Here is a 56,501-nt window from a genome sequence, read left to right on the forward strand (position 1 = left end):
CGGCGGAACCTTCGCCGAACTCCTTCAACTTTCCCAGGACCGCTGACCACTTGCGCCACGCCCGGCGTCCCGCCACCACGCGGCGGCGGGATGCCTGCATCGCCGAGGAGGAGCCTGTGCCCCGTTCCCCGCCGACCAGTGCACTGGCCCGGCGCCCGCCCGCGTATCCGAACGCGAGGTACACGGCGCCAGGCAGACGAACCCCCTACCCGCGGCGGTTCGGCACTGGGCGGAGCGGCACATCGGACCAGTCACGGCAGTCCGCGACGCCTCGCACGACTGGTACCGCTCCCGCGTGTGGGAGCTGGCGGGCGAATGCGGAGCCCGCTGGTACGTGAAGGTCTCGCCCTCGACGAAACTCTTCACCCGCGAGACCCGCGCCTACCGCCACGTCGTCCCCGCGCTCGGCCACGGCCGCGCGCCGCACCTCGTCGACAGCCGTGCGGAGGACCTGGCTGTGCTGCTCACCGCGGTGCCCGGCGTCCCGGCCAGAAGGTCGTCGGTCGGCTCCGCGTCCCGCAGGGTGAGGGTGAAGGCGGTGCCGGCCGCGGTGGTGAAGCGCACGACATCGTCGCCGGGGTGGGCGTCATCGACGGCGAGGATGTGCGGGCTGCACAGGAGTGCGTCAGCGATGCGGGCGGCGTCGTGGTCGGCGTCGAGCAGCGGGCTCTTGTCGCGGTCGATGGCTGTGCCGAAGCACGATAGTTGTCACCAGGTTCGCTGATGAGCTGCGGTTTCGCGTGGGCGAGGCACGGTAGTTGTCACAGATCGGCGCGCTATGTGTCACCGCCGGCCTCATCGGCAAAGCCGTTGTTCGCCTGCTGCCGTATGGGAGGAAGGTACGGCGGGAGACGCGGTGGCTGGGGGCGACCTTCAGACGCGCGGCCGCCGTGTGTGTTCCAAAGCGTCGCGGGCGGCGAGATAGCCAGCGATTTGGAACGCCAGCTCGTGGGAGCCCATCCTCTCGGCATGGGCCTGCCGCAGCACCACCTTGGTGGCGACCACGACACCGTGCTCGGGCAGGCTCAACTGCTCCTTGATCCCCGCAGCGACTGCGGCGAAAAAGCGCGGCAGATCCCCGGCGGGTTCATACTCCACCGTCAACCCCTCGGCTACTTCGAAGGCGAAGCCCTCGACCGTGGGCTCGAAATCCACCACGATCTCCGCGAACTGCGGTGCGCAGTTCTGCCTTTGATGCAGCACGCGTATGCCACGGATCGGATACGTCGGAAACCGTGGCGGGCCTGACGTCATGCCGCAACGCTACCCCTACTCTGCTTCCCCGCCTCGTCGAACAGGCCATCACCGACAACGGCCTTGGTGTGACACCGGACAGACTGCGAATGCTCCCGTGTACCTCGGCGACCTGCTCTGATCTTGACGTTTCGCCGGTTCGGCGGTGTTTGGTGCCGACTTTGTGGTGGGCGGGGCGGGTTGCCTCGCCGGTAGCGAGGACTCTGCCCACTCATGGCGGGTGGCTGGGCGGCGGCTCTTCGAATCCGGCGGTCGGCCTGGCCCGGGGCGGGGCGGTTTTGGTGCACCTGCTGGGGATCCGGTCTTCGCGTGGAGGTTTCTGAACCCTCTGCGGACGCGGGCGGGTGTCAGTTTGTTCGGCTGGGTCGGTTTCTCCCAGGGCCGCCGCAGGTCGGTGGCCAGTGGGCGGGTGAGCCGGAGCTGTACGTAGGCGGCGAGCACCAGCCAGGTCCACCGGTCGACTGCTTCCGAGCTGCGAAGCCGGGGTTTCGTCCATCCGAGCGTCTGCTTGAATAGGCGGAACGTGTGCTCCACGTCGAAGCGACGCAGGAACGACTGCCAGCAGCGATCGGCATCCGCCGAGGTGGCGCCGGTGCCCACTGCGTTGCGAACGTGCCTGTCACGGGTTGATCGGTTCGCGCATGGGGGTAGTGAGCGTGCATGAATGAAATCCTGGTGGAAGAGAACTTCGCGCGTATAGACGGCCGCGACATGAACGTCATCCTCGACCTCCTCGATGGGCTGAACCTTGAAGCCGAGCCCACTGCGCCACGCAGCAGCGGCAGGGGCCGCCACTGGGAGCTGACCATGTACTGGCAGCCGGCGGGGCCGATCCCGGAGAGTACCGAGGCGGGATTGCCCGACACGGTCGCCAAGATCAGGGACCACTTCGTCGCCGCCGGGAAGCAGCCGCCATCGAGGGTCGCCGTCTACCGTCGGGATGGGTTGGTGCTCTGGAGCTTCCAACTGGACGCCGGGTAGGTGATCGGCCACGGGGCGGAGCGTTCCGGCGCGTCGGATATGAAGCCGCGCGCCCGAGGTCGGCCCCACTGTGGCGAGGAGAAGCACTGCGGGGTGCTATGACTCTGATGTCCATTCACCTTGTGCCCTGTCGCCCGCCGTTCTCCAATGATCTGGTCCGTCACGTGAGGATCGGACCAGATCGGTTGAGACCATGACCAGGCCGAGTAAGACAAAACACTCACGCTCAGTCAGCGTGACAACGCCCGGGTGCCCTGTGCCACCTGATCTTGACCGATTGTCATTGAGAGTTTGACGATCAGTTCCCGTTCCCGAGCCACGGGTGCCTCACCTTCCACCGGAACACGCAGTTCCCTTGGAGCAATGACCTATCGTTCATCGCGGGCGACGCGCCGTGCAGCATGTACGCCCCGCGATACGCGGAGCTTCTTGGTGAGGCGCTTACGCCGCAAGCGGCCGCTGCACTGGCGGTCACTCGCCTCCCCCTGGATTGCGGGCCGGCCGTCGACGGGCCGTGGCCCCCGCCGGGCAGCCGCACCGGCTGAGTCGCCTTCCGGCTGCCCCGGACAGGAACGACGTTCACCGCTAAAAAGATCAAGCTAGCGGACCTGATCGGTGGGTGCCAGACCGGACTCCCAGGCCCAGGCGGCGATGCCGACCCGGTTACGGACGGCCAACTTGCGCTGAAGGCTGGCCACATGGGACTTGACGGTGGCGAGCGAGATGAACAGCTCCTCGCCGATGTCGGTGTTGGACAGGCCCCCGGCCACCAGCGCCGCGACCTCCTCCTCGCGCGGCGTCAGCGGCTCGGCGGGCGGTCTCCCCTCCTGGAGGACCGGTGGGACGAGCCGGTGCAGCATGCGCGCGGTGATCTGGGGGCTGATGAGGGCGTCGCCGGACATCGCCGCACGCACCGCTTCGACGAGCAGCGTCGGTCCGGAGCGTTTCAGCAGGAAGCCCGAGGCTCCGGCGCGGAGGGCGGCGTGTACGTACGCGTCGAGATCGAAGGTGGTGACCACGACGACCCGGAGGGGCGGATTCGCGCCGGGTCCGGCGAGCCTCCGAGTCAGTTCCAGGCCGTCGAGGCCCGGCATCCGGATGTCCGCGAGGATCACGTCGGGACGGAGCCGCAGGGCGGCGTCCAGCGCGGTGACACCGTCCGCCGCCTCGCCGATCACGGTCATGTCGGGTTGGGCGTCCAGGACGAGGCGGAAACCGGCGCGGATGGTCTCCTGATCGTCCGCCAGCAGAATCCGGATGGTGCCGGGGCCGCTCATGCGACGGTCTCCTCGGGTGCGGTGTGCCGGGCGGGGGCCGTACGCTCGTGCCGGCCGGTGGTCGGTGCCGCGCTGTCGGGCAGTGGGAGCGTGGCCGTGACCTGCCAGCCCGCGGTCCCGTGCGGCCCCGCGGTCAGCGCGCCGCCGAGAGCCTCGACACGGTCGGTGAGGCCCGCCAGTCCGAGGCCGCCCCGCGAGCGCTCCGGAAGCGGGGAGGTCCGTTCGGCGGCCTGGTCCCCGGCCTCAGCCGTGTCGGTGACAGTGAGATGAAGGGCCGTACCGCCGCTGTACGGCACCCGCCGGGCGGCGATGCGGACGGCGACGGCGGCGGGAGCGTGGCGGCGTACATTGGTGAGGGATTCCATCACGATGCGGTAGCCGGTCGCGCTGACCTGTGAGGGTAACCCTTCCAGCGCACCGGCGGGCACATCGAGCCGGGCCGGAACGGTTCCGGTGCGGGTGAACCGGGCTGCCAGGGCGGGAAGTTCGCACAGGTCGCGCCGACGGTCGCGGGTGCGGGCGGCGTGCTCCGCGCGGGGCGGCCGTCCGGACGGCTGGGCGGAGGCGTCGCCCGAACCGGCGGCATCCCCCTCACCGTCCCGGTCCTCCTGCGCGTTGAGCGTCCAGACCGTGCGGTCCATCGCGGCCAGCGCGTGCATACCCGCCTCCTCTATCTGCGGCAGCAACCCCACGGCCCGCTGGGGGTCCTCGTGCGCCAGGAGCCGAGCCGCCTGGACGAGGACCACCACACCCATGACGTCGTGTGACGCGAAGTCGTGCAGATCACGGGCCACTTCGAGACGCTGCTCACGACGCTGGTCCGCGAGCGCCCGGCGCCTCCTGGAGTCCTGGCCTCGCAGATACCCACCCAGCGCCACGGCACCCGCCGCCAGCAGGGACCAGAACAGGCACAGCACGCCGGTCTCTGCCGGTGGCGCGGGCGGCATCAGATGCAGGCCGATCCGCAGTGGCAGGGCCGCGACCGCCGCGCCGTGCACCATCGCGCATGCGATCGCCCCGGCCCGCCCGTTCATCCGGCGCACCATGGGCACCAGAAGAGCGAGCAGCGCGCACGTCTCCACGACCCACCACCAGCCCGTGGCATTGACGACCGGCCCCTGGTAGCCGGCCGTCAACACCAAGGAGGCAGCGGCGGCGAGCCCCGGCCACCGCCGGGCCGCAGGAGGCAGCGGCAGGCGGGCCACCGTCGCCAGTGCCGCACCGGCCGTCAGCAGACCCACGGCGACGATCGCGACACCCGCGGCGGGCGCGGTCGCCCACGCGGCGGTAGCCAGGCTCAGGAACAGAAGCCCGCCGAGGACGCGCAGGACGGGCAGATGTCGATCGCTCATGAGCATCGACCCTATGAGACACGGCGGTTCGCCCGGATGGCGGCCGGGGACCGGGCTCAGTCCCGCTCGGTCCACCACGGCCGGGTTCCGGACAGGCTTCGCAGCGCGTTGGTCGCGCAGTGCACCTCCCCGCCGACGGTGCCGAGGTGGTGCGAGTATTCCCAGTCCTCCACCCAGAAGATCCGGGTGCCCGTGCCGCTCAGGGCCTTCTCGGCCGCCCGCTCGAAGACGTCCCGGCCACTGGCCTCCGGGGCGTGCTGGCGTGGCGCCAGGTAGGCCCCGGTGCCGGTGCTCACACCGTTGGCAGCGCCGGGCAGGTAGTTGGCGACCACGTCCCGGCGCGGATACCCGGCGGGAACGTCGAGCCGGTTGAAGAGAGCGGGAACACGGACGATATGGCGCTCGGTCAGCCCCGCTTGCTCGCGAAGGGTGCGCAGAGCGGAGTCGATTCCTTTTCGGGCGATCTCCGTGCCCCGGGTGAGTGAGGGTTTGCGCAACGCCCCGGCGGCCGTGAGGCCGGGATCCTCGGTGTCCGCCGGTGCGATCCCGCGGACGAGTGACTCTCCGCCCCGACCCTGCTCCACGAGATCTCCCAGCAGCTTCCGTCCCAGGTCGGGGTCGGCGACGACGGCCACCCAGCCCCGGTCGTTCCTGGCCGGGACGAAGGACAGGAACTCGTCGATGTGACCGACCCCCAGCCAGCTGGTGTCCACCGCTATCGGCCGCTGGTAGCCCTGCGCGGCGAGCATCCGGGTGAAGGAGGCGTCCGGGGATTCCTTGCCTCCCGTCCCGCCGTAGATGACCCGGCCCACCGGGTAACGGTGGCCTCGCCAGGTGTACGGCGGGAGGGTGCCGAAGTTCCCGGTGGAGCTGAACGAACCGTAGTACTGGCTGTCGTCGCTGCCGACGCGCCGGGGATCGTACTGCTGAATCACTCCCGTGCCGGGGCCGCGGAGCAGCGGGAACACGCTCCGCGAGGCGTCCCTGAGCGGGAAGGCGGGTGTGGCTGTGCCGGGCATCACGTCCGCGGACCGCACGATGACGGTGACGCGGTGTTCCCGGCCGCCCGGCGCGGGGATGGATGCGTAGGCGGTCTTGAACAGGTCCTGCATCCAGACATCGCCGCCCGTGGGGTAGTTGTACAGCGGGGCGGGCAGCCCGGCCCGGTCGAGACCGCGTCGCAGATCGCGGCGGAACGCAGCTTCCCCCGGTTGCACGGGCCGGGGCTGCACGGCGGGGTCGTAGTGCTTGCCGCGCTCCACCTCGGCCGGCTCGGTGCTGTGATCGGCCGTCATCATGTGCTGTATCGGCATCAGGTCGTGCTGGAACACCAGCGGCGCGACCCGTAGTCGTACCCGGTCCTCGGTCACGGCGCCGCCGCGGCCCACCCTGAGAACGATGTCGGTGAAGCCCGCCCACTTCTGGGGGTCGCGTACGAAGTCCGTGGCCTCCACGCCCAGCCGGATGCCGTGCCGCAGTTCGTCGGTGGTCAGCCGATCGTCGGGCCTCAGCACAACCATACGGCCATGGCGCTCGGCGAAGATCCGGACGTGCTCCCGGGAGGCCGGGTCGGCGGCGACGGTGGCGGTGGTGCCGGCCGTGGTGCGCGGGGCGGCGGTGATGTGTACCGGCGCGAGGTCGGCGAGGTCGGCAGGGCCGTTGACCACGGCGTCCGCGGCGTCGTTGCAGTCCGCCAGGCGCCTGTCGGGCAACCGCACGCCTCCGGGGCCCGCGGCGGGGCAACGCCGCTGGTTGTCGTCCACGTTGGGCAGCATCAGCGCACCGCGGTCGCGGGTCCAGGTGTCCTTGCCGGCGTCGTCGTCCGGAGTGATCAGACCGTCCCGGTTCGTATCCGCTCGGATCACCGGTCCGGGAGGCGCGGCGTGCGCTGGTTGTGCCGGGAACGTCCCGGTCATGACCGTGAGGAGAGCTGTTCCCAGTGCGCCCGCGCTCACGGGCACCAGGCGGCAGCGCCGGTGGCGCGGGCGCCCGACGGTGCGGGAGCCGGAGGCGGTGGCCGAGGGAGCCAACGGTGTTTCGTCGTCCATGGCCCCACCCTCGGCCACGGACCGTGGACGGGGCATCCACCCGATGGCTGGTTCCCGTGCGGAAGACGGCAGCCGCCTCATCCTTTCGGCGGATCGGCCGACCGGGATGCGCGGGTCTGGCCCACACGATCGGGAGGGTTCGGGCCGTGACGGTGAGGCCCGCGCGTTCGAGTGCTTCGTAGCCGCGGTGGGTTCCGGTCAGCTGAACAAGCTGGGCGTGCCATTCCTTCTCACACGAACAGGGCACGTCCCACTACGCCGAGTTCCTCTCCCGGAACCGCGCCCAGACCGACACCGCGCTCGACGCGGCTGTCGAGGCCCTGTTGGACCTTCCCTCCCCCCGCCCGCCCGCGAAGGCCCGTGACGAGAACGGACCCGTCTACGTCGAGGGATCACCGTACGGGGCATGGGGAAGCGACTGCCTCGCACGCCCCTGCTTGGACGCCGGCCACGAAGTGGTAATGCCCCGAAGATTCAGTGCCACTGACCCGATCACGGGAGCATGGGAAGACCTCACCGCGGTGTGCAGAGCCTCGCGGCTCCTCGCCGATGTCTCCGGCCCGGAGACCCCACCCGGAACCGCCCTGCTGATCGGCGCCGCCCTCGCGTCCGGCGTACGGATCGCGGCCTTCCACCCCCGCCCCACCTACACCCACGCCCCCGGCCGCGAACCGAACCGGCGCAATCTCGTGATCCAGTACGCCGCCCACGCGCACCTCGCCGACACGGAAGCGGTACGGGCATGGCTGACGTCGTGAACCTCGACGAGCTGGCCACCACCCATCACACACTCGTCCTCGAAGGCCCCGACGGGGTGGGCAAGAGCACCCTCGCGGAGCGCTTGCCGGCGCAGTACGGCTTCCGGGTCGTACACTCCCCCCGAACGCCGGACCACCTCGACCTGGCCACCCGATACCGCGACATCCTCGCCGGCGCCGGCCCTATCCTCTTCGACCGCTGCTTCGTCAGCGAGCTCGTCTACGGACCGCTCCATCGCGGCAGGTCGCGCATCACTTGGAGCGAGGCACTCGACCTGGCCGAGAGCGTGATCGGCCGGGCGGGCCTGTTCGTTCACCTCACCGCGCCTGCGCCCGTCATCCGCGGGCGGCTCCTCGGCCGTGACGGGGAAGGCCACCGGGTTGGACGAGATCACCGCACTCGTCGCCGGCTACCAGCGGATCTTCTCCGCGCTCGCGGAGTACAGCCAGGTACTCACTCTCGATACGACAACGCTCGCCCCACTTAAGCATCGGAAAGAGGGTGAATGGCGCGACATCTCGGCGCCCGCTTCTCTTGAGCAGTTCATCGATCGACTTCCGATCAGCAATGCAAACGGTGGATTGCCTTATCCGGATCTCCTGCGCAAGTCGTGGGACCGCGCCATCAGGCGGCTCGGCCTCCCCGAATACAATCCGCACGACTTGCGGCACAAGTGGACCACCGTGGCCCTGACGAATGGCGTGTCCATTCACGAGGTGTCTCGCTGGCTCGGACATCGTTCGATCAAGGTCACGGTGGACCGGTACGGCCACCTCACGCAGGACGGCCAGGAGCGCTGCCGTCAGGTCGTCGAGACGGCCGTGGCGCCGTACGTGCTCACAGCAGGCCGAACGACTTCAGAACCCGGTGCTGGCTCGGTGCTGGCTTAGCCGGCCAGTACAGGTAGCAGACCCCGCCCGTACCGCTCCTGACCTTGCCGTTCGCGTCGTAGCGCTTGGTGCGGAGCCAGATGTTCTCCCACTCCCGGCGCTTGTAGACCCGGCGCACGGCGTCGTCGTTCGGCGAGGCCGGATCGTTCGCGATCACGTCACCGTCCGCGGTGAATCCGATCACGGTCATCAGATGGCCGGAGGTCCCGTACCCCGCGCCGGTGAGTTCCTCCTTGAGGAAGGACTGCGACGTTATGGCCGGGATGCCCGCCCGGATCAGCGTCTCCAGGTCCCTCAGCGAGCCGAGCCGGGTCACGGCCGCGCTCATGCCGTGGTACGTCGCGGCGTACGCGGCGTTGAACGGCCAGTTGCCGCAGCCCTCGTACTGGTAGTCGTACGTGAACCGGGCGGCGTGACAGACCTGCGGGTCGGCCAGCCCCGGCTCCACCCAGGCGAGGTCCTCGGCGGAGGGCCGCCGTCCCCAGTACTCGATGATCATCTGCGAGGAGGTGGGGCTGCACCAGGCCTCGCCGCCGTTGTCGTACTCCGGGTACTGCCCCGCGTGGATGCTCTGCGAGTAGCGCGGCACCAGGAGTTCCCGAGCGAGGCCGGGGGTGCAGGCGGGCACGGTGAAGCGGTCCGGGATGTCGGACGCCATCGCGCCGAGCCGCCACACGGTGGGCGTGAGACGGGTGCCCGGCGTGCGGTGGAGGGTGAGCCGCAGCCGGTAGGCGTCCAGCCGCAGTCCGCCGGTCGCGTCGTCCACCGAGAAGGTGTCGGTCCAGACGGAGCTCCTGCCGTCGGTCTGGTCGTCCACGGACGTGCGGTGGATGTCACCGTCACCCGCCGCCCAGCGGCCCATGACGTACCACGGTGTCCAGGTGGCGTCCGAGTAGCAACCCTGGAGTTCGATCTGGATCCAGGTGCCCTCCGGAGTGTCGGCGTTCCACGAGGCGATCACCTCGGTCGCCGGGACGGCGGACCGGTGGACGGGCGAGGTCCAGGTCGCGTACTCCCAGGTGGAGGTCCTGCCGGTGTGCGGATCCGGGTAGTCGGTGCGCCCCTCGGCATGGCCGATCACCAGGCCGGGGCGGCGGCCCGCGACGGCCCGCGTCCCGGCGCCGGAACCGCTGCGCCAGTCCCGGTACGTGTGCCAGGCGTGGTTGGCCACGGAGGAGGCGCCCGCCGAGGGGGTGCGGGGCGGGGCGGCGGAGGGGACGGCGGCGTTCGCGGAGCCAGCGGACGACACCGTACCGGCGGTGGCAGCCGCCGCGAGCGCGGCGGTCAGCACGGTCCTGCGCGAGGTCGGTCTGTTCATGGGCGAGACCCCCGGTCGTAAGCGGAATGGGGTTGCGGGTGCACGACAGTGCGCCAACTATCGCGGGTCGTGGCCGGATTCGGCCAGCGATTCGCCCTGCACCGAGAAACCAATATTGGTCTGGTCCACTGGCGTGACCTGCGCTTGCTTCCGAGCGGCTCGTAGGCTGGGGCGCATGAACGACCTCGCGCTCCTCGCCACCCGGCTCCGCGCCCTGGCGCCGTCCTGCGGGCCGGTGCGGCTGATCGCCGTCGACGGCCACGCGGGATCGGGGAAGAGCACCTTCGCGTCCCACCTCGCCGCCGCGCTCGACGGCGCCCCCGTCCTGCATCTGGATGACCTGGCCACCCACGAGTCCTTCTTCACCTGGGTGGACCGGCTCCGGGAGCAGGTGATCGGGCCGCTGTCGCGCGGGGCGCGCGGGCACTACGCGCCGTACGACTGGACCGCGCGGACGTTCGCGGCGCCGCGCACCCTGGAGCCCGCACCGGTGGTCCTGATCGAAGGGGTGGGGGCGGGCCGCAGGGCGCTCCGCCCCCACCTGGCGGGGCTGCTGTGGATGGATCTCGCCGCAGCGGAGTCCTGGGGACGGGGCCGCCGTCGGGACGGGCCGGCTCTTTCGGCCTTCTGGGACGGGTGGACGGCGGCCGAGGCGGCGCATTTCTCGGCCGATCCCTCGCGCTCCCACGCGGATGCTCTGATACGGCAGTTGCCTGTGGGGTACGAGTGGCTGGAGGGGCGCGGCGCGGCAGCAGGAGCGAACCATTCCGTCACGGACCGTGAGCGCGTTGTGCCGTCGTTCTGAGTGCCCGGAATTCGGCCCGGAAGTACCTCAACTCCGCTTGACCCGAGGGCGGTACAGGTCTTACGTTCTCAATGTGCGGCTTTTCGGAGCCCTCGCAGACACGAAGCCCCCGGTTGTTCCCCCGTGATCGGGGGCTTCGTTCTGCCCTCGCACCCCCTCCCACACACCGGTTCAACGGATTCCGCTCACCCTCGGTCACGGTCTCCCTTCTGCCTGCGACGCTCTTAGTCGCACACTCCCTGCGCAGGTACGATGCCTCTCGGTGCGGTCAATTCCCGTCCGTGGCACAGCGATTCGGCGCGCCTCGGCGGGCGGGTCGTGCGGCGGGACATCCTGGGGGCACGGTTTGTGGGGGACCAGATGGATATCGGCACGCAGGGCGCACAGGCCCCGGCCGAACTCGCCTGGCTGCGCGGCGTGGACGCCTACACCATGGGCGCCTACCCACAGGCCGAGGAGGAGTTCAGGGCTGCGGTACGGATCGATCCCGGCATGGCGGACGGCTGGCTCGGCCTCCATGCGCTGAGGATCGACACCACGACGGCGCTGCTGCGCATGTACCGTCATCGCGACCGCTTCGGCGAGCAGCGCACCCGCCATCGGCGCACGCTCAACTCCTGGTACTGGCTGGGCTGGTGGGTGCAACCGGTGCTGGAGAGCCCGCGCGATCTGCTCCTCGCGCACGCCTCGCACTGGCTGGACGGGCGCCATGTCCCCGAGCTGGACCGTGCGCTGGCCGGCCTGCCGCCGGTGGACGCGGACCCGCAGGTGCGCTTCCTGCATGCCTGCCGCTCCTATCTGGTCAAGGACTGGGAGCAGCTCGTGCGCAACACCGAGCAGCTGATCGACGATCCGATGCTCGGCATCGAGGCGGGGCTGTTCGGCGGGATGGCACGGGTGCGGCTGGAGATGTACGGACAGGCCGAACCGCTGCTCTCCACCGCGCTGATGCGCTGCCGGAGCGAACAGCCGCAGCGCAAGGAGCTGCGCTACTGGCTGGCCCGCGCGCACGAGGGCACCGGCCGCAGCGCGGCCGCCCTGCCGCTCTACCGGGCGGTGCACCGGATCGACCCCGCGTTCATGGACACCTCGGCACGGCTCGCCGCGATCGCGGACTACGACGGTCTCGACGGCAGCGACGAGGCCGGTCTCACCGCCCTGTCCCTGGCCGGATTCGGCACGGACGCCGCGGCGGAGGCGCAGCCGGACGGGGAACCGCTGCTCGGCACCGATCTGGTGGACGGCCGGGAGCTGCGGCCCGGCGGCGAGATCCCGGGGCTCATGGGCATCGGGATGCCGCCGTCCGACGGAACGCGACGCAAGACGGCGGTGCCCGGTCAGCCGTCGGCGCCTTTCCCGGCCGGGTCCAGCGATCCGGTGCTGCTCGCCGAGGCGCTGGCGGAGCTGGAGCGCATGGTCGGTCTGGAGCCCGTCAAACGCCAGGTCAAGGCGTTGTCCGCGCAGCTGAACATGGCACGCCTGCGGGCCGGCCAGAAGCTGCCCGTGCAGCCGCCCAAACGCCACTTCGTCTTCTCCGGCCCGTCCGGCACCGGCAAGACCACGGTGGCCCGCATCCTGGGCCGGGTCTTCTACGCGCTCGGTCTGCTGGGGGGTGATCATCTCGTCGAGGCCCAGCGCGCGGATCTGGTGGGCGAGTTCCTCGGGCAGACCGCCGTGAAGGCCAATGAGCTGATCGACTCGGCCCTCGGCGGCGTGCTCTTCGTCGACGAGGCGTACAGCCTCTCCAACACCGGCTACAGCAAGGGCGACGCGTACGGCGACGAGGCCCTCCAGGTCCTCCTCAAGCGCGCGGAGGACAACCGGGACCATCTCGTCGTCATCCTCGCGGGCTATCCGGAAGGCATGGACCGGCTGCTGGCCACCAATCCGGGGCTCTCCTCACGGTTCACCACCCGGGTGGACTTCCCGAGCTACCGGCCGCTGGAGCTCACCTCGATCGGTGAGGTGCTGGCCGCGGAGAACGGCGACGCGTGGGACGAGGAGTCCTTGGAGGAGCTGCGCTCCATCAGCGGCCATGTGGTCGACCAGGGCTGGATCGACGAGCTGGGCAACGGGCGGTTCCTGCGCACGCTGTACGAGAAGAGCTGTGCCTACCGCGATCTGCGGCTCTCCGGTTACGCGGCCGAGCCGGGCCGCGACGACCTGGTCACGCTGCGGCTGCCGGACCTGATGCAGGCGTACGGCGAGGTGCTGTCCGGCCGTGGGCCGGTGGACCGGGGGCCGCAGGAGCCGCCGGCGCTGTGACGTGGGCGATGCCGGAGGGCCGGGGTCGGTCCTCCGGCATCGCGGAGCACGGCGTGGTCAGCGGACCGATACGGTGAGTTCGCCGTGGCCGGTGGTCGTATCCGCCGCCCGGCGCGGTACGGAGACCCGGTGGGCCGGGTCGCGTACCTCACCGACCAGCATCTCCAGCACGTCCTCCATGGCGACCAGGCCCAGGACCCGGCCCGACGCGTCGGCGACCTGCGCCAGGTGCGTCGCCGCGCGGCGCATCACGGTCAGGGCGTCGTCCAGGGGCAGCTCGGCCCGCACGGTCGCCATCGGCCGCCACACGTGCTGGGGGACGGCCCGTTCGCCGTCCTCCAGGTCCAGGACGTCCTTGACGTGCAGATAGCCCATGAACGGGCCGCCGCCCTCCGCGCACACGGGAAAGCGCGAGTAGCCGGTCCGTACGGTCAGCTCCTCGATCCGGCGCGGGGTGACGGAGGGGTCCACCGTCACCAGTGAGGCCCGGCTGAGCAGCACATCGGTGACGGGCCTGCTGCCCAGCTCCAGCGCGTCCTCCAGCCGCTCCTGCGCCTCCGGCTCCAGCAGCCCGGCCTGACCGGAGTCCTCGACGAGCCGGTTGAGCTGCTCGCTGGTGAAGACGGCCTCCACCTCGTCCTTCGGTTCGACGCCGAAGAGCCCGAGCACCAGCCGGGCGCAGGCGCCCAGCGCCGAGGTGACCGGGCGGCAGACACGGGCGAAGCCCACGAGGCCGGGGCTGAGCCAGAGCGCGGTCTTCTCCGGCGCCGCCATCGCGAGGTTCTTCGGGACCATTTCGCCGATGACGAGGTGGAGGAAGACCACGAAGACCAGAGCCAGGACGTAGCCGAGCGGATGGATGAGGCCCTCGGGCAGGTGGATCGCCTGGAAGACCGGCTCCAGCAGATGAGCGACGGTCGGTTCGGCGACGGCGCCGAGGGTCAGTGAGCAGACGGTGATGCCGAACTGGGCGGCGGCCATCATCTGCGGCAGGTTCTCCAGTCCGTACAGCGTCCGGCGGGCCCGGCCCGAGCCGGCCGCCGCGAGCGGTTCGATCTGGCTGCGCCGTACGGAGACGAGCGCGAACTCGGCTCCGACGAAGAAGCCGTTCGCCAGCACGAGAAGCCCGGCGAAGAGCAGTTGGACCAGGCTCATCGCACGGCCTCCAGGGCGTCCTGGGACAGCGGGGCCGCGGTCACCGGATCGGCCGCCTCCACCATGCGTACGAAGCGGACCTTCTCGGCGCGGTAGTGGCCGACCTGGCGGACGGAGATCCGCCAGCCGGGCAGTTCGGCCCGGTCACCGGGGGCGGGGATGCGTCCCAGCAGATCGGCGACGAGGCCGGCCACGGTCTCGTACGGGCCGTCGGGTACGTCGAGTCCTATCCGGCGCAGGGTCAGGACCCGGCAGCTCCCCTCGGCGTCCCAGGCCGGGCGGCCGTCCTCGGGAACGGCGGGGGCCAGTTCGGGCCGGTCGGCGCCTTCGGCGTCGTGCTCGTCCCGGACCTCGCCGACGAGTTCCTCGATGATGTCCTCAAGGGTGACCACTCCGGCGGTGCCGCCGTACTCGTCGACCACGACGGCGATCGGCTGCTCGTTGCGCAGCCGTTGGAGCAGTTGTTCGACGGGCAGGGTCTCCGGCACCAGCAGCGGCGGTACGGCGATCCGGCCGGCCGGGGTGCGCAGCCGGTCCTGGGCGGGCACGGCGAGCGCGTCCTTGAGGTGGATCATGCCGATGACCTCGTCGATGCGCTCCCGGTAGACCGGGAACCGGGAGAGGCCGGTGGCGCGGGTGAGGTTGAGGACGTCCTCCGCGGTCGCCGAGGACTGCAGGGCGCTGACCTTCACCCGCGGGGTCATGACGTGCTGGGCGGTGAGTCCGGCGAGCGACAGGGTCCGTACGAAGAGATCCGCGGTGTCCTGTTCGAGGGTGCCGGCCTCGGCCGAGTGGCGGGCCAGGGAGACCAGCTCCCCGGGGGTACGGGCGGAGGCCAGCTCATCGGTGGGTTCGACGCCCAGCAGCCGCACCAGCCGGTTGGCGACGGTGTTCAGCAGGCTGATCACCGGCCGGAGAGCGGCGGAGAACCGGTGCTGGGGGCCGGCCACGAACCGGGCCACCTGGAGCGGTCGGGAGACCGCCCAGTTCTTCGGCACGAGTTCGCCGATGACCATCTGGACGGCGGAGGCCAGAATCATCCCGATCACCACGCTGATGCCGGACACGGCACCGTCGGGCAGGCCGGTGACGGTGAGGGGGCCGTCCAGCAGCTGGGCCAGTGCCGGTTCGGCGAGCATGCCGACCACCAGTGAGGTGATGGTGATGCCGAGCTGGGTGCCGGAGAGCTGGAAGGAGAGTTCACGCAGGGCTTCGACGACGGTGCGGGACCGCCGGTCGCCCTCTGCGGCGGCGCGCTCGGCGTCCGGCCGCTGCACCGTGACGAGCCCGAATTCGGCTGCCACGAAGAATCCGTTGGCGAGGATGAGAAGGAACGCTGCACTGAGCAGCAGCAGGGGGGTGGTCATTCCGCCGCCTCCGGGGAAGGGGCGGCGCAGGTACTACCGGACGATCCGTCCATTGCTGGAAGGAGTCACTCCTTGGGTCGCAGGAAAGCCCCGCCGGCCTCGTGGACCTCTCGTGCGGGGCGGGGCGCTCGGAGCGCCGCCGTCCTCCAGAGTAATCAAGAAGAGGCCGTACGGGGCAGGGGGCTCAGCCGTTGTCCGTACCGGCGCCGTGGTTCTCGGCGAGGGCGCGGAGCGTGCGGGCGTCGCGGATGGCCTGCTGCTTGGCGATTCCCGGCTGGATACCGAGCGCGGGCATGCTGGTCCCGTCGCTCAGGTCGAGAAAGACCCAGGGGTCACCGACACGCAGGTTGACACGGAGAATCTCGGCCCAGGACAGCCGGCGCGTCCGGGTGAGATTGACCACGGTCACCCCGTCCTCGTGGGCGACCACCTTCGGGCGACTGAGCAGCGCCAGCACGCCGAAGAAGAGCAGCGCGACGAAGACGAAGCTGGACCGCTCCCCCGCGCTCAACTGCTCCAGGGTCAGGGCGATGACGGTGATGACGACGAACATCGCCGCCCCCACGGTCAGCAGGACCACCCGGGTTCGGGTCGGCCGGAACGTGACCGGGAGTGTGGGGAGTTCGGGCCGGGGCGCGGGGGCGGACATCGTGTTTCTTCTGTCTTCCGGTGGTCGCCCGGCCGTCAGAGACGGCAGGCGTGGATGGCGGTGGTGAGGATGGCGCGAGCGCCGAGGTCGTACAGATCGTCCATGATCCGCTGGGCCTCCCGGGCGGCGACCATGGAACGGACGGCGACCCAGCCCTCGTGGTGCAGCGGGGAGATGGTCGGCGACTCCAGACCCGGGGTGAGGGCGACCGCGCGCTCCAGGTGCTCGACACGGCAGTCGTAGTCCATCATCACGTAGGAGCGGGCGACCAGGACGCCCTGGAGGCGGCGGAGGAACTGCCGCACCTTGGGGTCGTCGTCCGGAGCGCCGGTGCGGCGGATGACGACGGCCTCCGACTTCATGATCGGCTCGCCGATGACTTCCAGCCCGGCGTTGCGCAAGCTGGTGCCGGTCTCCACGACGTCGGCGATGACCTGGGCGACACCGAGCTCGATGGCCGTCTCGACCGCGCCGTCGAGGTGGACGACGGAGGCGTTGACACCGACGTCGGCGAGGTGCTTGGCGACGATGCCCTCGTAGGACGTGGCGATCGTCTTGCCGTCGAAGTCCTGCGGGCCCTGGGCCGTGCCGGGCTTGGTGGCGTAACGGAAGGTGGAGCGGGCGAAGCCGAGCTGGAGGATCTCCTCGGAGTCGGCGCCGGAGTCCAGCAGCAGGTCCCGGCCGGTGATGCCGATGTCGAGGCGGCCGGAGCTGACGTAGATCGCGATGTCGCGGGGCCGCAGGTAGAAGAACTCGACCTCGTTCTCGGGGTCGACGAGGACGAGCTCCTTGGACTCCTTGCGCTGCTGGTAGCCGGCCTCATGGAGCATCGCCATCGCAGGCCCGGAGAGTGAACCCTTGTTGGGGACGGCGATGCGCAGCATGAGGTCAGGTTTTCCTTTACAAGGAGGGAGTCTTGTCCGGATATGCGGTGTGCGGTCGTACGGAGTGCGGTGGGGAGGTCGTGCTCAGAGGTGGGCGTAGACGTCGTCGAGCGAGATGCCGCGCGCGACCATCATCACCTGGACGTGGTACAGCAGCTGGGAGATCTCCTCGGCGGCGGCGTCCTTGCTCTCGTGCTCGGCGGCCATCCAGACCTCGGCGGCCTCTTCGACGACCTTCTTGCCGATGGCATGGACGCCCTTGTCCACCAGCTCGGCGGTGCGGGAGGTGGAGGGGTCGCCGTCGGCGGCCTTGAGCTGCAGCTCGGCGAAGAGCTCTTCAAAGGTTTTGTTCGCCATGATGGTCCTTAGAGTACGGGGTCCACCCCCTCCACTCAGCGCCAGGGCTCGCTGACCGTGCGCAGCGTGGCGGCGGTGGCGACGGCCGCGGTGACGGCTTCGTGCCCCTTGTCCTCGTTGGACCCATCCAGCCCGGCCCGGTCGAGCGCCTGCGCCTCGGTGTCGCACGTGAGTACGCCGAAGCCGACCGGGACTCCGGTGTCGACGGCGACCTGGGTGAGACCGTTGGTGACGCCGTGGGACACGTACTCGAAGTGCGGGGTGCCGCCGCGGATGATCACTCCGAGGGCGACGATCGCGTCGTAGCCCCGGCCGGCGAGGACCTTGGCGACCACCGGCAGTTCGAAGCTGCCGGGTACCCGGAGCAGGGTCGGCTCGTCGATGCCGAGCTCGTGCAGGGCGCGCAGGGCGCCGTCGACGAGTCCGTCCATGACCTTCTCGTGCCACTGCGCGGCGACGACCGCCACACGCAGGTCACCGCAGTTGCGTACGGACAGTTCGGGTGCGCCCTTGCCGCTCATGTCTCTCCCACCGCTCGTTTCCGTGATCGTTCACTGGTTGCCGCAGGTCGACGCCGGGGCGGCGTCGAGCCAGGGCAGGTCGTGCCCCATGCGGTCGCGCTTGGTGCGCAGGTAGCTCAGATTGTGTTCGCCGGCCTGGACGGGCATCGGTTCGCGGCCGGTGACGGCCAGACCGTGCCGCAGGACCGCGGCCGTCTTGTCGGGGTTGTTGGTCATCAGCCGCAGGCTCCGGACGCCGAGGTCCTTGAGGATCTGGGCGCCGGCCGCGTAGTCCCGGGCGTCGGCCGGCAGACCGAGCTCCAGGTTGGCGTCGAGGGTGTCGACGCCGCGCTCCTGGAGTTCGTAGGCGCGCAGCTTGGACAGCAGGCCGATGCCCCGCCCCTCGTGACCTCGCAGGTAGACGACGACGCCGCGGCCCTGCTCGGCGATCCGGCGCATGGAGGCGTGCAGCTGGGGCCCGCAGTCGCAGCGCTGCGACTGGAAGATGTCGCCGGTCAGGCACTCGGAGTGGATCCGCACCAGGACGTCGTCGCCGTCCGCGATGTCGCCGTGGACGAGCGCGACATGCTCGACGCCGTCGGTCGTGGAGCGGTAGCCGTACGCGGTGAACGCGCCGAAGCCCGTCGGCAGCCGTACCTCGGCCTCGCGGCGGACGGTCGGCTCCGAGGTGCGGCGGTAGGCGATCAGGTCCTCGATGGAGATGATCGTGAGGCCGTGCTTGCGGGCGAACGGGATCAGCTGGGGCAGCCGCAGCATCACGCCGTCCTCGCCGGCGATCTCGACGATCGCTCCGGCGGGCCGCAGCCCGGCGAGCCGGGCGAGGTCGACCGCGGCCTCGGTGTGGCCGTTGCGGACCAGCACACCGCCGGAGCGGGCGCGGAGCGGAAAGATGTGACCGGGCCGTACGAAGTCGCCGGGGCCCGCCTCGCCGCCCGCCAGCAGCCGGAGCGTGGCGGCCCGGTCGGCGGCGGAGATGCCGGTGGTCACGCCGTGGGCCGCCGAGGCGTCGACGGAGACGGTGAACGCCGTGCGCATCGACTCGGTGTTGTGGGCGACCATCTGCGGGAGTTCGAGCCGTTCCAGCTCGTCGTTCTCCATGGGGGCGCAGATCAGACCGCGGCACTCACTCATCATGAACGCGACGATCTCGGGGGTGGCCTTCTCGGCCGCGAGGACGAGGTCGCCCTCGTTCTCCCGGTCCTCGTCGTCGACGACCACGACGGGCCGTCCGGCGGCGATCTCGCGAATGGCCTGCTCGACCGGGTCGAGCGTGAGGTCCTCGACCGCGCTCCCGTGATCCCGGTGCAACCAGGTGGGCTGGGCAGTCATGCCGTGGCTCCTTCCAGAGCGGGGGTCCGTGAACGCAGCCACCAGTCGCGCATGCCCCACAGGACGAGGGCGCCGTACACGACGTAGATGAGACCGGAGAAGGCGAGACCGCTGTGGAAGTTCAGCGGCACGCCGACCAGGTCGACCAGCAGCCAGGCGAACCAGAACTCGACCATGCCGCGGGCCTGGGCGAGCATCGCGACGAGCGTGCCGGCGAATATGTACGCGTCCGCCCACGGGCTCCAGGAGAGCGAGGGGAACGCGGTGAACAGACCGCCGACCGCGAGGGTGCCGAGTGCGGCGCCGCCGAGCAGGCAGCCGCGCTCGCGCCAGGTGGCGAACCGTACGGCGATGGAGCCGTCCTGGGCCTGTCGCCTGCCCCGGGTCCACTGCTGCCAGCCCCAGACGGCCACGGCGATGACCACGAGTTGCTTGCCGACGCTGCCCGCCTGGTGCACGGACACGTTGGCGGCGACCAGGACGACGCCGGACAGGAGTTGGGCGGGCCAGGTCCAGATCGAGCGGAGCCAGCCCAGGGTGAGCGCGATCAGACCGATGGTGTTGCCGATCATGTCGGACCAGATGATGTGCTGCCCGAAGACGGTGAACGCCTCCGAGTTCAGCCAGTTCAGCGCGGTCACCGCGCCGGCTCCTCGGGCTGCCGCGCGGTGTGGCCGAGCAGCCGCTCGACGTACTTCGCGATGACGTCCACCTCAAGGTTGACCGGGTCGCCGGGCTCCTTGATGCCGAGCGTGGTCAGCGCGAGGGTGGTGGGAATGAGGCTGATGGTGAAGTAGTCGGGTCCGGCGTCCACGACGGTCAGGCTGACCCCGTCGACGGTGATCGACCCCTTCTCCACCACATAACGGGTCAGGTCCGCCGGGAGGGAGATCCTCACGATCTCCCAGTTCTCGGAGATCTTGCGCTCGACGATGCGCCCGGTGCCGTCGACATGGCCCTGGACGATGTGGCCGCCCAGCCTGCCGCCGACCGCCATGGGGCGTTCGAGGTTGACCCGGGAGCCCGTTTCCAGGGCGCCGAGGCTGGACCGGTTCAGGGTCTCGGCCATCACGTCGGCGGTGAACTCGCCGTGGCCGAGGTCGACGACGGTGAGGCAGACGCCGTTGACGGCGATGGAGTCGCCGTGCTTCGCGCCTTCGGTGACCACGGGACCGCGCAGGCGGAATCGGGAGGCGTCGCCGAGTTCCTCGACGGCGGTGACTTCACCCAGTTCTTCGACAATTCCGGTGAACACTCAGTTTCCCTTCCGGGCAGGGCCGGGGACGGCGGTGATGCGCAGATCGGGGCCGATACGGACGGTCTCGGTCACATCGAGGCGCAACGCCTCGGCGATGGTGGAGATTCCGGCGTCGGCGAGGGCCGCGGGGCCGGCGCCGAGGAGTACGGGGGCGAGATAGCCGACGACCTTGTCGACCGTTCCCGCGGCGACGAAGGACCCGGCGAGGGTCGGGCCGCCTTCGAGGAGTACGGAGCGGATGCCACGCCCGTACAGGGCGGTGAGCAGGGCGTGGATGTCCAGGCCGGGGCCGGTGGCGGCGCGCGGCAGCCGCAGGACGGCCCCTTCGGGGAGACTGCGGGTGTCGGCGTCGTCGGCGACGGCGATCAGGGTGGGCGCGGTGTCGTCGAGGACCCGGGCACCGGGGCGCACGACGGTGGCGCCGGTGTCCACGACCACCCGCAGGGGCTGTACGGCGCCTTCGACGCCCCGTACACCGAGCTGGGGGTCGTCGGTACGGGCGGTGCCGGAGCCGACCACGACGGCGTCGGCCTCGGCGCGCAGCCGGTGGACGTCGGCGCGGGATTCGGGAGAGGTGATCCAGCGGCTGGTGGCGTCGGCAGCCGCGATCCGGCCGTCCAGGGTCGCCGCGTATTTCCACAGGACGTACGGGCGGCCCAGGCGCGCCGAGGTCAGCCAGGCCGCGTTGCCCGCCTCGGCCTCGTCCGCCAGGAGTCCCTGCTCGGCCTTGATCCCGGCCGCGCGCAAGGTGTCCGCACCACCAGTGGCCTGCGGGTTCGGGTCGCCGACCGCGTAGACGACCCGGGTGACACCGGCCTCGATGAGTGCCTGGGCACAGGGGCCGGTGCGGCCGGTGTGGTTACAGGGTTCGAGGGTGACGTAGGCGGTGCCGCCCCGGGCTCCGTCGCCCGCGGCGCGCAGGGCGTGGATCTCGGCGTGCGGCCCGCCGGCGCGCTGGTGGAATCCTTCCCCGACCTGGTGTCCCGCGGCGTCGAGGATGACGCAGCCGACGACCGGGTTGGGACTGGTGGAGCCGAGACCGCGGGCCGCGAGCGTGATCGCTCGGCGCATGGCGGTGATGTCGGCTGCGGTGGCCACCGGGTCCTCCTGCCTCTTCGGGCACGGACTCCGGGGCCTGTCGATGACGACAGATGAAACGGGAACGCGACACGGGGACGCCGAAATGCCGGAACAAACGGATGGATCGGTCGCCCGAAGACCATCCGCCGACGGCGGCGTACCCGTGAAACGGCCCGCCGCGCACTGCCTCCCATCCGGACTTTAACCGTCGGTCCAGGAATCTCACCTGGTCAACCGGCCGCTGGATGCGGACGGGTCGCGGACTATAACCGCCGGTTCGGAATTGCACCGACCCCGGAGTGCGCTGCTGCTGGTACACGATCAGTGTGCCACGCCCGCCGGTGGGCCATATGGGTGAGTACTTGTGGAGTGGCTCACAGGAGGCGCGGATCAGGGTCCGCAACAGGACAGTCGGGCATTAAAGGTCCAGACCTATTGACGCAATGGTCTAGTCCTCTTAATCTCTGCGTCACCTCCGAGGAGCCGTCCCGCGGTGTGCGCACACCCGGGGCATCAACACGACCCACCCCCTTGTCAGTTGTGTTCTGCCGAACCTCCCCGGGAGGAACCGAACGTGCTGTCCCCCACCTGTGCGAGAGCCGCCCTGCTCGCAGCCGGCGTAGCCGTCGCCGGACTGCTGATGGGCTCGCTCGCCGCCACCCCGTCGGCCGCCGCCGACCAGGAGTCCTGTCACCCCGACGGGCTCTACGAGACCCCCGGTGTCGCCGTTCCCTGCTTCGCCGCGCGGTTCAGCCGGCCGGGGTGAACAGTTCGTCCTGGGCCGACTCCCGTGCGGCGAGCAGCGCGCCGCGGAGCACCGCGGCACCGCCCAGCCGCCCGGCCCTGACCTCGGTACGCAGCGGGGACATTCCGGCCAGCCGCTCCTCGACCCGTGCCGCGAGCGCGTCACCACCCGCGTGGCCGACCTCGCCCGCCAGCAGCACGCAGCCCGGGTCGAGGACCGAGGCTATGGCGGCGGCGCCGAGTGCGAGCCGCTCGGCGAGGGCGTCCAGGAACGCCTCGCTCTCCCCCTCCCCCGCCAGCGCGGCCCGCACGGCGAACGCTGCGCCCGGCTCCTTGTCCCCCTCGGCCGTGTCCGCAGGCGCCACGATGCCGTGGGCGGCGGCCAGTTCACAGACCGGGGCGGAACCCACCAACGAGTGAAAGCCTCCGTCACAGTTGACGGCCGACGGGGGGCCGATCGTGCCGGGCACCGGCAGGAAACCGATCTCGCCCGCGCCGCCGGAGGCCCCCCGGCGCAGCTTCCCGTCCAGCATGACGGCCGCGCCCACGCCGTGCCCGAGCCAGAAGAGAACGAAGGTGTCGCGTTCGCGAGCCGCGCCGATGCGGTGCTCGGCGACGGCGGCGAGATTGGTCTCGTTCTCGACCAGCACGGTGGCGGACAGCCGCTGCTGGAGCACTCGGACCAGTCGGCGGTGCCAGGCGGGCAGTCCGGTGGTGTCGCGCAGTTCGCCGGTGACCGGGTCGATCAGGCCGGGCGCGCCGATGCCGACGCTGTGCAGCGGGGCGGCGCCCGCTTCGCGGACGGTGCGTTCCAGCAGTGCCGCGGCCTGTTCGGCGGCGGCCTCGGTGCCGGTGTCGCCGTCGATGGGCAGGGTGGCCTCGGCGAGCGTGGCGCCGAGGAGGTCCGCGACGACCACGGCGACGCTGCCGGTGCGCACGTCGAGCGCGGCGAGATGGGCACGGTCGGCGACGATCCCGTACAGCCGGGCGTTGGGACCGCGGCGCTCGGCGCCCGACTCACCGACCACCCGCACCAGGCCGGCCCCCTGGAGCCGTTCGAGGAGGTCGGCGACGGTGGGGCGGGAAAGACCGGTCAGAGTCTTCAACTGCGTGGCCGTCAGCGGGCCGTCCTGCTGGAGCAGTCGCAGGGCGAGCCGGTCGTTGATGGCCCGGGCGGTGCTCGGTGATGCGGGCATGCCGGGATCCTTCCAGATCACTGCCGCACGGGTGGAAAGGGCGGGCTATTTATCAGGCAGGGTTCCTGATAGTTTACGGCGCGCACCGTGACGACGGGCACCGGGGTCGCCGGTGACAGAGGATTCCCAAGGGAGGGCACGGCGGTATGACAACGGATTCCACAGAGACGGCCTTCGGCATGGAGCAGGTGCGGCGGGCCAGGTTCGCCGTGGCCGCGGTCTTCACCGTGCACGGCGCGGTGACCGGCAGCTTCGCCACCCGGGTGCCCTGGATCCAGGACCACGCGGGCGTCAGCGCCGGGCAGCTCGGCCTCGCCCTCGCCTTCCCGGCGATCGGCGCCTCGCTCTCGATGCCGCTGGCGGGCGCGATCAGCCATCGCTTCGGCGCCAGGACCGCGCTGCGCGGACTGCTGGCCCTGTGGACGCTGGCGCTGATCCTGCCCGCGCTGGCACCGAATCTGCTGACGCTGTGCGCGGCGCTCTTCGTGTACGGCGCGTCGGCCGGCATGTCGGACGTGGCGATGAACGCCCTCGGCGTCGAGGTGGAGAACCGCCTCGACAAGTCGATCATGTCCGGGCTGCACGGGATGTGGAGCGTGGGCGCCCTCGTCGGTTCGGCCGCGGGCACCGTCGCGGCGCATCTGGGCGCCGACGCCCGGCTGCACCACTCCCTCGCCTCCCTCGTCCTCACCGTGCTCGGCCTGATCGCCTGCCGGGGCGTACTGGATCTGCGCAGCGAGCCGGACGAGGAGCCGCCGCCGCGTTTCACACTGCCGCCGAAGTCGGCGCTGATCATCGGCGCGGTGGGCTTCTGCGCGGTGTTCGCGGAGGGGGCCAGTCTGGACTGGTCGGCGGTCTATCTGCGGGACATCATGGACACCTCCGCCGGGCTCGCCGCGGCGTCCACGACGGCGTTCGCGCTGACCATGGCGGTCGCCCGGATCGTCGGCGACAAGGTCGTCGACCGCTTCGGAGCGGTCAGGACCGTGCGGGTGGGCGGCGCCCTGGCGACGGTGGGAGGACTCCTGGTGGTCGCGTCACCGAGCGCGCCGCTCGCGATGTGCGGCTTCGGTCTCCTGGGTCTCGGCGTCGCCGTGGTCGTCCCGCTCGCCTTCGCGGCGGCCGGGCGCAGCGGCCCGAATCCGAGTCAGGCGATCGCGGGCGTCGCCACCATCACGTACACCTCCGGGCTCATCGCCCCGTCCGCGATCGGCTCGCTGGCCGAGGCGACCTCGCTGGTCGTGTCGTTCGGCCTGGTGACGGTGCTGGCGTTCGGTCTGGTGCTGGGGGCCGGGGTGCTGCGGGCGGGTGACCGCCGGGCGGTGTCGTCCTCGTCCTCGGACGCCGCCGCTCCGAGCGCGACAGCCGCCGAGCCGCACCCCTGAGCCCTCGGCTCCGCGGGGCGCGGTGGACGGTTCAGCCGGCGATCGAGTCGAGCTGTTCCGTGGCGGGGCGCAGTGCCCACAGGTCTCCGTCGGGCGGCGTCTGGAGCCGTCCGAGGGCGGCGCGGGCCTGCGCGTCGCCCGCGTCGGCGGTGGCGTGCACGATGTCACCGGCCGCGTACCCGTGGAACTCCAGCTCTGGGTGGGGCCACGGCGCGGCCCCGGTCGCGGCGGGCAGCAGATGGCCGACCGCCTTGAGCAGGCTCTGCCCCTGCGGCCCTCGTGACGGCGCGGACTCCACCGTGCCTGGCCCGGCCGGACCGGCCGGCCCTTCTGGTACTGCGGGAAAGGACGGCCGCGACGGGAGAGACGGCGCGGCAGGTCGGGACGGTCAGACGTGCCCGGCCGGGTACAGCCTCCAGCCGCCGCCGGGTGATCCGGATGCGCTGGTATGCCGCCGCACTGCGCCGTCCAGCCCGGCCCCCCGGGCCCGTCGCCGAGCCGTACTGTGGCTGCGCTTCCGCCGAACCGTCGCCGCTCCTGAATCATCCCCCTTGTTCCGGCTACGACCGGGCGGGGGGGCATTTCGTCGTGTCTGCGGTCAGCTGTTGCTCTCACCCAAGGCGTAGCGCAACCAGTCGAGGCTGCCCTGCTCAAGCAGTTCGTCAGCAAGGCGATGCGCGGTCTCCGTGACGAGACGGCCTCGGCTGTTGTCGATCCATCGCTGAGCGTTCTCGTAGCCCTGTGCCTTGTACTCAATGCCTTGCAAGAGACACTCCAACTTATCCGCATCGCGGGCGCAGATGGCCTCTGGCGATTCCTTGGCTTCGTACTCGGCAACAAGGTCGCGCACAGTCGAGGCCAGCTGTTCGGGCATGCCGGCCGTCTGGTCCGCGGTCACCTCCTGCGGGTCGCCGGCCGGCGCGTACTTCTTCCCTACGTAGTTGACGTCCCCGGTACGCGTCTCCTGGGTGTCGTGCCACACTGCGAGGAATGCCGCCTTCGCCGGATCGGCGCCTTCCAGCTTCGCAATGATCGTGGCGATCAGCGATGTCCGCCAGGAGTGTTCGGCAACGCTCTCCGGGTCGCGGACTCCGGCCATCCACCAGCCCGTTCGCTTCGTGTGCTTGAGCGTGCCCGCCTCGTACAGGAATCGACCTACCGCGGACAGGTCGTCAGCCACGTCCGTCTCCTCTCACGCCTCGGCAAGGCGGATCGCGTACCGGATGCCCTCCAGCTCTCGGCGTGCCCGCGCCGACAACTCCCGGCTATCCAACATCATCGGGAGGGATGCGCGTAGGTCGTTTCCTACCTGAACACCGGGGCACAGCAGGTTCGGGCGGGCGGCGAGGAGGGTCCACAGCGTGTGGACGTTCAGGTCGAAGAAGCCATGGTTCGGAGTCAGCCCTCGCACGAGATGCCGCATCAGCCTGTCGCCCGGCCAGGGGCCGGGGCGGGGAGTGGCAATGAAGTCGTCGGACAGCTGAATGTGCGGGGCCTCGCTGATCCAGTACGCCCAGTAGTTGAGGTTGGCCGCCTCGCCCGCATCGTCGTCAGCGAGCGTCGTCTTGATGAAGTAGCCCATCCGTTCCCTGTCACCCTGCCTGGCGGCGACGGCCGCAACCGATCGGGCGTTGAGCCAGCGGGTCAGCCAGTCGTCCGGGCGCTCGGTGCGTTGCTGCAGGGCCAGCCACTCGGACGTGTCGGCCGCGTCGTCATACCCGGCAAGGTAGAGGGCCTGGCGGCGCAGAAGGAATTGCTCAGCACCGCGGGCTTGCTCGGCAGTGCGACGCATGCGGGAGAAGAAGCGCCTGCGGTCACCGGCGGCGAGCTCCGGGCCGTGGGGTACGGGGCCGCGGCGTGGCCGGGGCGGGTCGGGCAAAGACCGCAATGGAGTGGGCGCCACGCCGTTGAGCGGCCAGGTGAGCACTTCCACCAGGTCTCGCTGCATGACCCATGCGCCGATCGGACTGTTGTCGGCGGTGGCGTCCTCGTCCAGAGCGTTGGCCAGCAGCACATCGGCCTCCATGGCCCGCTCAAGGGCTAAGAGCAGGGCGGGTGCGCTGCCCATCTGCAGGAGTTGGTGGCGGTGCATGAGCATCTGCCCGACAGGTACCGCCGTCAGCGGCCGGCGCCCCGATTCCCATCCGGCGATGGTGTCGGGCGAGACCCGGAAATGTTCCGCCAGGGTGTCCTGGGTGTGGCCAAGCTGTTCGCGGATCACGCGGAAGATGTATCCGGACACTATGCCACTGCGGCCTCGCTGAGCCGTTCCCTGACCGGCGGTCAGGGTGGTGCACGAGTCCCTGTCCATGGCATTCCCCCTTGCCCGTCTACCGCAGCCCGTCACCCGTACCGGCAGTCAGTTCAAGCGGCAGCCGCTGCTTCCTACTGTCGTAGTCGTAGTGATGACGTGGCAACTCAGCGTAGTGGAAGGGGCGTCATCGTGGCGATGACGATCAAGGTGTACGAGGTGAACCGTGAGGGCGTCACCCGTGTGGTGCGGCCCGAGGCCGAGGTCACCCCGCTCAAGACCGTGGACCAGACCTCAGCATTCCCGGCCTGCGAGTGCGAGCGGTGCAAGGAGGACCACCAGTGATCGCCCGGACAAGGAGGCCGCCCGCGCCGGACGTCGCGTACCGCGCCTGGCTCGGCCACACCACCATCTGCGCCACCTGCCGCGCCGGAGCCTCGTGCCCGACTGCTGTGCGGCTCGGTCGCGCCTGGCGGGAGGCTCGCCGGTGAGAACCGAGTCGACCGACATCATCCCCTGCCACTGCTGCCCCGAAACCAGTGCGCGCCGCACCCTGGAGCCTGGTCACCGGGGCGACCACTACGACCGGTTCACCCGTCCGCCGTAGGACCGCCCTGTGTCTCGTGGCCCGCTGAGTCCGTGCCGCACCAGTCATGACCCCCCGCTGAGCACGAGGGGGCATGGGATGCGCGACTGGCCGGCGCCCTGGCGGGGGCGAGTCACCACCGCGCGAATCGATGAGGGTGGCACGCATCCGATGAACCGTCATGGGATGGTGCCAACACCCGTCGAGCCTCTGGGAAATCATTCCGAGCTGAGCCGCGCGCCGCCCCCGCGCGGCGGGCGGTCGTTCATACCGCGGGGACACTCACCGAACGGAGACTCATGGCAGGCATCGAGTATGAGGCGAAGGTCCTGAACATCGACCCCGCGAAGACTGCCCGGCTCGTCATCGACGCCGGCGGCGCCCAGCAGGGCGAGCCCCGGCTCATGCGCCGATACGTGTACGACACCGTCCCAGCTGTCCCCGGGCGGTGGGTCCGGCTGCGCGACACCGGCGCCGGTATCACTCTGTGCGTCAAGCAGATCTCGACGGACGCGGTCGACGGAACCCACGAGACCGAGGTCGCAGTCGACTCGTTCGAGGAGGCAAACGCGCTCCTCGGTCTGATCGGCCTGACGCCGCGCAGCTACCAGGAGAATCGACGCACCTCCTACACGCTCGGCAACGTCCGTCTGGAACTCGACGAGTGGCCCCGTATCCCGCCGTATCTGGAGATCGAAGCGGACAGCGAGGCACAGGTCTGGGACACGGCCGCCGCGCTCGGGATCGACCGCGAGTGTCTGACGTCCATCAACACCACGAAGGTCTACGGGCTGTACGGCATCGATCTGGACTCCATCGCCGACCTGCGTTTCGAGTTCATGAGCAGGACCGCGCGAGCGTAGGGCTGCCTGTTCGGAGTGACACTGCTTCGCGCCCGATTCACGCATGGGATCCGCGGCGGGACGGACGGGCCGACAGCCCGGCCGCGAGCGCGGCGCGTTCCGGCATTACCATGGCGCTGATTATTTCTGCGGTGAGCACCATGCCGGGCGAGGCACTGGACTCCGCACCTACACACAGGGAGCGACCATGGGCCTCGGCGTGCGCTGGACCTTGCACGGCGACGGGAAGACCCCCGCACCGGGGGCCGTGGTCCGACCGGACGAAAGGCTCTCCTGGCCCCGTACGTTCGGGCTCGGTGCCCAGCACGTGGTCGCGATGTTCGGTGCCTCGTTCGTCGCCCCGGTGCTCATGGGCCTGGACCCGAACCTGGCGATCATGATGTCGGGTATCGCGACGGCCATCTTCCTGCTGGCCACGCGCGGGCAGGTGCCCAGCTACCTCGGCTGCTCGCTCTCGTTCGTCGGGGTCGCCGCGACGATCAGGGCGAGCGGCGGCAGCAGCGCCGTGGTCACCGGCGCGGTGTTCGCCGTCGGTGTGGTGCTCTTCCTCGCCGGTCTCGCCGTGCAGCGGTTCGGCGCGCGGATCATCCATGCGGCGATGCCGCCGGTGGTCACCGGCGCCGTCGTCATGCTGATCGGCTTCAACCTGGCCCCGGTGACCGCGTCTACGTACTGGCCGCAGGACCAGTGGACGGCACTGCTGGTGATGCTGTTCACCGGATTGGCCGTGGTGTGCCTGCGCGGATTCTTCTCACGCATCGCGATCTTCCTGGGCCTGGTCTTCGGGTACGCGCTGTCCTGGGTCCTCGACCGGATCTTCGGCAAGATCCACTCTCCGGCGGGTGGCGCCGGGGCCGTCGACCACTGGCGGCTCGATCTGTCGGGCGTCGCCAAGGCCGACTGGATCGGGCTCCCGTCCTTCCACGCGCCGAGCTTCGAGTGGTCGGCGATCCTGGTCGCCCTGCCCGTGGTCATCGCGCTGATCGCCGAGAACGCCGGGCACGTCAAGGCCGTCGGCGAGATGACCGGTGCCTCGCTGGACGACAAGCTGGGCACCGCGATCGCCGCGGACGGCGCCGCGTCGATGCTGTCGACGGCGGTGGGCGGCCCGCCGAACACCACGTACTCGGAGAACATCGGCGTCATGGCCGCGACCCGGGTCTACTCCACCGCCGCGTACTGGGCCGCCGCCTGCTTCGCTCTGCTCTTCGGGCTCTGCCCCAAGTTCGGTGCGGTGGTCGCCGCCATCCCCGGCGGTGTGCTCGGCGGCATCACCGTCATCCTGTACGGCATGATCGGCCTCCTCGGCGCGCAGATCTGGCTGAACGCCAAGGTCGATCTGCGCAACCCGCTGAACCTGGTTCCGGCCGCGGCGGGCATCATCATCGGCGTCGGCGGGGTCAGTCTCAAGATCACTGACAACTTCCAGCTGAGCGGCATCGCACTGGGCACCATCGTGGTGATCACCGGCTACCACGTGCTGCGGGCCTTCGCCCCGGCGCACCTCAAGACCCAGGAGCCCCTGCTGGACTCGGGGACGTCGGCGTACGACGAGCCGACACCGACGGACAAGGCGTAGTACGCGACGGCGTTCCGCCGTACGCCACGGCGGTCCCGGCCGGACCGGTGCGGGCGCGGCCGTTCCCCCGTTCCGACGACCGCCCGGTCCTCAGAAGCAGTCGCCGTACCAGTGGACCGCGCCCGGTGCCGTGACCGTGGCCCGGACGGCCTCGACGGTGGCGTGCAGCGGTCGCGCCATGCCCACGTGCTCCGCCACCGACCGGGGGTCGGTCAGCAGGGCCGGCAGGGCCGCCCGGACCTCGGGACCGTCCGGCATCCTCACCCGGACCCGGGTCAGCCCTGCGGCCCGGCCCCGTGCACCGACGGCGGCGAACAGCTCACCCAGGCATGCGGGCGTGCCCGCGAATTCGCGCACCTCCAGGTACTCCCCCTCGTGCTGTGCCACGATCCAGCCGACGAGCGTCCCCGATCCGGGGTCCACCGCGACGAGCGAGCGTTCGGGCGCGCCGTACCAGGCGGGTACGCGCACCGCCCAGTCCTCCGGGCCCCGCAATGAGCTGAGCGGCCTGTTCGCGTTGTACGCGTGGTGCAGGGCCACCACCTCCACGGCGTCCCGCGCGGTGGCCCCGCGAACCCGGAACGCCCCGGAGGCGGCCGCGGGCACCAGCGCCCCCTCGGTGTACGTACTGCCGAACTCCTGCCACCCCGAGCTCCGGTAGACGCCGGGCGTCCCGGTGAACAGCAGGGACCAGGCGCATTGTTCGGCCGTCATGGTGCGCTCGGCCTCCGCCAGCAGCCGCCGCACCAGCCCCTGGCCCCGGGCCTCGGGGCGAGTGGCGACGCTGCCGATGCCGCCGACCCGCCGCGGGGTGCCGTGCGCGTCGCGGATCAGCCTCGGCACGTAGACGACGACGGCGTCGATCCCGCCCTCCGGACCGTTCTGCGCGACGAACGTGCGGCGGTGGCGGTCCGGGTCCAGCGCGTGCAGCCGGGCGATCTGCGGAGCGTCGAAGCAGAGCTGCCACAGGGCGGCCAGGGCCGGGTCGTCGGCCGGAGTCGCGGTCCTGACGACGGTGGTCACAGGGTCAGGTTCCCGTCCGTGCGTACCGAGTCGCCGTTCGCGGGCATCGCGCTGCGTCGGGTGCCGTCCTCGACGCACGCGGTGTGCAGGACCGAGTCCATGGCGTCCGGGGCGAGGTGGAGCGTGCCGCCGGTGAAGCGGCTGCCGGTCGCCGCGTAGTGGTTCGTGCCGTCGGCGACCCGCACATGCGCGGTGTCCGGTCCCGAGGCGGCGCTGCTGAGCGCGGAGATGTCCCAGGTCACCCTGCCGGGGCCGGCCGCGCGGCCGAGCAGCGCCTTGGCCTTGTTGCTGCCGGTGAGACGGACGCCGCCGGTGACGGTGAGCCGTTGGTCGCGCACGGCACTGAGCTCGATGCCGGTGTTGTCGTAACTGCCGCCGTCGATCCGCAGATCCGCCGATCCGACCGAGAGCGGGGCCGCGTCGTCCGAGCCGGTGACGGTGCAGTCGGTGAAGTGGACGGGCCCCGCACCACGCAGGATCGCGCCGTCGACGCCCTTGAAGACGCAGCGTACGAAGTGGACGGGCGCGGTGACCGGGGTCTGGACGAGGACAGCGCCCGCGGGCGGCTCGAAGGAGCAGTCGCTGATGGTGGTCGGCCGGGTGGAGCGGGCGGAGCGCTGGGCGACGGCGAAGGTCTTGGCCGTGCAGCCGCGGACCTGGGCGCCGTCGGCGTTGACGGTGAGGGTGCCGGCCTGGTCGAAGGTGGGGCGCGCGATCACCGTGATGTCTTCGAGCGTCAGATCGGTGATCTTGGTGTTGGCGGTGAACCAGGAGCAGACGTGTCGGCGCACGGTGATCCTTTTGGCGGAAATTCCCCACTGCGCACCGGAGTTGGCTATGTCCATCAGTCCCGAGTTGCCGTCGAAGAGCAGATCGTGCTCGTACTGGCCATGGGTGGTGAAGGGGTTGCCGCCCGCGTCGTCGCCGTCGCCGTGGCAGTTCACGACGGTGCAGTAGGCGGAGGCGGTGAGGTCGTTGAGGTGGCGCACATTGCTGGTCGTGCAGTCCTCGACCCGTCCGTACAGACAGTAGATCTGCTGGGTGAGATAGCCCGCGCCGCCGTACTCGACGGTGGGCGGATTCTTCAGGGAGCAGTCCTCGGTACGGAACCGGGTGCACCAGCGGCGCATGATGACCGGCCAGAAGGAGCCGGTGGCGTGGATTCCGGAGACGTCGCAGCCGACGGCGTACTCGAAGCTGACGGGGTGCGAGCCGGTGTACTCGTCGGGGCCGGCGCCCTCGAAGACCATGTTGCGGACGTGGGTGTCGCGGACCGGCTCGACGCGGGTCCAGGTGAGGGTGCGGCCCGCGGCGAGTTCCCAGCCGTTGAGGTAGCCGATCCGGATGTGGTCCGCGTCGACGATCTCGGTGATCTCGACGAGCTTCTGCAGTTCGCGTTCGTCACGGCCGCCGCCCGCGACCGGGTCGACCTGAACCGACCACCACTGGCCGACCTCGAACGCCTTGGCGTCGGGGACCGGGAAGGTGTCGGTGAGTTCGATGACCTTGCCGGAGAGCGCGTGCTTGACGGTGGTGTCGGTGACGGTGCCGCGGAAGGAGAGGACGGCGCCGAAGGGGTTGTCGTGGGTGTTCTTCTCGATGCCTTCGGTGCGGATGCGGTGGCCGCCGAAGTCGAGTTCGATGTGGGAGCGGTCGAACAGGTGGCGTTTGGTGAACAGGAGGTCGGTGTGGGCCTCGATGCGGTGGACGCTGTTGTCGGCGATCATCGCGTCGAGGGCGGTGTCGGCGGGTTCCTCGGCGTCGAAGTGGCCGAATGTGCGGAAGTCGAGGGTGCCGGTGTGGAGCTGGTGCCAGCGGCCGGACTTGGTGCCGGTGGGTGCGATGACCGTTCCGCCGTTGTGGGCGGCGGTGGACTTCTTGTTCCAGCGCACGGCCAGGGCGCCGCCGTCGCCGGGGGCGTGGTATCCGGCGATCAGGACCTGGGTGCCGTCGTCGAGCGGCTTGGTGTTCAGCGCGCGCAGCTCGGCGACCGTGTCCAGGCGCAGTACGTCGCCGGTGTGCGACGGCGCGGCCTGCGCGGAACCGGTGGCCACGGCCGAACCGGCCATGACCAGACCGGCCAGACCCGAAGCCCGCAGCAGCGTACGACGCGACGAGGCGGGGGACGGGACGGGGGACGATGCATTGACGGACATGGCGGAGGTGCTCCTCGCTGTGTCGATGCGTGCTCGATGAGGACCGACTGCCGGTCGGTCGCGGTCGGATCGTGTTGCGGTACGGCTGGACGAAGCGCGGACACCGGACCGTGTCGCGGGACGGCGCGACGAAGCACGGACACCGGACGGAGTCGCGGTACGGCTGGACGAAGCGCGGAGGTCAGATCGTGTTGCGGTACGGCGGCATGAAGCGCATGCGCGGCATCTGGTCGGCCAGCACTCCCCCGTCGACGACGATCCGCGCCCCGGTGAGATACGCCCCGGCGTCCGAGGCGAGCAGCAGCAGCGCGCCCACGCATTCGTCGGGCTGTGCGTACCTGCCCAGCGGGATGCGCTCGCGGTAGGCGGATTCGAAGGCTTCCCGGTCGAAGGGGAACTCTCCGTCGATAGGGGTCTCGACCATGCCGGGCGCGAGGGTGTTGGCGGTGATGCCGTGCGGGGCGAGTTCGACCGCCAGGGTCTCGGTGAGCAGTTGGGCGGCGGCCTTGGAGGCGTTGTAGTGGGCCAGGCCCGCCTCCGCCACCAGGGCGTTCTTCGAGGTGATGGTGATGATGCGGCCGGCGACGGCGTCCGCCGTCATGTGTTCGGCGATGCGCTGGCTGAGGAAGAAGACCGCGTCGACGTTGACCCGCATGATGCGCGACCAGCTCGCGGGGGTGATCTCGTTGAAGCGTTCCAGCGCCGCCGTTCCCGCGTTGTTGACCAGGATGTGCAGCGGTCCGGCCTCGGCGCGTACGGCATCGACGAAGCCGGGCAGCGCGTCGATGTCCGCGAGGTCCTGGCCGTAGGTGCGGACCCGGCGGCCGAGCGCCTCGACAGCCGCCGCGGTCTCGGCGACGCCGTCGGCACCGGGCAGGTCGACGAGGACCAGATCGGCGCCCGCCTCGGCGAGCCCGACGGCGAAGGACCGGCCGAGGCCCCGGGCGGCCCCGGTCACGACCGCGGTGCGGCCGGTCAGGTCGAAGCGGTCGGTTCCGCGGGGCGGGACGGCTGCGGTCATGGCGGGGTTCCTCCAGGCGGAGAGGTACGAAAGAGGGGTGCGGTGGTTCCGGCCCTGATCCGCCGGAGGGGTCCGGGCCGCCGCGCGGGGACACCGGGGTGGGAGCGCGGCGGCCCGGCTGCCGGCCGGCGCCCTCGGGCAGGGGGATGGCCCCGGGCACCGGCCGACAGGTTCGTGGGGAACGGCCCGGTCAGCCGCTCAGCCCCAGCAGGTCCAGCGACGGCCGGTGGATGATCTCCTCCACCGCGTCCACGTCGAGCGGCGGCAGCCCGGGGATGCCGGGGATGCGGGCGATCTCCCGCAGCCCCCGCACCGAGTCGTCGACTGTCGTGAACGGGTAGTCGCTGCCGAACATCAGCTTGTCGAAGACCCCGTAGTCCTGGACGAGCCGGAGGCTGTGCCAGAGCTGGAAGGGCCGGTAGTGCAGGGCGCTGATGTCCGCGTACACGTGCGGGTGCTTGCGAATGACCGCGATGCACTCGCCCTCGAAGGGGTGGCCGAGATGGGCCAGGACCATCCGCAGTTCGGGGTGGCGGATGGCGACCGCGTCCAGGTGGCGGGGCATCGCCCACTCCAGGGGCGCCTTCGACACAAAGGTCGTGCCGGTGTGCACCAGGAGCGGGAGTCCGTGCCGTTCGGCGTAGCCGTACAGCTCGTCGTACTCCTCGGCGGCCGGGTCGAAGCCCGCGTACATCGGCATCAGTTTGATGCCGCGCAGACCCAGTTCCTGGTGGCCGTAGCGGAGTTCGTCCTGCCAGCCGGGCTGGGTGGGGTCGAGGGAGAGGTAGCCGATGAGCCGGTCGGGGTGCTGTCCGACGTACGAGGCGACGGCCGTGTCGTCGACCCAGAGCCCGCTGCGCCGCGCCTTGCCGCCCACGACGATCGTGCGGGTGCCCTCGGGCGCCGTGGCGGCGTACTCCTCCCACTTCACCGTGAGGTCGACCTCGCCCGCGTGAGCGCGGGCGGAGTCCGACTTGAACGGGTCGGTGAAGTCGTGGCTGTGCCGGAAGAGGTGCGAGTGGACGTCGACGATCATGTCCGGTTCCGCTTCTCCCAGCCGTCCGCGAACATGTTCCAGAAGCGGTGGCTGGGCGGGTGTTCCTCGAAGACCTCGTCGACGAGCTCGACACCGAGCCCCGGGGCGGTCGGCAGGCCGATGTGGCCGTCGACGATCGGGAGGGTGCCTTTGAGGGCGTCGAAGACGTAGTCCTCCAGGAGTCCGTCGAAGGTTTCGAGGATCTTGAAGTTGGGGATTCCGAGCGTCGCGTGCACCGAGACGGTGGTGCAGAGCGGCGAGTTGGAGTTGTGCGGGGCCACGAGCATGCCGTGGGTATCGGCGATCGCGGCGAGCTTCCTGACCTCGGTGAAGCCGCCGGCCATCGAGAGGTCGGGCTGGATGATGTCGACCGCGTTCGTGGCGAAGAGCTGCTTGTACTCGTAGCGGTTGTGGAAGTGCTCACCGCCGGAGATGGGGAACGCGGCGCGCTGCCGCAGTTCCGCGTACCGCTCGATGTGGGTCCAGGGCATCGGCTCCTCGAACCAGCCGATGTCGAACGGTTCCAGTTCTCGTACGAGGCGGGCGGCGGTCGGCATGGCGAACCGCGCGTGGCCCTCGATGAACAGGTCGATGTCCGGCCCGATGGCTTCGCGGACGGCGGCCACGAGGTCGATGGAGCGACGCAGTTCGGCGCGTTCCAGCTCGTGGAGTCCGGGGCCGAACGGGTCGAACTTCAGGGCGGTGAAGCCCTTCGCCACGGTCTCCTTCGCCTTGGCGGCGAAGGTCTCGGGCTCGCGTTCGCCGGTGTACCAGCCGTTGGCGTACACACGTACGCTGTCGCGGCAGGCGCCGCCGGTCAGCCGGTACGCGGGGACGCCGAGCGCCTTGCCCATCAGGTCGTACATCGCCTGGTCGAGGCCGGACAGGGCGACGCCTCCCATGTCGCCGCCGCGCAGGAAGTCGCCCTGGTAGACGCGGAGCCAGAGCTCCTCGATGTCGAAGGGGTCGGCGCCGATGAGATGGCGCTGCGCCAGTGCCTCGGTGAGCGCGCAGACCTCGCGGACCCGGTAGGGGTGGGTGATCTCGCCGATGCCGGCCAGGCCCTCGTCGGTGTGGACCCGGACGTAGCCGAAGTCGCGCCAGGAGGTGCCGAGCATCAGGGTCTCGACGCGGGTGATGCGTCCGGCGGGGCCTGCGGGGCGGGTGCGGTTGACGGTCAGCATCAGCGGGTCGCTCCGCCCATGGTGGAGGTGTTCTCCAGGTCGCGGGCGCCGCCGTCGGCGAGGACGGCCTTGACCGCGGCCTCGGTGCCCTCGATCAGGCGGTCCACGTCGGCGTCGGTGTGGGCGTAGCTGATGTGGCTGCGCTTGAGGTTGAGCGGCAGCTCGAACAGGCCGTGGTCGAGGAGCTTGCGACGGTAGCCGACGAACAGGGAGGCGTCGTTGTTCAGCAGGTCCGCGTAGGTGCGGGGGGCCTCGCCCGGCATGAAGTAGCTGACGAAGACCGAGCCGTAGCCGGTGACGACGGCGGGGACGCCGAGACGCTCGTACAGCCCGGTCAGTTCGGTGCGGACGCGCTCGCCGAGCCGGAAGACGTGTTCGTGGACCGGTTCCTCGCGGAGCTTGCGCAGGGTGGCGAGAGCGGCGGCGACGACGGACGGGTGGCCGTTGTACGTACCGGCGAAGAAGGCGGGGGCGCCTGGGTGGGTGGAGAAGAGGTCCATCAGGTCGGCACGGCCGCCGATCGCGCCTACGGGGGCGCCGTTGGCGATGGCCTTGCCGAGGGTGGTGAGGTCGGGGGTGACACCGGAGATCTTCTGCCAGCCGCCGATGTCGTGGCGGAAGCCGGTGATGACCTCGTCGAAGATCAGGACGCTGCCGGCCCTGGTGGTCTCCTCGCGCAGCGTGGTGAGGAACTCCTGGTACGGCAGGAGCGCGCCGACGTTGTGCGGAACGGGCTCGACGATGACGGCGGCGATGTCGGCGCCGTGCTCGGCGAAGGTGCGGCGGACGGCCTCGCTGTCGTTGAAGGGCAGGACGAGGGTGGCTTCGAGGACCTCGGGCAGGATGCCGGTTGAGATCGGGTCGTGGCCGCCCACCATCGAAGGTGCGGAGATGACATTGAGACTGACCGCGTCGTGCCAGCCGTGGTAGCAGCCCTGGAACTTGACGACCAGGCGGCGGCCGGTGGCGGCGCGGGAGACGCGCAGCGCGTGGAACGTGGCCTCGCTGCCGGTGCTGGTGAGCAGCACCTTCTCGATCGACGGGATCAGCTCGGTGAGCTGTTCGGCGAGGAGGACCTCGCCCTCGGTGACGCCGACGCCCATGTGGCCGAGGGTGGCGCCGGCCTCGGCGGTGGCGCGGGCCACGTCGGGGTCGTTGTGACCGAGCAGCGGCGGGCCGAACGCCGAGTGGAAGTCGGTGTACTCGCGTCCGTCGGCGGTGCGGAACCGTGCGCCGTCGGTCCCGGTGACGACCAGGTCGGTCAGTCCGGGAACGCTGCGCTGACCGCTGTTCACGCCGCCGGGTACGACCTGGCGGGCGCGCTCGGCGAGTCGGGCTCCGGATTCGTTGCCCACCGGGCCTGAACTCATATCGCTTGCTCCTTGCGTCGAGAGTCGTCGGTTTTCGCAGGCCCTGCCCGGCCCGTGAGTCCCTGGCGCCATCCGCCCGGCAGTCGCCGCAGGAAGAGGGTGATCCGTGGTGCTTGGGTGGTGCGTCTCGCTTTTTCTGAACACTGTTCTGTAGAGCAGAACAGTGCCTGGATATTACGTGCGACGCCAAGGTCGGTCAACCCCCTCCCTGCCACGGAACGGCCCGCTGCCGCGCTTTTTTCACGACGAAAGCGTCCTCCGGCCTCCCTGGAGGCACTACGCTGTTCTGCTATGACGAACAGCTCTGCCTCAGAAGAACCGAAGTACTGGGTCAAGAGCGTGGCCAGGGCAGCGGACATCCTCGAAGCGCTCGCCGCCCCCACGCAGGGCAACGGCCTGAGCGTCACGGAGGTCGGCCAGGCCTGCTCGATCTCCAAGAGCGCCGCCTTCGGCATGCTCCAGACCCTGCGCGCCTACGGCCTCGTCTCGGACGACGGCGAGGGCATGAACCGCCGCTACCGGCTCGGCATGAGCCTGGCCCGGCTCGGCGACCGGGCCCGCTCCCAGGTCTCCCTGCGCGGGGTGGCCCACCCCGTGCTCAGCGAGCTCACCCGGACCACCGGCATGGCGTCCCGGCTCGCCGTGCCCGAGGACGGCCACGCGGTCGTCGTGGACCAGGTCGAGCTCGACCAGCGCGTCCGGCTCGATCTGCGCATGGGCCAGCGCGAGCTGCCGCACTGCACGGGGCTGGGCAAGGCCCTGCTCTCCGCCGTGCCGCAGGGCGAGGCCGCCGCGATCGTCGAGCGGTTCGGGCTGCCCCGGCGCACCTCCCGCACGATCACCGACCCGGCCACCTTCCTGTCGCATCTGCGTGACATCGCCCGGGTCGGCTACGCGCTGGACGACGAGGAGGACGCCGAGGGCATCATCTGCATCGGGGCGCCGGTCTTCGACGACCGGTCGGTGTGTGCCGGGGCCGTCTCCATCACCGGCCTCAAGCTCGGCCTGCCGGCCTGGCGCTACCAGGAGCTGGGCGGCCAGGTCCGCGACGCGGCCCGCCGGATCAGCGTCTCGCTGGGCTGGGTCGACGACACGGAGGACGGAGCGTCCGACAGCGACACATCGGATTCCGACGAATTCGGGTCTTGACTGATCGACGTAACCCGCCGTAGGTTCCCTGCCAACCGCGGTGACATTCTTCCGTCACCGGCGATTTACCCCTTCCGGCCCGCTTCCGGCGCCTGCCCATCGCGTCGTGAACATCCGACGGCCGGATCCTTTTCAGCCATCCGCCTCACGGCAGTCCACCGCAGGAACGCTCCCTCACTTTCGGCACTTCTCGGAAGGCGAAGTCCGCATGAGCGTTCCGCACCACCACACCTCCGCCTCGTCGCGTCGTACGTTGCTGCGGGCTTCGGGTCTGGCCGGTCTGGTCATGGCCGGTTCGGCCGTGGCCACCGGTTCCGCGCAGGCCGCGCCGTCGCACACCGGCGACGTACTGCGCCTGGACACGGTCGCCGAGCTGCGCGCGCTGAACACCAAGCCGCTCGACGACGGCACCCAGGTCCTGATCGCCGGATACCACGCCCCCGGCGACGGCGGCGCCCTGGCCGTGCGCTGGAACAAGAAGTCCACCGCCGCCCACAACGGCGGAACGGTCATCGCACCCACCAGCACCAAGTCCGGCCGCTGGCACCAGCTCCACACCGGCACCCTCGACTTCCGCACATTCGGCCACTTCGACGCCGAGGAACCCGCCGACACCGCCCTCGACGCGATGATCGCCGACAACAGCGTCCACCGCATCGAGGCCCACACCGACCTCCTGTTCACCAAACGCCACCTGTTCGACCGCTCCCACATCGAACTCGACTTCGGCGGCCACCGCATCCGCACCGAAGGCATCGAGAAGAACACCCACGACAACCCCTTCGGCGCCGTCCTCTCCTTCCGCGGCACCGTCACCGACACCACCGTCGAACACACTCTGGGCGCGGCGATGCCGGACCTCTCGGACCTGTTCGAGGTGGGCGACTCCTCGAAGTTCGCCGTCGGCCAGTGGTGGGCCGTGGAGATCAACGCCCTGGCGGGGAAGTACGAGAAGGAGATCCAGCGCCTCGTCCAGGTCACCGACGTCGTCGACTCGACGCACATCCGGGTCAACTACCAGATCGGCTGGGACCTGGCCGCCGGCCGCACCCTCACCTGGACCCGGATCGAGCCCGTCGACCGCGCCCACGTGCGCAACATGGTCTTCGAGGGCTGGGGCGACGACGAGATGACCGGCTCGCACCCGGTCGCGTACGAGTACGCGGTCCGCTGCGACGTCTCCGGCATCGAGGCGATCGGCACCTTCTGGCCGGTCGTGATGCGCCGCTGGTGCACGTACTACCGCACCGAGCAGTGCTCGCTGACCAACCCCAAGTCCGTCACGTACGGCGGCGCGGGCTACCTCACCCAGCAGATCTACTGCCTGTACGGGCACGTCGAGGACTGTCACACCTCCAACGCCCGCCATCTCAACGACTTCACGGCCTCCGCCTACTGCTACGTCACCAACTGCCACGGCGACGGTGACGACGAGGGCCCGTTCGTGACGCACGGCCAGTTCGAGCACGACCTCGTCTACACCGGCAACTCCGGCCTGATGACGTTCGCCAACTCCGGTGCCGCCTGGGGCGGCAGGGCCAAGCGGATCACCGTACGCAGACACGCCTGCTCCTGGTTCGTCGCCCGGGTCAAGATCACCGATCTGACGCTGGAGGACGTCCTGGTCATCGGCAAGAAGTCCCTGGCAGGCTCCGGCATGCTCTGGGTCAACGCCGACGGTGTGCAGATGCGCGGCTGCACGGCCACCGGCCCGCTGATCGTCTCCCGGGCATCGGATCTGTCCGCCCGCCCCAATGTGATCGCCGACTCCTCGTTCGCGTTCGCCGCGGGCGCGGAGATAACCCAGGCCAATGTGACCGTGCCGCTCACCCTGCAGCGCAACACACTGAAGGGCGTCGACGGCGCGGTCTTCAACGGCACCGGCCCGCTCGTCCTGGACCAGTGCACCCTGACCGGCTCCAAGGACACCGCCCCGGTCTCGCTCGCGCACGCCGACATCACCGTCCTCGGCGGTGAACTCCGCGACTCCGGGCTGAAGCTGACCTCGTCCAAGGACCAGCGACTGCGCGTCGACGGCACACGGCTGTCCGGCACCAACAAGGACGGCGCCCTGCTGGCCCGCACCGGCTCCGGACGGACCGTCGACTGGCAGCTGACCGGCCTCGACTCGACCGCGCCCAAGGGCACCGCCCATGTGCTGGTCACCGAGGGCCCCAACCGTTACCGGGCCACCGGCTCCACCTTCACCGGCGGCCGGATCGAACTGCGGCCCGCGGCGTTCGCCGGCACCACCAGCCATCTGCTGCACACCGGCTGCGTCGAGGACGGCACCGAACGCACCGCGCTGCCCGACGAGGGCGACCGTGTCGCCCACACCACGGCCACGCTGCGCTTCTGACCACTTGGGGCCTCTCGTTCGGATCACGCCGGGCTCGCGGGGGCCGGCACGCGCGCTCGCGGCGTTGTCCTCGGTCGTGCGATCGCACGCACCAGCCCCCGCTGCCTGATCCGGCCTGATCCGAACGAAACGCCCCAACCCATCGAGTACCAGGGATTCCCGTGTCCACGCATACCCCGATCACCGGCCGGCCCGTACGGGTCGCGCTCGTCGGCGCCGGCAACCGCGGTCTGACGTACGCCGAGTGGATCAAGGCGCACCCCGAGCGCGCCGAACTGGTCGCCGTCGCCGATCCGCGCCCCGCGGCGCGGGCCGCCGCCGGCGCACCCGTCGAGTTCGACGACTGGCGGCCGCTCGTCGAGAACCGCATCGCCGACGCCGTCGTCGTCGCCACCCAGGACCGCTTCCACGTGGAGCCGGTGCTGGCGCTGGCCGAGGCCGGTTACGCGATCCTCGCCGAGAAGCCGCTCGCCCCGACCGAGGAGGAGACCCGGCGGATCGTCGAGGGTGTGGAGCGGGCCGGGGTCCTGTTCGCGGTGTGCCACGTCATGCGGTACACCCCGTACACCGATCTGGTGAAGGAGGTCGTGGACTCCGGCGTGCTCGGCCAGCTGGTCTCCCTCGACCATCTGGAGCCGGTCGGCTGGTGGCACTACGCCCACAGCTACGTACGCGGGCCGTGGCGCAGCGAGAAGGACTCCTCCCCGATGCTGCTCGCCAAGTCCTGCCACGACCTGGACTGGATCACGTACGTCATGGGCGGCCGGATCGAACAGGTCACGAGCTTCGGCGGGCTGAAGCACTTCCGGCCCGAGAACGCTCCGGCCGGGTCCGCCGACCGCTGTCTGGACTGTGCGGTCGAGTCCGACTGCCCGTACAGCGCGCTGAAGCTGTACATGCCGACGCTGCGCGAGAAGGGCGCCGTCTGGCCGGTCACCCATGTCACCGAGGCGACCGACGAGGCCGGTCTCGTGCAGGCGCTGCGCGAGGGGCCGTACGGCGTCTGCGCGTACCGCGGCGACAACGACGTGGTCGACCACCAGGTCCTCGCGATGCAGCTGACGGACGGGGTGACCGCCACGTTCCAGATGGTGGCGTTCACCGAGCAGACGCACCGGCAGACCCGGATCTTCGGCTCGCACGGCTGGCTGATCGGTGACGGCGAGCGGGTCACCGTGCAGGACTTCCGGACCGGCGAGTCCACCGTCCACGAACTCGGCGCTTCCGGGTCGAACGCGGCCGACGGGCACGGTGGCGGGGACGCCGCGCTCGTCGAGGCGTTCGTCACCGCCGTCGCCACCGGTGACGCCGGGGCGGTCCGCTCCGGTCCCGCCACCTCGCTCGGCAGCCATCTCGCGGCGTTCGCCGCGGAACGTGCCCGGCACACCGGCACCGTCCAGACGGTCCCGGCGCAGTGACTCCCTCTGAAGGGCCTGTCGTTCGGACCACGCCGGGCTCGCGGGGGTCTGGCACGCACATCTGCCGCGTTGTCGTCGATCACCAACGCTCCGCGTTGGCTCAATCCTCCGCCTTGCAGCCGCACGCACCAAACCCCGCTCCCTGATCCGGCCTGATCCGAACGACAGGCCCTCTTTCCAGCCCCACCCTCACGTCCTCGGAGGACCACCTCATGTCCCGTCTCCTCACCCGCCGTTCCAGAGTCCGCGCCGTCGCCGCCCCCGTCCTCGCCACCGCCCTCGCCGCCGGTGTGCTGGCCGGCTGCTCCGGCAGCGGCAGCGACGACAACACCGTCACCATGTGGACCTACCCCGTCATCTTCGACGAGGCCAAGAACAAGGCCTACTGGGACGGTCTGGTCAAGGCGTTCGAGAAGAAGCACTCGGGCGTCAAGGTGAAGGTGGAGACCTTCCCGTGGGCCAACCGCGACACCGCGCTGGCCACCGCGATCGCCTCCGGCAAGGGTCCGGACGCGGTCTACCTGATCCCGGACCAGCTGCCGAAGTACGCCAAGAGCATCGTCGCGGCCGACGACTACATGCCGGCCGACGCCAAGGCGGACTACACGGACTTCGCGCTGAAGTCCGTCACGGTCGACGGCAAGGCGCTCGCCACCCCGATCCTCACCAGCGCCAACCCGCTGATCTGCGACAAGCGGGTGTTCGCCGCGATCGGCGAGAAGAACTACCCGACGAGCTGGGCGGAGCTGGAGGCGCTGGCCCCGAAGCTGAAGAAGAAGGGCTACTACGCCACCAGCTACAGCGGTGACACCCAGCAGACGCTCAACATGACCTTCTACCCGCTGCTGTGGCAGGCCGGCGGCGACGTCTTCTCCGAGGACGGCAAGAACGTCACCTTCAACGACGCCGCCGGCGTCAAGGCCCTGACGTACCTGAAGAAGCTCGTCGACGGCGGCTACACCGACAAGGACCTGGTCACCACCACGCCCAAGCTGGAGCAGACCCCCACCGCCAAGGGCAAGATCGCCTGCACCTGGCAGAACACCCCGGCGGACGTCGAGCCGTTCTGGGGCAAGGAGAACATCGTCGTCCAGCCGCCGCTGAAGGACGTCGAGTCGGTCGGATACGGCACCGTGGGCGCCCTGTCGATGCTGAAGGGCGCCGACAAGAAGAACACCGGCGACTGGCTGAACTTCGTCGCCGAGTCGCAGAACGCGGCCGGTCTGCAGAAGGCCGCGGGCTACTTCCCGGCCCGCAAGTCCGGTGGCGACCTGTACCCGGGCGACGCGCTGCAGACGGCGGTCGGCGCGACGCTGCCGAGCATGACCGTGGGTCCGCTCCAGGACAAGGCCCGTGAGGTCCAGGGCGTGCTCGCACCGGAGATCCAGGCGGCCCTGCTGGGCAAGAAGAGCCCGCAGGAGGCGCTGAACGCCGCGCAGAAGGCCGCGCAGGCGATGCTCGGCCGCTGATCACGCGCGGGGCCGGGGTCCGGCCGCAACCGGACCCCGGCCCCGCACCCTCCGGGGGAGCACGCTCCCCCGAGCCCCCGCAATTCCCCCGTACCGCAAGGAGATCCCCGTGGCAGTCGTCGCGGAACCCACCCGCCGGGGCCGTCGCAGCGGGCCGCAGGCGCGCCGCGAGGCCCGGATCGGCCTGCTCTTCGTCCTTCCGTGTTTCCTGCTCTTCCTCGCCTTCCGGTTCGGTCCGGGCGTCGCCGGTGTGCTGATGAGCTTCACCGACTACTCCCTGACCGGCGGCGGCAGCTTCATCGGGCTCGACAACTTCACCCGCCTGTGGGACGACCCGCTGTTCTGGCAGGCGCTGAAGGTCACGGTCCTCTACACCGTGCTCGCGGTGCCGGGCACGCTCATCGCGTCGGTGTCCCTGGCCCTGATCACCCGCCGCGCGTTCCGCGGCGCCAAGTTCTTCCGCTCGGTGTTCTTCCTGCCGGTCGTCACCTCGCTGGTGCTGGCCGCCACCGTCTTCGTCTGGATCTTCTCGACCGGCGGCCCGTGGTCCACCCTGATGGGCTGGTTCGGGATGTCCGAGGGCTCCTGGCTCTCCGACGACGTGCTGGTGCTGCCCGCGCTCGCGATCGTCGGCGTCTGGTCCCGCTTCGGGTACGGGATGCTCATCCTGCTGGCCCGGATGCAGGACATTCCGCGCGAGCTGGAGGAAGCCGCCCTCACCGACGGAGCGGGCCCCTGGCAGCGTTTCCGGTACATCGTGCTGCCGCAGCTCAAGCCCGCCCTGTTCTTCCTCGCCGTGATCGAGACGACGGCCTCGTTCCAGGTCTTCGACGCGGTCTACACCATGACCGGCGGCGGCCCCGCCAACGCCAGCTACACGCTCGTCTTCCAGCTCTACGACGCGGGCTTCAAGTACTTCGATCTGGGTTACGCCTCCGCCATCGGCGTCGCGCTCTTCGCGCTGACCGTGGTGGTCGCGGTGATCCAGCGGCTCGTGATCGGGAAGGACCAGTGACCATGACCGCAGCACCCGTAGAGACCGAGACCCCGCCCGTCGGCAAGGCCCCCGCGACACCCGACCGGGCCGCGCGGCGCGCCGAACGCACACTGCGCAAGCTGTCGGAACAGGACACCGTCCCGCACGGCATGCGCCCCACCCGGGCCGGCCGGATCGGGCGCGCCGTGCTGCTCACGGTGGCCGCGATCGTGACGATCTTCCCGTTCTACGCGATGGTCGTACTCTCCCTGAAGCCGTCCGCGGCGGTCGAATTCCCCGGCAGTCTGCTGCCGTGGCCGCTGACCGGCGAGGCGTACAGCACCGTCATGAACGCCCAGGACGTGCCGCGCTGGCTGGTCAACACCCTGGTCTACTCGGTCGTCTCCGTCGTCGGCGTACTGCTGCTCGCCTCGCTCGCCGGGTACGCGTTCGCCAAGAAGCGCTTCCCGGGCCGGGAGACGATGTTCTGGTCGTTCCTGTCGATGGTGATGGTCCCGTACCACGTCACGATGATCCCCACGTTCGCGATGATCGCGAAGCTGGGCGGCGTGGACACCTACTGGGGTCTGATCGTGCCGACCCTGGCCAATGCCCAGGCGGTGTTCCTGATGCGGCAGTTCATCCAGGGACTGCCCGACGAACTCTTCGAGGCCGCCCGGCTGGACGGCTGCAGCGAGTGGCAGATCTTCTACCGCATCGTGCTGCCGCTGCTGAAGCCGATCCTCGCCACGCTCGGCGTCTTCGTCTTCCTGTGGCACTGGAACGACTTCCTCTGGCCGCTGGTCATCGGCCAGTCCACCGACATGCGCACCCTCACCGTCGGCATCGCCTCGCTCCAGCAGCAGAACGTGCCGCTCAATGTGGTGCTCTCCGGCTCCGTCATCGCGTTCGTGCCCATCTTCGCCGCGTACATGGTGGGCCAGCGCTACTTCACCGAGGGCGTCACCGCGTCCGGAATCAAGGGATAGCTACGAATGTTCACCGATGAGGCCGCTCTGGAAGAGCGGCTCGCCACCCCCTCCCCCGCGCTCGTCGCCGACCTCGGCCGCCTCGAAGGCGATCTGCTGGTGCTCGGCGCCGGCGGCAAGATGGGCCCCAGCCTGTGCACGCTGGCCCGCCGGGCGCTGGACGCCGCGGGCCGTACCGATGTGACCGTGTACGCGGTCTCCCGCTGGTCCGACAAGTCCGCCGCCGATGCGCTGGAGGCGGCCGGGGTCTCCACCGTCGCCTTCGACCTGATGGACCCGGCCGCCGATCTGGCCGAGCTGCCCGACGCCGGGAACATCGTCTTCATGGTCGGCGCCAAGTTCGGCTCCGCCGGGGCGCCTTCGCACGCCTGGGCCGTGAACGCGGCGATGCCGGACCGGGTGGCGCGCCGCTGGCCGGGCTCGCGGATCGCCGCGTTCTCCACCGGCAACGTGTACCCGCTGGTGCCGGTCGCCTCCGGTGGCTGCACCGAGAGCGACCCGGTCGGCCCGGTCGGCGAGTACGCCATGTCGTGCCTGGGCCGCGAGCGGATATTCGGCCACGCGGCGCTGACCCGGGGAACCAGGGTCGCCAACATTCGGCTCAACTACGCGGTCGACCTGCGCTACGGCGTCCTCGCCGACATCGCCCATCGCGTGCAGGTGGGCGAGCCGGTGGATGTGACGACCGGTCACGCCAACGTGGTGTGGCAGGGTTACGCCAACGAGGTCGCGCTGCGTTCCCTGCTGCACGCCACCGACGGCGAGGCGTTCACCCTCAACCTGACCGGACCCGAGACCGCGTCGGTGCGCCGCATCGCGCAGTGGTTCGGCGAGGAGTTCGACCGGGAACCGGTCTTCGCGGGCGAGGAGGCACCCACCGCGCTGCTCTCCGACGCGAGCGGCTGCCACGCCCTCTTCGGATATCCGGATGTCGCGCTGCGCACCCTCGTCGAGTGGCAGGCCGACTGGCTGCGCCGCGGGCTGCCGCTGTCCGGCAAGCCCACCAAGTTCCAGGTCCGTGACGGAAGGTTCTGATCCACTCCATGTCCACTCCCTCCCTCCTGTCCACCCCGGCCCTGGACGCGCTGGCCCGCGGTGCCGTGATCCCCGCCCACCCGCTGGCCCTGCACGCCGACGGCTCCTTCGACGAGCGCCGGCAGCGCGCGCTGACCCGCTACTACCTCGCCTCCGGCGCGGGCGGGGTCGCCGTCGCCGTCCACACCACGCAGTTCGAGATCCGGGAACCGGAGGTCGGTCTGTTCCGGCCGGTCCTGGAGCTGGCCGCCGAGACGATCGACGCCGAGGCCGGCCGGCCGTTCATCAAGGTCGCCGGGGCCTGCGGGTACACCGCGCAGGCCGTCGCCGAGGCCGAGACCGCAGCCGCGCTCGGCTACGACGCGGTGCTGCTCAGCCCGGCCGTGCCCGGCGCGGACGAGAAGGGGCTGCTGGACCGGGCCAGGGCGGTCGGCGAAGTGCTGCCGGTGATCGGCTTCTACCTCCAGGAGGCCGTCGGCGGGCGGTACCTGTCGCCCGGCTTCTGGTCCGCGTTCACCGATCTGCCGAACACGGTCGCGGTGAAGATCGCCCCGTTCGACCGGTACCGCACCGCCGATGTCGTACGGGCGGTGGCCGCCGCGGACCGCGCCGACGAGGTGGCGCTGTACACCGGCAACGACGACGACATCATCGGTGATCTGCTCACCCCGTACGAGACGGCGGGCGGCACGCCCCGTTGGTTCGCGGGCGGCCTCCTCGGCCAGTGGGCCGTGTGGACGAGCTCCGCGGTGACGCTCCTCGACGACGTCCGCAGGGCACGCGGCGGGGACCACGAGGCGATGGTGCGCTGCCTGACCCGTCGCTCCGAGCTGACCGATGCCAACAGCGCGGTCTTCGATGTGCGCGGCGCGTTCCGCGGCTGCATCGCTGGAGTGCACGAAGTGCTGCGTCGCCAGGGGCTGTTGGCGAACATCCGGTGCCTGGACCCGGCCGAGACGCTCTCCCCCGGACAGGCCGAGGAGATCAGTCGGGTGGCCGCGGCCTACCCTTGGCTGACCGATGACGCCTTCGTTGCGGAGCACCTCGATGCCTGGCTCTCCTGATCCTGCCGACCGCTCCCGGGTGGTCGTCGCCGTACCGCCGGGCCTGCGGGCCCAGTTCTTCACCGCCGAGGTCTGGCGGGAGCTGGAACGCGCGGCGGAGCTGACGGTCCTGGACGACCACTCCGACCGGGCGGCGGTGGCTGCGGCGCTGCCCGGCGCCCGCGCGCTGATCACCTCATGGCGTGCGCCCAAGGTGGACGCCGAACTCCTCGCATCCGCCGACCGGTTGGAGCTGGTGGCGCACACCGGTTCGGCGGTCGCGCCCTATGTCACCGAGGAGGTGTTCCGGCGGGGCATCGTGGTCACCCAGGCGGGTGACGAGATGGCCCGCCCGGTCGCCGAGGTGGCTCTGGCGTTCACGCTCTCGCTGCTCCACCGCGTCCAGCGCTTCGACCACGCCCTGCGCGGCGGGCTGGAGTGGGCGGCGGCGAGCGCGGCCCCGCCGCGCCACGAGATCCACGGCAGCGACATCGGCGTGATCGGCGCCTCCCGCACCGGACGTGCCTACATCGCCCTGGTGCAAGCGATGGGGGCGCGGGTCGGCGTCAGCGACCCCTACCTCTCCGACGCGGACGCCGAGGCGCTCGGCGTGGAGTGCGTGCACCTGGAGACGCTGCTGTCCCGCAGCAGGATCGTGGCCGTGCACGCGCCGGTCACCGAGGAGACCCACCGGATGATCGGCGCCGAACAGCTGGCGCTGATGCCGGACGGGGCGGGCCTGGTGAACACCGCCAGGTCGTGGCTGGTCGACGAGGACGCGCTCCTCGCCGAACTGTCGACCGGACGGCTGGACGCGGCGATCGACGTCTTCGACGCCGAGCCGCTGCCCGTCGGCCACCCCTTCCGTTCCCTCCCGAACGTGCTGCTCACCCCGCACCAGGCGGCGGGCAGTGTCGAGTGCCGGCGGCGGCTCGGTACGAGCGCCGTCGACGAGGTGCTGCGGCTGCTCTCCGGACGTCCCCCGGTCCACGCCGTCACCGCCGACGCCCTCGCCCGTCTGCACTGAGGGCTGTCCCGCGAGGCGGGCCATCTCCGCCGCCCCCAACCCCCATACCTGTCAGGAGAATTCACCTCCATGCGACTGATGCGCATCGGTGAACCGGGCCATGAGCGCCCCGTCGCCATCTGCCCCGAGGGCCGTCACCACGACCTGTCCGGCATCACCGACGACATCGACGGCGCGTTCCTCGCCGCGCTCGCCGACCGTCCGAACCTGGTGCCCGCCGAGCCGGCGCTCCCCGGGATCGACATCACCGGTCAGCGGATCGGCGCCCCGGTGGCCCGCCCCTCCGCGCTGCTCTGCATCGGCCAGAACTACGCGGCCCACGCGGCGGAGTCGGGCAGCGAGCCGCCCGAGCAGCCGATCCTGTTCTACAAGTCGCCGAACACCGTCGTCGGCCCGTACGACGACGTGCTGATCCCGCGCGGCTCGAAGAAGACCGACTGGGAGGTGGAGCTGGCCGTCGTGATCGGCCGCCGCGCCTCCTACCTGGACTCCCCCGCCGACGCCGCCGCGCACATCGCGGGATACGCCGTCAGCAACGACGTCTCCGAGCGCGCCTTCCAGCTGGAGGAGTCGGGCGGCCAGTGGTCCAAGGGCAAGAGCTGCGCCACGTTCAACCCGCTGGGCCCGGTGCTGGTGACGGCCGACGAGGTCGGCGACCCGCAGCGGCTGCGGCTGCGCAGCTATGTGAACGGGGAGCCGCGGCAGGACTCCAGCACCGCGGACATGATCTTCAGCGTGGCGCATCTGGTGCACCATCTGTCGCAGTACCTGGTGCTGGAGCCCGGCGACATCATCAACACCGGTACTCCGCAGGGGGTGGCACTGTCCGGCCGCTTCCCCTACCTCGGCCCGGACGACGTGATGGAGGTCGAGATCTCGGGCCTCGGCCGGCAGCGCAGCGTCTGCCGGCCCGCGTAAGGGCTGTCCCGTAATCCCTGGCGGACGGGCGGCGTCAGCCACGGCTTGCGGGACAGCCCTCAGCACCGAACGGGCCTCAGTCCTCCGGGAGTTCGACCGGGGCGATGTCCTCGAAGACGTCGCCGGGGCCGGGGTTCGACGCATCGGTCGCGCCGCCGAACTGGGTCATCACACCCCAGACGGCGTTGAGCGCGGTCTGTACGGCGCCCTCGGCCCATCCGGCCGTCCAGGAGATGTCGTCGCCCGCGAGGAACAGCCCCCGCCGGTCGGCGGGCAGCCGGTCCTGCATGAAGTGGGTGAACAACCGCCGCTGGTAGCGGTAGTGGCCCGGCAGGTTGGCCTTGAACGCCCCCATGAACCAGGGCTCGTTCTCCCACGAGACCGTCACCGGGTTGCCGATGATGTGCTTCCTGACGTCGACGTCGGGATAGATCTCGCCGAGCGACTTCAGCATGACGTCCATGCGCTCGTTCGGGGAGAGCGGCAGCCACTTCAGGCTGTCGTCGCACCAGGTGTACGAGAGGCAGATGACGGCCGGCCTGTCGGGGCCGTCGTCCAGGAGGTACGTGCCGCGGGTCATCCGGTCGGTGAGCGTCATCGACATGGTGTCCCGCCCGGTCGGCGCGCCCTTGTCGTCGACCGCCCCGTCCAGCCAGAACGGCCGGTCGACGGGCACGAACAGCTTGGACGACTCCATGTAGTGGGTGCGCTCCATCGCCGTCCAGTGGTCGATCGGGAAGAGCGCGTCGTCACAGTCGATCTTCGAGAGCAGCAGCCAGGACTGCCCGGTGAAGATCGCGGCCGGGTACGTGCGGATGTCGCCCGTGGCGTCGGTGACGGTGATCCGGTTCCCGGCGGTGCGGTTCAGCCGGGTCACGGCGGGGCGCGGTTCTCCGCCGTGCAGCGAGGACAGCGAGGTACCGAGCGGCCAGTGGACGATCTTGTGCGGTTCGCGGTCCCAGAGCCGCAGCGGGAGCTGCTGGCTGCCGCCGACGATGCCCCGGTGGTGGTCGTCCGCCTCGGTGTAGACGACGCGCAGGATCTCCAGGATGGAGTTGGGGAAGTCGGTGTCCCAGCCGCCGGTGCCGAAGCCGACCTGCCCGAAGATCTCCCGGTGCCGGAACGACTTGAAGGCGTCGGAGTCGCAGAGGAATCCGTAGAAGGTCTGGTTGTCGAGCTTACGGACGAGCTCCGCCCAGATCTCCCGGATGCGCGGCACATCGCGTTCGCGCATCGCGCGGTTCATGTCGGAGAAGTCGGCGCCCTCCTCCAGGCACCGGTTCCAGGCGTCCATCACATCGCGGTAGACCTGCGGCAGATCATCGATGGTCCGCGCGTAGTGCGACTCGCCCTTGAGGTCGACGACGGTCGACGGGGTGGCCGGGGAGAGCGGGTTGGGGAACGGCTTCGTCTCCAGGCCCACCAGATCGATGTAGTGCTGGAGCGCGGTGGACGACGGCGGGAAGCGCATCGCGCCCATCTCGGCGGTGAGCTGCGGGTCGCAGCCGTCGAATCCGACGGTGCGCAGCCGCCCGCCGATCTCGTCCGCCTCGTAGACGACGGGCTTGAGCCCCATCTTCATCAGCTCGTACGCGGCGACGATGCCGGACAGCCCGCCGCCGATGACGGCGACCTCGGTGCCGTGCTCGGTCGCCGGTATCTGCCCGATGCCCGCGGGGTGGGCCAGGAAGTCGTCGTACGCGTAGGGGAAGTCCGGCCCGAACATGGTGATGGGCTCGGCGGCGTCGGTGTGCTGGACGGCGTTGGGCACCGTGGACGTCATGGGGTACGGACTCCTTGCACGAAAAAGAGGGGGGTGGAACGGGGCGGCGGGCTCAGACGAGGGAGCCGTACAGGCCGGGGCGACGGTCGTTCAGATACGGGTTGGCTGCGCGCGACGCGCTCAGGAACTCGGGGTCGACCTCACCGATGACCAGTTCCTCGCCACGTCCGGCGCGAGTGCGGACGGTGCCGTCGGGGCCGGCCAGACAGCTCAGTCCGACGAACTCGAACTCGCCTTCCGGTCCGGTCCTGTTGACGTACGCCACGTACAGCTGGTTCTCGAAGGCGCGGACCGGTACGACGGACTCGGCGACGAACTGGAAGGGGTGCATCTGCGCGGTGGGCACCAGCAGCAGATCGGTGCCGGCCAGGGCGTGCGAGCGGACGTTCTCCGGGAACTCGACGTCGTAGCAGATCATGATCCCGACGCGAACGCCGTCCAGTTCGGCCTGGACCACGGTCCGCTCGCCCGGGGTGAACCACTCCTGCTCGAAGCAGCCGAAGAGATGGGTCTTGCGGTAGTTCGCGAGCGCGGCCCCGTCCGGTCCGACGAGCTGCGCGGCGTTGAAGATCTTCTCGCCCGCGCGCTCCGGGTAGCCGTAGAGGACCGCGAGACCGTGTCGTGCGGCGATCTGGGCGACGGCACGGGCCGACGGCCCGTCGGCCGGCTCGGCCAGCCGGGGCACGTCGGCACCGATCGCGTATCCGGTGAGGAACAGTTCGGGACAGACCAGCAGGCGGGCCCCGCCGTCCGCCGCCCGCCGCGCGGCTTCGTCGAGCACCTTGATGTTCTCGTCCACATGGCCGGGTCGTCCGGAACTCTGGAGCAGGGCGGTGCGCAACGGCGGCATGGCTGACCTCGGGCGGTGCGGGCTGGGCGGGGACGTATCGAAGGTACGGTCCCCCGCTCGGCCCGGACAAGGCGCGACTGTTGCGCGTACACCGTCGATCCATTGCGCTCCGACGGCCTGCCGCGGCGATTCATTGCGCAGGACGTCTTCGCAGGTCAGCTGGGTGACGCAGGTCTCATTCCCGCCATGTCCCACCCGGTACGCCCAAGCCGCCCCGCACGAGCGGTCCCGGCCCGGCACACCTCGGGCCCGCCCGTGCGACCCGGCCCACCCGGCACGCCTCGGGCCCGTCCCGCGATGGCGGACGGGGCAGCCGTCGCGGGACGACCCGCACCCCTATCCCGGCGACCCCGACGAATACCGCCGCAGCAGCGGCGAGAGCACCAGCACGGACTTTGTCCGCTCCACGTACGGCTCTCCGGCGATCCGTTCGAGCACCTGCTCGAAGTGGCGCATGTCCGCGGCGAAGACCTGCACGATCGCGTCGGCCTCCCCCGTCACCGTGGAGGCCGACGCGATCTCCGGGTACCGCGCCAGTCCCTGCTTGATCGCCTCCGGCGAGGTATTGCGGCTGCAGTAGATCTCGATGAAACCCTCGGTCTCCCAGCCCAGCGCGGCCGGGTCCACCCGCACCGTGAAGCCGGTGATGGCGCCCTCGGCGCGCAGGCGGTCCACGCGGCGCTTCACGGCGGGCGCGGACAGGCCGATGATCGCGCCGATGTCCGCGTAGGAGCGCCGGGCGTCTTCGGCGAGGGCGTGGACGATGCGTTCGTCGAGGTCGTTCAGGCGCACTTCGGGCGGTTCACTTCTCTGCGGTGGTCTGCTCCGGGGGCGGCGTGGGCCGCCCCCGAAGTAGACCACGGCGCCGCCCCGCCGGGCGCGCTCACCGCATCCGGTGACCGGTCAGAACGGGAACTGCGAGCGGCCGTGCTGGACCGAGATCCACTTCTGGGTGGTGAAGGCCTCGACCATCGACTCGCCGTTCAGCCGGCCGAGGCCGGAGCTCTTCTCGCCGCCGAACGGGACGATGGGCTCGTCGTGGACCGTGCCGTCGTTGATGTGGATCATGCCGGTGTGGATGCGCCGGCCGATCCGTACACCGCGCTCGATGTCGCCCGTGTGCACCGCGCCGCTCAGACCGTACGGGGTGTCGTTGGCGATCCGTACCGCCTCGTCCTCCCCGTCGAACGGCACGAGGAGCGCGACCGGTCCGAAGATCTCCTGGGACAGGACGGGGGAATCGGCGGCCAGGCCGGTGAGCACGGACGGGCTCACCAGATTGCCTTCCGTCCGGCCGTGCAGCAGGGCCGTCGCACCGGCCTCGACGGTCTGGTCGACGAGCGAGGAAATGGCCTCGGCCTGGGAGGAGTTGATCAGCGGGCCGATCACGGTCCGCGGGTCGGCCGGGTCACCGACCGGCAGCGAGGCGACCTTGGCGACGAACTTCTCGGTGAACTCCTTCTCCACCGCCCGGTCGACCAGGATGCGGTTCGCGGCCATGCAGACCTGGCCCTGGTGCACGTAACGGCTGAACACGGCCGCGTCCACGGCGTAGTCCAGATCGGCGTCGTCGAGGACGATGAGCGCGCTGTTGCCGCCGAGTTCGAGCACGGCCCGCTTGAGGTGCGCCGCGCACACCGTGGCGACGTGCCGTCCCACCTTGTCCGAGCCGGTGAAGGAGATGACCTGCGGAACGGGGTGCTCCAGCAGCGCGTCACCGATCTCGGCGATGTCGGTGACCACGACGTTCAGGAGCCCGGCCGGCAGCCCCGCCTCCTCGAACACCTTGGCCACCAGCGTGCCGCCGCAGACCGGGGTGTTCTGGTGCGGCTTGAGCACCACGGCGTTGCCGAGCGCCAGCGCGGGGGCGACCGACTTCAGCGACAGCAGGAACGGGAAGTTGAAGGGGCTGATGACTCCCACCACGCCGACGGGCACCCGGTAGACACGGTTCTCCTTGCCCTCGGTCGGCGAGGGCAGGATCTGCCCGGCGGGCCGCAGCGCGAGCTGGACCGACTCCCGCAGGAACTCCTTGACGAGATGCAGCTCGAAGGCGGCCTTCAGCCGGGTGCCGCCGAGTTCCGCGACGATCGCGTCGCTGATCTCGGACTCGCGCTCCTCGACGACGCGCAGCGCCCGCTCCAGCACCAGCCGGCGGGCGTACGGGTTGGTGTCGCCCCATGCCCGCTGGGCGGCCTCGGCGGACCGGTACGCCTGGTCCACCTCCTCGGCCGTGGCGACCGTGATCGAGGCGAGCTTCTCCCCGTTGTACGGATTGAAGTCGATGATGTCCCAGGAACCCTTGCCCGGCCTCCACTCTCCGTCGATGTACTGATGGGCCAGGTCGGTGAAGAAGGACATGAGATCCCTTACCGCAGAGAGGCGGGCAGCTGATTGCGCTTCATATTACTTACATTTCAATGGGGTTGAAGCGGATCACCACGGGATCCGAGGGCTGGAATCGGACATCCCCGATGTCCGAGGATGCCCGGGAACGACCTTGCCCCCCACGGCGCGAACGGCCGTGAGGGGCAAGGGTGGTGCGGGAGCGCGGGATCAGCTCCAGCTGGCGTGCAGCGGCTTGCCCTCGGCGTAGCCGGCGGCGCTCTGCACCCCGACGACGGCCTTCTCGGCGAACTCCTCCAGGGAGGCCGCCCCGGCGTAGGTGCAGGAGGAGCGGACGCCCGCGATGATCGAGTCGATCAGGTCCTCGACGCCGGGCCGGGCCAGGTCGAGGAACATCCGCGAGGTGGAGATGCCCTCCTCGAAGAGCGCCTTGCGGGCGCGGTCGTACGCCGACTCGTCCGAGGTGCGGTTCTTCACCGCACGCGCGGAGGCCATGCCGAAGGACTCCTTGTAGAAGCGGCCGTCGGCGGACTGCTGGAGATCGCCCGGCGACTCGTACGTACCGGCGAACCAGGAGCCGATCATCACGTTGGACGCGCCCGCGGCCAGCGCCATCGCGACATCGCGCGGGTGACGGACGCCGCCGTCGGCCCAGACGTGCTTGCCGTACTTCTTCGCCTCGGCGGCGCACTCCAGGACGGCGGAGAACTGCGGGCGCCCCACGCCGGTCATCATCCGGGTGGTGCACATGGCGCCGGGGCCGACACCGACCTTGATGATGTCCGCGCCGGCCTCGACGAGGTCGCGCACGCCCTCGGCGGCGACGATGTTGCCCGCGACGATCGGCACCTGCGGGTCGAGCGCCCGGACGGCCCTGACCGCGTTGATCATGGACTCCTGGTGGCCGTGGGCGGTGTCCACGACGAGCGTGTCGACACCCGCGTCGAGCAGCTGCTTGGCCTTGCCCGCCACATCGCCGTTGATCCCCACGGCCGCGGCGATCCGCAGCGCGCCGTCGGCGTCGGTGGCGGGGGTGTACAGAGTGGCGCGCAGTGCGGCCTTACGGGTGAGGATGCCGACGAGCCGGCCGTCCGCGTCGACCGCGGGGGCGAGCTTGCGGTGGGCGCCGTCGAGCTTGTTGAACGCGTCGCGCGGGTCGATGTCCGCGTCGAGCAGCACCAGGTCCCTGGACATGA

At 70.5% G+C, this 56,501-nt stretch carries 51 protein-coding genes, 3 pseudogenes and 1 riboswitch (1 of these 55 running past the window's edge); of the genes and pseudogenes, 22 read left to right on the top strand and 32 right to left on the bottom strand.

What is annotated here, in order from left to right; translation table 11 throughout:
* Positions 1-184 (bottom strand): hypothetical protein (locus ACZ68L_RS04075; RefSeq protein ID WP_469574031.1); only part of this gene is annotated, 184 nt, incomplete at its 3' end.
* Between the two features lie 111 nt (positions 185-295).
* On the opposite strand from ACZ68L_RS04075, the gene ACZ68L_RS04080 reads away from it, so the two are divergent.
* Positions 296-724, top strand: a complete 429-nt coding sequence (locus ACZ68L_RS04080) for a hypothetical protein (protein ID WP_469574032.1) — start codon at positions 296-298, stop codon at positions 722-724.
* 149 nt (positions 725-873) lie between these two features.
* Here the strand turns inward: ACZ68L_RS04080 and ACZ68L_RS04085 are convergent, their stop codons facing one another.
* Positions 874-1,254: a hypothetical protein gene (locus ACZ68L_RS04085; protein WP_469574587.1), complete on the bottom strand. Its 381-nt coding sequence runs from the start codon at positions 1,252-1,254 to the stop codon at positions 874-876.
* 133 nt (positions 1,255-1,387) lie between these two features.
* Positions 1,388-1,851, bottom strand: a pseudogene (locus ACZ68L_RS04090) (NF041680 family putative transposase); the annotation flags it as partial.
* A 63-nt stretch (positions 1,852-1,914) separates the two neighbouring features.
* Between ACZ68L_RS04090 and ACZ68L_RS04095 the strand changes: the two are divergent.
* Together ACZ68L_RS04095 and ACZ68L_RS04100 are read left to right on the top strand one after the other, a co-directional pair.
* Positions 1,915-2,235: a hypothetical protein gene (locus ACZ68L_RS04095; protein WP_469574034.1), complete on the top strand. Its 321-nt coding sequence runs from the start codon at positions 1,915-1,917 to the stop codon at positions 2,233-2,235.
* A gap of 314 nt (positions 2,236-2,549) precedes the next feature.
* A pseudogene (locus ACZ68L_RS04100) lies at positions 2,550-2,780 on the top strand (DUF6193 family natural product biosynthesis protein); the annotation flags it as partial.
* 54 nt (positions 2,781-2,834) lie between these two features.
* On the opposite strand, the gene ACZ68L_RS04105 reads toward ACZ68L_RS04100, so the two are convergent.
* Genes ACZ68L_RS04105 through ACZ68L_RS04115 form a run of 3 tightly spaced genes read right to left on the bottom strand, consistent with a single transcriptional unit; the run spans position 2,835 to position 6,912 of the window.
* Complete coding sequence (locus ACZ68L_RS04105; protein WP_469574035.1) at positions 2,835-3,512, bottom strand: response regulator; 678 nt, start codon at positions 3,510-3,512, stop codon at positions 2,835-2,837.
* Complete coding sequence (locus ACZ68L_RS04110; RefSeq protein WP_469574037.1) at positions 3,509-4,864, bottom strand: sensor histidine kinase; 1,356 nt, start codon at positions 4,862-4,864, stop codon at positions 3,509-3,511. The genes ACZ68L_RS04105 and ACZ68L_RS04110 overlap by 4 nt, the downstream gene beginning before the upstream one ends.
* 56 nt (positions 4,865-4,920) lie before the next feature.
* The gene (locus ACZ68L_RS04115; RefSeq protein WP_469574039.1) at positions 4,921-6,912 is read right to left on the bottom strand and encodes a protein-arginine deiminase family protein; all 1,992 of its coding nucleotides are present in this window, start codon (positions 6,910-6,912) and stop codon (positions 4,921-4,923) included.
* Positions 6,913-7,373: 461 nt separating this feature from the next.
* On the opposite strand from ACZ68L_RS04115, the gene ACZ68L_RS04120 reads away from it, so the two are divergent.
* A complete protein-coding gene (locus ACZ68L_RS04120; protein WP_469574041.1) occupies positions 7,374-7,670 on the top strand; it encodes a hypothetical protein in 297 nt (98 codons plus the stop codon).
* A gap of 381 nt (positions 7,671-8,051) precedes the next feature.
* On the top strand, positions 8,052-8,561 hold the full coding sequence (locus ACZ68L_RS04125) for a tyrosine-type recombinase/integrase (RefSeq protein WP_469574043.1): 510 nt from the start codon (positions 8,052-8,054) through the stop codon (positions 8,559-8,561).
* On the opposite strand, the gene ACZ68L_RS04130 is transcribed toward ACZ68L_RS04125, so the two are convergent.
* A complete protein-coding gene (locus tag ACZ68L_RS04130) occupies positions 8,509-9,879 on the bottom strand; it encodes a peptidase C39 family protein (RefSeq protein ID WP_469574045.1) in 1,371 nt (456 codons plus the stop codon). The genes ACZ68L_RS04125 and ACZ68L_RS04130 overlap by 53 nt on opposite strands.
* Before the next feature lie 175 nt (positions 9,880-10,054).
* Between ACZ68L_RS04130 and ACZ68L_RS04135 the strand changes: the two genes are divergently transcribed.
* The gene (locus ACZ68L_RS04135) at positions 10,055-10,684 is read left to right on the top strand and encodes a uridine kinase family protein (protein WP_469574047.1); all 630 of its coding nucleotides are present in this window, start codon (positions 10,055-10,057) and stop codon (positions 10,682-10,684) included.
* 360 nt (positions 10,685-11,044) lie between these two features.
* Positions 11,045-12,949 carry an AAA family ATPase gene (locus ACZ68L_RS04140; protein WP_469574049.1) on the top strand — a complete coding sequence of 635 codons (1,905 nt, stop codon included), beginning with the start codon at positions 11,045-11,047 and terminating at the stop codon, positions 12,947-12,949.
* A 57-nt stretch (positions 12,950-13,006) separates the two neighbouring features.
* Here ACZ68L_RS04140 and ACZ68L_RS04145 read toward each other — a convergent pair whose 3' ends face one another.
* The 10 genes from ACZ68L_RS04145 to ribD form a co-directional block, all read right to left on the bottom strand.
* Positions 13,007-14,104 (bottom strand): hemolysin family protein, encoded by a 1,098-nt coding sequence (locus tag ACZ68L_RS04145; RefSeq protein ID WP_469574050.1) that lies wholly within the window; start codon positions 14,102-14,104, stop codon positions 13,007-13,009.
* Positions 14,101-15,471 (bottom strand): hemolysin family protein, encoded by a 1,371-nt coding sequence (locus tag ACZ68L_RS04150; protein ID WP_469574051.1) that lies wholly within the window; start codon positions 15,469-15,471, stop codon positions 14,101-14,103. Before ACZ68L_RS04150 ends, ACZ68L_RS04145 begins: the two co-directional genes overlap by 4 nt.
* A gap of 184 nt (positions 15,472-15,655) precedes the next feature.
* A complete protein-coding gene (locus tag ACZ68L_RS04155; protein WP_469574053.1) occupies positions 15,656-16,120 on the bottom strand; it encodes a PH domain-containing protein in 465 nt (154 codons plus the stop codon).
* Between the two features lie 35 nt (positions 16,121-16,155).
* Positions 16,156-17,004, bottom strand: a complete 849-nt coding sequence (hisG, locus tag ACZ68L_RS04160) for an ATP phosphoribosyltransferase (RefSeq protein ID WP_361458207.1) — start codon at positions 17,002-17,004, stop codon at positions 16,156-16,158.
* Between the two features lie 84 nt (positions 17,005-17,088).
* Positions 17,089-17,361, bottom strand: coding sequence for a phosphoribosyl-ATP diphosphatase (locus ACZ68L_RS04165; RefSeq protein WP_073739434.1), 273 nt, complete (start codon positions 17,359-17,361; stop codon positions 17,089-17,091).
* A 35-nt stretch (positions 17,362-17,396) separates the two neighbouring features.
* Entirely contained in the window at positions 17,397-17,882 is a 486-nt protein-coding gene (gene ribH / locus ACZ68L_RS04170; protein ID WP_469574055.1) for a 6,7-dimethyl-8-ribityllumazine synthase, read from the bottom strand.
* Between the two features lie 30 nt (positions 17,883-17,912).
* A complete protein-coding gene (locus ACZ68L_RS04175) occupies positions 17,913-19,211 on the bottom strand; it encodes a bifunctional 3,4-dihydroxy-2-butanone-4-phosphate synthase/GTP cyclohydrolase II (RefSeq protein ID WP_469574057.1) in 1,299 nt (432 codons plus the stop codon).
* Positions 19,208-19,852, bottom strand: a complete 645-nt coding sequence (locus ACZ68L_RS04180) for a nicotinamide mononucleotide transporter family protein (RefSeq protein WP_469574058.1) — start codon at positions 19,850-19,852, stop codon at positions 19,208-19,210. The genes ACZ68L_RS04175 and ACZ68L_RS04180 overlap by 4 nt, the downstream gene beginning before the upstream one ends.
* A complete protein-coding gene (locus tag ACZ68L_RS04185; protein ID WP_469574059.1) occupies positions 19,849-20,466 on the bottom strand; it encodes a riboflavin synthase in 618 nt (205 codons plus the stop codon). The genes ACZ68L_RS04180 and ACZ68L_RS04185 overlap by 4 nt, the downstream gene beginning before the upstream one ends.
* Positions 20,467-21,567 (bottom strand): bifunctional diaminohydroxyphosphoribosylaminopyrimidine deaminase/5-amino-6-(5-phosphoribosylamino)uracil reductase RibD, encoded by a 1,101-nt coding sequence (ribD, locus tag ACZ68L_RS04190; protein WP_469574060.1) that lies wholly within the window; start codon positions 21,565-21,567, stop codon positions 20,467-20,469.
* Positions 21,568-21,725: 158 nt separating this feature from the next.
* Positions 21,726-21,856: riboswitch (FMN riboswitch) on the bottom strand.
* Between the two features lie 267 nt (positions 21,857-22,123).
* Here ribD and ACZ68L_RS04195 point away from each other — a divergent pair.
* The gene (locus ACZ68L_RS04195) at positions 22,124-22,315 is read left to right on the top strand and encodes a hypothetical protein (RefSeq protein ID WP_469574589.1); all 192 of its coding nucleotides are present in this window, start codon (positions 22,124-22,126) and stop codon (positions 22,313-22,315) included.
* Here ACZ68L_RS04195 and ACZ68L_RS04200 read toward each other — a convergent pair.
* Positions 22,299-23,489, bottom strand: a complete 1,191-nt coding sequence (locus ACZ68L_RS04200) for an ROK family transcriptional regulator (RefSeq protein ID WP_469574061.1) — start codon at positions 23,487-23,489, stop codon at positions 22,299-22,301. The two genes, ACZ68L_RS04195 and ACZ68L_RS04200, sit on opposite strands and share 17 nt — an antisense overlap.
* A 146-nt stretch (positions 23,490-23,635) precedes the next feature.
* On the opposite strand from ACZ68L_RS04200, the gene ACZ68L_RS04205 reads away from it, so the two are divergent.
* A complete protein-coding gene (locus tag ACZ68L_RS04205) occupies positions 23,636-24,874 on the top strand; it encodes an MFS transporter (protein ID WP_469574063.1) in 1,239 nt (412 codons plus the stop codon).
* 31 nt (positions 24,875-24,905) lie between these two features.
* Here the strand turns inward: ACZ68L_RS04205 and ACZ68L_RS04210 are convergent.
* The 3 genes and pseudogenes from ACZ68L_RS04210 to ACZ68L_RS04220 all read right to left on the bottom strand — a co-directional run.
* Positions 24,906-25,154: pseudogene (locus tag ACZ68L_RS04210) on the bottom strand (alginate lyase family protein); the annotation flags it as partial.
* 318 nt (positions 25,155-25,472) lie between these two features.
* On the bottom strand, positions 25,473-26,054 hold the full coding sequence (locus ACZ68L_RS04215; protein ID WP_469574064.1) for an HD domain-containing protein: 582 nt from the start codon (positions 26,052-26,054) through the stop codon (positions 25,473-25,475).
* A gap of 12 nt (positions 26,055-26,066) precedes the next feature.
* Positions 26,067-27,185 (bottom strand): helix-turn-helix domain-containing protein, encoded by a 1,119-nt coding sequence (locus tag ACZ68L_RS04220; RefSeq protein WP_469574065.1) that lies wholly within the window; start codon positions 27,183-27,185, stop codon positions 26,067-26,069.
* A 132-nt stretch (positions 27,186-27,317) separates the two neighbouring features.
* On the opposite strand from ACZ68L_RS04220, the gene ACZ68L_RS04225 reads away from it, so the two are divergent.
* The 3 genes from ACZ68L_RS04225 to ACZ68L_RS04235 all read left to right on the top strand — a co-directional run bounded on the left by ACZ68L_RS04225 (position 27,318) and on the right by ACZ68L_RS04235 (position 30,153).
* Positions 27,318-27,470, top strand: coding sequence for a hypothetical protein (locus tag ACZ68L_RS04225; RefSeq protein ID WP_469574590.1), 153 nt, complete (start codon positions 27,318-27,320; stop codon positions 27,468-27,470).
* Between the two features lie 540 nt (positions 27,471-28,010).
* Complete coding sequence (locus tag ACZ68L_RS04230) at positions 28,011-28,574, top strand: class IV adenylate cyclase (RefSeq protein ID WP_469574066.1); 564 nt, start codon at positions 28,011-28,013, stop codon at positions 28,572-28,574.
* A 187-nt stretch (positions 28,575-28,761) separates the two neighbouring features.
* Entirely contained in the window at positions 28,762-30,153 is a 1,392-nt protein-coding gene (locus tag ACZ68L_RS04235; RefSeq protein WP_469574067.1) for a uracil-xanthine permease family protein, read from the top strand.
* Between the two features lie 90 nt (positions 30,154-30,243).
* Here ACZ68L_RS04235 and ACZ68L_RS04240 read toward each other — a convergent pair whose 3' ends face one another.
* The 6 genes from ACZ68L_RS04240 to ACZ68L_RS04265 all read right to left on the bottom strand — a co-directional run bounded on the left by ACZ68L_RS04240 (position 30,244) and on the right by ACZ68L_RS04265 (position 37,943).
* The gene (locus ACZ68L_RS04240) at positions 30,244-31,176 is read right to left on the bottom strand and encodes a GNAT family N-acetyltransferase (protein WP_469574068.1); all 933 of its coding nucleotides are present in this window, start codon (positions 31,174-31,176) and stop codon (positions 30,244-30,246) included.
* A complete protein-coding gene (locus tag ACZ68L_RS04245) occupies positions 31,173-33,332 on the bottom strand; it encodes a peptidase C14 (RefSeq protein WP_469574069.1) in 2,160 nt (719 codons plus the stop codon). The genes ACZ68L_RS04240 and ACZ68L_RS04245 overlap by 4 nt, the downstream gene beginning before the upstream one ends.
* Before the next feature lie 181 nt (positions 33,333-33,513).
* The gene (locus tag ACZ68L_RS04250; RefSeq protein ID WP_469574071.1) at positions 33,514-34,353 is read right to left on the bottom strand and encodes an SDR family NAD(P)-dependent oxidoreductase; all 840 of its coding nucleotides are present in this window, start codon (positions 34,351-34,353) and stop codon (positions 33,514-33,516) included.
* Between the two features lie 190 nt (positions 34,354-34,543).
* A complete protein-coding gene (locus ACZ68L_RS04255; protein WP_469574072.1) occupies positions 34,544-35,389 on the bottom strand; it encodes an amidohydrolase family protein in 846 nt (281 codons plus the stop codon).
* Positions 35,386-36,573, bottom strand: a complete 1,188-nt coding sequence (locus tag ACZ68L_RS04260) for a mandelate racemase/muconate lactonizing enzyme family protein (RefSeq protein WP_469574073.1) — start codon at positions 36,571-36,573, stop codon at positions 35,386-35,388. Before ACZ68L_RS04260 ends, ACZ68L_RS04255 begins: the two co-directional genes overlap by 4 nt.
* On the bottom strand, positions 36,573-37,943 hold the full coding sequence (locus ACZ68L_RS04265; protein ID WP_469574075.1) for an aspartate aminotransferase family protein: 1,371 nt from the start codon (positions 37,941-37,943) through the stop codon (positions 36,573-36,575). Before ACZ68L_RS04265 ends, ACZ68L_RS04260 begins: the two co-directional genes overlap by 1 nt.
* 291 nt (positions 37,944-38,234) lie before the next feature.
* Here ACZ68L_RS04265 and ACZ68L_RS04270 point away from each other — a divergent pair, with 291 nt between their 5' ends.
* The 10 genes from ACZ68L_RS04270 to ACZ68L_RS04315 all read left to right on the top strand — a co-directional run bounded on the left by ACZ68L_RS04270 (position 38,235) and on the right by ACZ68L_RS04315 (position 50,326).
* The gene (locus ACZ68L_RS04270; RefSeq protein WP_469574077.1) at positions 38,235-39,092 is read left to right on the top strand and encodes an IclR family transcriptional regulator; all 858 of its coding nucleotides are present in this window, start codon (positions 38,235-38,237) and stop codon (positions 39,090-39,092) included.
* A gap of 208 nt (positions 39,093-39,300) precedes the next feature.
* Complete coding sequence (locus ACZ68L_RS04275; protein ID WP_469574078.1) at positions 39,301-41,451, top strand: peptidase C14; 2,151 nt, start codon at positions 39,301-39,303, stop codon at positions 41,449-41,451.
* 161 nt (positions 41,452-41,612) lie between these two features.
* Complete coding sequence (locus ACZ68L_RS04280; RefSeq protein WP_469574080.1) at positions 41,613-42,869, top strand: Gfo/Idh/MocA family protein; 1,257 nt, start codon at positions 41,613-41,615, stop codon at positions 42,867-42,869.
* A 212-nt stretch (positions 42,870-43,081) separates the two neighbouring features.
* On the top strand, positions 43,082-44,338 hold the full coding sequence (locus tag ACZ68L_RS04285; protein WP_469574081.1) for an ABC transporter substrate-binding protein: 1,257 nt from the start codon (positions 43,082-43,084) through the stop codon (positions 44,336-44,338).
* Between the two features lie 109 nt (positions 44,339-44,447).
* Positions 44,448-45,353: a carbohydrate ABC transporter permease gene (locus tag ACZ68L_RS04290; protein WP_405689265.1), complete on the top strand. Its 906-nt coding sequence runs from the start codon at positions 44,448-44,450 to the stop codon at positions 45,351-45,353.
* A 2-nt stretch (positions 45,354-45,355) separates the two neighbouring features.
* Positions 45,356-46,303, top strand: a complete 948-nt coding sequence (locus tag ACZ68L_RS04295) for a carbohydrate ABC transporter permease (RefSeq protein WP_469574082.1) — start codon at positions 45,356-45,358, stop codon at positions 46,301-46,303.
* A gap of 6 nt (positions 46,304-46,309) precedes the next feature.
* Positions 46,310-47,338, top strand: coding sequence for an NAD-dependent epimerase/dehydratase family protein (locus ACZ68L_RS04300; protein WP_469574083.1), 1,029 nt, complete (start codon positions 46,310-46,312; stop codon positions 47,336-47,338).
* An 8-nt stretch (positions 47,339-47,346) separates the two neighbouring features.
* Entirely contained in the window at positions 47,347-48,402 is a 1,056-nt protein-coding gene (locus tag ACZ68L_RS04305; RefSeq protein ID WP_469574084.1) for a dihydrodipicolinate synthase family protein, read from the top strand.
* Positions 48,386-49,408, top strand: coding sequence for a hydroxyacid dehydrogenase (locus ACZ68L_RS04310; protein WP_469574085.1), 1,023 nt, complete (start codon positions 48,386-48,388; stop codon positions 49,406-49,408). The genes ACZ68L_RS04305 and ACZ68L_RS04310 overlap by 17 nt, the downstream gene beginning before the upstream one ends.
* A gap of 69 nt (positions 49,409-49,477) precedes the next feature.
* Positions 49,478-50,326, top strand: coding sequence for a fumarylacetoacetate hydrolase family protein (locus tag ACZ68L_RS04315; RefSeq protein WP_469574086.1), 849 nt, complete (start codon positions 49,478-49,480; stop codon positions 50,324-50,326).
* A 76-nt stretch (positions 50,327-50,402) separates the two neighbouring features.
* Here ACZ68L_RS04315 and ACZ68L_RS04320 read toward each other — a convergent pair whose 3' ends face one another.
* The 5 genes from ACZ68L_RS04320 to ACZ68L_RS04340 all read right to left on the bottom strand — a co-directional run.
* Positions 50,403-52,109, bottom strand: coding sequence for a flavin monoamine oxidase family protein (locus ACZ68L_RS04320; protein ID WP_469574088.1), 1,707 nt, complete (start codon positions 52,107-52,109; stop codon positions 50,403-50,405).
* Between the two features lie 52 nt (positions 52,110-52,161).
* The gene (locus tag ACZ68L_RS04325; protein ID WP_469574089.1) at positions 52,162-52,959 is read right to left on the bottom strand and encodes a carbon-nitrogen hydrolase family protein; all 798 of its coding nucleotides are present in this window, start codon (positions 52,957-52,959) and stop codon (positions 52,162-52,164) included.
* 336 nt (positions 52,960-53,295) lie between these two features.
* Entirely contained in the window at positions 53,296-53,751 is a 456-nt protein-coding gene (locus ACZ68L_RS04330; RefSeq protein WP_351083545.1) for an Lrp/AsnC family transcriptional regulator, read from the bottom strand.
* A gap of 111 nt (positions 53,752-53,862) precedes the next feature.
* Positions 53,863-55,320 (bottom strand): aldehyde dehydrogenase family protein, encoded by a 1,458-nt coding sequence (locus tag ACZ68L_RS04335; protein ID WP_469574091.1) that lies wholly within the window; start codon positions 55,318-55,320, stop codon positions 53,863-53,865.
* A 195-nt stretch (positions 55,321-55,515) separates the two neighbouring features.
* Positions 55,516-56,501: the 3' portion of a GuaB1 family IMP dehydrogenase-related protein gene (locus ACZ68L_RS04340; RefSeq protein ID WP_469574092.1), read on the bottom strand. It continues 481 nt past the right edge of the window; 986 of the gene's 1,467 nt are visible here — the last part of the coding sequence; its start codon lies beyond the right edge, outside the window — the gene reads right to left on this strand; its stop codon occupies positions 55,516-55,518.

This window comes from Streptomyces sp. NPDC104309, assembly GCF_055584025.1.

Coding starts and splice junctions, on each gene's coding strand:
- ACZ68L_RS04085 (WP_469574587.1), bottom strand. CDS start 1,254: ATGACGTCAGGCCCGCCACGGTTTCCGACGTATCCGATCCGTGGCATA.
- ACZ68L_RS04095 (WP_469574034.1), top strand. CDS start 1,915: ATGAATGAAATCCTGGTGGAAGAGAACTTCGCGCGTATAGACGGCCGC.
- ACZ68L_RS04105 (WP_469574035.1), bottom strand. CDS start 3,512: ATGAGCGGCCCCGGCACCATCCGGATTCTGCTGGCGGACGATCAGGAG.
- ACZ68L_RS04110 (WP_469574037.1), bottom strand. CDS start 4,864: ATGAGCGATCGACATCTGCCCGTCCTGCGCGTCCTCGGCGGGCTTCTG.
- ACZ68L_RS04115 (WP_469574039.1), bottom strand. CDS start 6,912: ATGGACGACGAAACACCGTTGGCTCCCTCGGCCACCGCCTCCGGCTCC.
- ACZ68L_RS04120 (WP_469574041.1), top strand. CDS start 7,374: ATGCCCCGAAGATTCAGTGCCACTGACCCGATCACGGGAGCATGGGAA.
- ACZ68L_RS04130 (WP_469574045.1), bottom strand. CDS start 9,879: ATGAACAGACCGACCTCGCGCAGGACCGTGCTGACCGCCGCGCTCGCG.
- ACZ68L_RS04135 (WP_469574047.1), top strand. CDS start 10,055: ATGAACGACCTCGCGCTCCTCGCCACCCGGCTCCGCGCCCTGGCGCCG.
- ACZ68L_RS04140 (WP_469574049.1), top strand. CDS start 11,045: ATGGATATCGGCACGCAGGGCGCACAGGCCCCGGCCGAACTCGCCTGG.
- ACZ68L_RS04145 (WP_469574050.1), bottom strand. CDS start 14,104: ATGAGCCTGGTCCAACTGCTCTTCGCCGGGCTTCTCGTGCTGGCGAAC.
- ACZ68L_RS04150 (WP_469574051.1), bottom strand. CDS start 15,471: ATGACCACCCCCCTGCTGCTGCTCAGTGCAGCGTTCCTTCTCATCCTC.
- ACZ68L_RS04155 (WP_469574053.1), bottom strand. CDS start 16,120: ATGTCCGCCCCCGCGCCCCGGCCCGAACTCCCCACACTCCCGGTCACG.
- hisG (WP_361458207.1), bottom strand. CDS start 17,004: ATGCTGCGCATCGCCGTCCCCAACAAGGGTTCACTCTCCGGGCCTGCG.
- ACZ68L_RS04165 (WP_073739434.1), bottom strand. CDS start 17,361: ATGGCGAACAAAACCTTTGAAGAGCTCTTCGCCGAGCTGCAGCTCAAG.
- ribH (WP_469574055.1), bottom strand. CDS start 17,882: ATGAGCGGCAAGGGCGCACCCGAACTGTCCGTACGCAACTGCGGTGAC.
- ACZ68L_RS04175 (WP_469574057.1), bottom strand. CDS start 19,211: ATGACTGCCCAGCCCACCTGGTTGCACCGGGATCACGGGAGCGCGGTC.
- ACZ68L_RS04200 (WP_469574061.1), bottom strand. CDS start 23,489: ATGCCCGCATCACCGAGCACCGCCCGGGCCATCAACGACCGGCTCGCC.
- ACZ68L_RS04205 (WP_469574063.1), top strand. CDS start 23,636: ATGACAACGGATTCCACAGAGACGGCCTTCGGCATGGAGCAGGTGCGG.
- ACZ68L_RS04220 (WP_469574065.1), bottom strand. CDS start 27,185: ATGGACAGGGACTCGTGCACCACCCTGACCGCCGGTCAGGGAACGGCT.
- ACZ68L_RS04230 (WP_469574066.1), top strand. CDS start 28,011: ATGGCAGGCATCGAGTATGAGGCGAAGGTCCTGAACATCGACCCCGCG.
- ACZ68L_RS04235 (WP_469574067.1), top strand. CDS start 28,762: ATGGGCCTCGGCGTGCGCTGGACCTTGCACGGCGACGGGAAGACCCCC.
- ACZ68L_RS04245 (WP_469574069.1), bottom strand. CDS start 33,332: ATGTCCGTCAATGCATCGTCCCCCGTCCCGTCCCCCGCCTCGTCGCGT.
- ACZ68L_RS04250 (WP_469574071.1), bottom strand. CDS start 34,353: ATGACCGCAGCCGTCCCGCCCCGCGGAACCGACCGCTTCGACCTGACC.
- ACZ68L_RS04255 (WP_469574072.1), bottom strand. CDS start 35,389: ATGATCGTCGACGTCCACTCGCACCTCTTCCGGCACAGCCACGACTTC.
- ACZ68L_RS04260 (WP_469574073.1), bottom strand. CDS start 36,573: ATGCTGACCGTCAACCGCACCCGCCCCGCAGGCCCCGCCGGACGCATC.
- ACZ68L_RS04265 (WP_469574075.1), bottom strand. CDS start 37,943: ATGAGTTCAGGCCCGGTGGGCAACGAATCCGGAGCCCGACTCGCCGAG.
- ACZ68L_RS04270 (WP_469574077.1), top strand. CDS start 38,235: ATGACGAACAGCTCTGCCTCAGAAGAACCGAAGTACTGGGTCAAGAGC.
- ACZ68L_RS04275 (WP_469574078.1), top strand. CDS start 39,301: ATGAGCGTTCCGCACCACCACACCTCCGCCTCGTCGCGTCGTACGTTG.
- ACZ68L_RS04285 (WP_469574081.1), top strand. CDS start 43,082: ATGTCCCGTCTCCTCACCCGCCGTTCCAGAGTCCGCGCCGTCGCCGCC.
- ACZ68L_RS04295 (WP_469574082.1), top strand. CDS start 45,356: ATGACCGCAGCACCCGTAGAGACCGAGACCCCGCCCGTCGGCAAGGCC.
- ACZ68L_RS04300 (WP_469574083.1), top strand. CDS start 46,310: ATGTTCACCGATGAGGCCGCTCTGGAAGAGCGGCTCGCCACCCCCTCC.
- ACZ68L_RS04305 (WP_469574084.1), top strand. CDS start 47,347: ATGTCCACTCCCTCCCTCCTGTCCACCCCGGCCCTGGACGCGCTGGCC.
- ACZ68L_RS04310 (WP_469574085.1), top strand. CDS start 48,386: ATGCCTGGCTCTCCTGATCCTGCCGACCGCTCCCGGGTGGTCGTCGCC.
- ACZ68L_RS04315 (WP_469574086.1), top strand. CDS start 49,478: ATGCGACTGATGCGCATCGGTGAACCGGGCCATGAGCGCCCCGTCGCC.
- ACZ68L_RS04320 (WP_469574088.1), bottom strand. CDS start 52,109: ATGACGTCCACGGTGCCCAACGCCGTCCAGCACACCGACGCCGCCGAG.
- ACZ68L_RS04325 (WP_469574089.1), bottom strand. CDS start 52,959: ATGCCGCCGTTGCGCACCGCCCTGCTCCAGAGTTCCGGACGACCCGGC.
- ACZ68L_RS04335 (WP_469574091.1), bottom strand. CDS start 55,320: ATGTCCTTCTTCACCGACCTGGCCCATCAGTACATCGACGGAGAGTGG.